Origin of the sequence: Mycolicibacterium brumae (assembly GCF_025215495.1) — a bacterium.
Lineage (GTDB): Bacteria > Actinomycetota > Actinomycetes > Mycobacteriales > Mycobacteriaceae > Mycobacterium > Mycobacterium brumae.
The window spans coordinates 3,731,165-3,788,584 of the sequence record NZ_CP104302.1 but is presented as its reverse complement, the minus strand read 5'-3'; the positions used below and the strand labels follow the sequence as shown (position 1 = coordinate 3,788,584).

The following is a 57,420-nucleotide window of genomic DNA, read 5'->3' as shown; positions in this document are numbered from 1 at the left end:
ACCATCATGGTGAACGCCGCCTGCCCGGCGGTGTAGGACCACAGCTTGGGCACGATGGCGGCCAGGAACGCCACCACCGGCAACGCCAGCCACATGGTCAGCGGGTTCACCCCGAGGAACTCGATGGCCACCGCGCCGATCGCGAACCCCAGCGTCGTGCCGATCACGGCGTGCAGCACCTTCGTCCCGGTCGACAGCGCGGTGCCGCGCAGCACCGACATCGCGGCGAGCACCACCCAGAAGCCGTGCTCCACCGGGAACAGGTGGGTGACCGCGACGGCCAGGGCCAGACCGAGCCCGGTGCGCAGGCTGTTGCGGACCACCACCGATCGGCCGCTGAGATACCCCGACGGCAGGCCGGTGACCGCCTCGGTCTCCGACAGCACCCGCCCGGCTGCTCCGGCCGGGGCCAGGCCGCGGCCGAGCACCCGCGCCAGCACCGGACGGCTGTCGGCGGCGTCGGCCCAGGAGATCAGCCGGCCGGTGACGCCGATCTGCGCGCCGACGCTGCGGCGTTGCAGCAGCCGGCGGCCGACCACGACGGCGGTGTGGTCGTCCGGGGCCCGCAGGATCGCCGCGATGTCGTCGCGGTAGCGGCCGCGGGAGACCTCCCGCATCCCGTCGGTCGCGTCGGCCAGCTCCAGTCGCGGTCCCACCCGGGACGGATCGCGCGCCGACTGCGGACCGGAGAGCAATTGCTGGGAGGCCCGCAGCACCCGCACCGCCGGGGCGGCCATCGATCCGAGCGTGGCCGCGGTGGCGTCGTCGACGCGGTCGGCGAGCCAGCCCAGGTCGTCGACGACCCGGACCAGCGCACGGCTGCCCGCGGTCAGCCCTACGGGCCGGTACTCGCCGGCCAGGTAGCGCGCATACAGCGCGTTCATCGCGGTGTTCACCGCCTTGGCGCTGCCGTGGCCCTCCAGGCGGTCGGCCAGTGCGGCGCACACCCGGGCGCAGTCCTGACGCAGCTGATTGTGTTGCCGCGGGGGGAACAGGAACAGCGCCGCCGGCACGCAGACCGCGACGGCGATCGCCCAGCCGAGCAACCGGTCGTCCAGCGGCCCGGGTGGGGTGCACGCCGGCAGCACGAACGGCATCAGGGCGGCGCGGCGCGCCGCCGCGATCGAGGAGCTCAGCACCCCGGCGAAAGTGACCGCGGAGGCGACGACGAACATCGTCGCGACCGCCAGCCAGGGAATCGGCGAGACCAGCGTGCCCAACACGATCATCACGGCGCCGGCGGCGCCCAGCCCGAGGTAGGAGACGGCGCGCCGGGCGCGGTTGCCGGGGAAGTCGACCATGATCAGCTGGGCGATGGTCCCGAAGATGGCGAACATCGGCGTCTGGCCCTCGCCGAACGTGAAACCCAGGGCGGCGGCCAGCGGAATCACCAGCGCGACACGGGCGGCGCGGCGCTGCGCGTCGTACTCGGGGTCGCGCTCGCTGAGCTCGGCCCGGAGCCGGCGGATCGGGCGCGGCGCTCGCATGGGTGACACCGTAGCGCCGTCGGCTGAGGGCAGTGTCAGTCTCGGTGCGGACGGGCCTTCGGCATCGGAATCAGCGCCACGGTTTTGGCCCAGTTGCCGTTGTACATGCTGTCGGTGAGCGCCTTGAACATCCAGGCCAGCCCGTCGCGGTCATGCGGCAGCGTGGACTGCTCGTAGCCGGTCAGCAGGTAGACCGACCACTCCGCGAAGACCGTCGCCTCCCGGTCGTCGCCCAGGATCTCCTCGGCGGCGTCGCGGATGACCTCGAAACGCTCGGCGTCGACCTCGACCTGCGCCGTCTGGACGTTCGGGTCCACCGACGCCCAGGTGCGGATGGCGGCGTCGGCCTCATGCGGCAGGCTCAGCCCGACCTGGATGAGCTTGTCGATCCGGGCACGCGGATCGGTGATGGCCCGCAGGCCCTCGACCCGCCGGTGGGTGGCCTGACGCCAATGCTCGATCAGTTCCCGGGTGTAATGCCCCCAGCTTGGGAAGTAGTGATAGAACGAGCCCGTGGTGACGCCGAGTCGGCTGCACACCACCGCGAGCTTGAGCCCCCCGAAGCCGCTGTCGGCCAGTACTTCGAGACCGGTCTCGAAGTACGCCTCCCGTGACGCGACACTTGCCATGACAACGCACCATATGTCGTCTCATGTCCGGTTGTGGCATGCAGGGCCAGATTGGCCCCGATGGGCCGCTGCGCTGGGCGAATGTCGACACGTGTCAAATGGGCCTACCGGTGATCATGAGGCACGTCCTACGATGGGGTGGATCACACCGCGCCGAAAATCACCCGCGCGGGCAGAAGGGACGTCATGACCGCGAACGCCACCGATCTCGTCGGCACCGAAGGCGGAATCCCCGCCCTCGTCGACCGCCTGCGCAGCACCTACGCCTCCGGGCGCACCCGGCCCATCGAGTGGCGGCGCACCCAATTGCGGGCGCTGTCGCGGATGCTGAGCGAGAACGAGGAGCGGATCAACGCCGCGTTGGAGGCCGACCTGGGCCGCGGCCCGTTCGAGGCCTGGCTGGCCGACATCATCACCACCATCAACGAGGCCGACGACGCCGCCAAGCACGTCGGCAAATGGTCCAAGCGGCGCTACCGGATGCTGGAGAAGGCGCAACTGCCCGGTCGGGGCTGGATCGAGTACGAGCCGTACGGCGCGGTGCTGGTCATCGGCGCGTGGAACTTCCCGTTCGCGCTGACCCTCGGCCCGGCCGTCGGCGCGATCGCCGCCGGCAACGTGGTGGTGCTCAAACCCTCGGAGGTCGCCCCGGCGTCCTCGGCGCTGATGGCCGAACTGGTCGCGCGCTACCTCGACAGCGACGCCATTGTCGTCGTCGAAGGAGACGGTGAGACCACGCAGGAACTGATCGCTCAGGGCTTCGACAAGCTGTGCTTCACCGGCGGCACCGAAATCGGCCGCAAGGTGTACCAGGCCGCCGCCGCGCACCTGACGCCCTGCACGCTGGAACTGGGCGGCAAGAGCCCGGTGATCCTGGCGGCCGACGCCGACGTCGAGGTCGCCGCCAAGCGGATCGCCTGGATCAAACTGCTCAACTCCGGCCAGATCTGCATCGCGCCGGACTACGTGCTGGCCGACGCCTCGATCAAGGACCAGTTCGTCGACTGCCTCCGCGCGGCGCTCACCGAGTTCCAGGCGGGCGACACCGGCGGCAAACGGATCGTCAACGAGCGGCACTTCGCGCGGCTGTCCGGCGCGCTGTCGGCCACCCGCGGCACGGTCGCCGTCGGCGGTGGCGGCAACGCCGAGAAGCTGGAGATCGAACCGACCGTCGTCGTTGACCCGTCGACCGACGAACCGCTGATGACCGACGAGATCTTCGGCCCGATCCTGCCGGTGCTGTCGGTCGGCTCGCTGGACGAGGCGATCGACTTCGTCAACGGCCGCGACAAGCCGCTGGCGGCGTACCTGTTCACCAAGGACAAGGCCACCCGGGAGCGGGTGATCTCCGAGGTGACCGCGGGCGGCATGGTGGTCAACCATCTGATCTTCCACTTCGCCACCGCGAAGTTGCCGTTCGGCGGCGTCGGCCCGTCCGGGATGGGCGGCTATCACGGCCGGTTCGGGTTCGAGGAGTTCAGCCACCGCAAGTCGGTGATGACCAAGACCACCCGCCCGGACCTGACCAAGCCGATCTACCCGCCCTACACCGACTTCGCGTGGAAGCTCGCGCGCAAACTGTTCTGAGAAACGCGGCTCGACCGCACATCCGTCGGCCGAACAGGGGTCGACGGGTGAAACATCCCGTCTAGGAAGGACATTCATGCCCGGAGTGCAGGATCGCGTAGTCATCGTCACCGGCGCGGGAGGTGGTCTGGGCCGCGAGTACGCGCTGACCCTGGCCCGCGAAGGCGCGGCCGTGGTGGTCAACGACCTCGGTGGCGCCCGTGATGGCAGCGGCGCCGGACACAATATGGCCGACGAGGTGGTCGCCGAGATCCGCGCCGCCGGCGGACGCGCGGTGGCCAACTACGACAGCGTCGCCGAAGCCGCCGGCGCCGCCAACATGGTCAAGACCGCGATCGACGAGTTCGGCGCCGTGCACGGTGTGGTCAGCAATGCCGGCATCCTGCGTGACGGCACCTTCCACAAGATGACCGACGAGAACTTCGACGCCGTGCTCAAGGTGCACCTGTACGGCGGCTACAACGTGATCCGGGCGGCCTGGCCGCACTTCCGCGAGCAGAGCTTCGGCCGCGTCGTGGTGGCCACCTCCACCAGCGGGCTGTTCGGCAACTTCGGCCAGGCGAACTACGGCGCGGCCAAGGCCGGCCTGGTCGGGCTGATCAACACCCTGGCGCTGGAAGGCGCCAAGTACAACATCAAGGCCAACGCCGTCGCGCCGCTGGCCGCCACCCGGATGACCGAGGACATTCTGCCGCCGGAGGTGTTCAAGAAGCTGACGCCGGAGTTCGTCGCGCCGGTGGTCGGCTACCTGTGCACCGAGGAGGTGCCCGATTCCGCGTCGGTGTTCATCGTCGGCGGCGGGAAGGTGCAGCGCACCGCGCTGTTCCAGAACGAGGGCGTCACCTTCGACAACCCGCCGACTGTCGCCGACGTCGCGGCGCGCTGGACGGAGATCGACGACCTCTCCGAGGCCAAGCAGGCGTCCTTCAGCCTCTGACATCTGCGGAATCATGCCCCGGCCGGTGGGTCGGGGCATGATCTGTATGTGAGCACTGGTGGGCTGTTACTGGTCGGGCTGGCCATCGCGGTCGGGTTGGTCGGGGTGGTGGTTCCGCTGCTGCCGGGTGGGTTTCTGGTGTTGGCCGCCATCACGGTCTGGGCGTGCTTCGAGCAGAACACCACCGGCTGGGTCACCCTGGGGGTGTGCGCGGCGCTGATCGTCACGGCCTCGGTGGTCAAGTACCTCTGGCCGGCCAAGCGGATGCGGGCCGCCGACGTGGGCACGCCGATCCTGATCTTCGGCGCGTTGTGCGGGATCGTCGGGTTCTTCGCGGTGCCGGTGATCGGCCTGGTGATCGGTTTCGTGGGCGGGGTGTTCGTCGGCGAGCTGGTCAAGCGTCGGGATCTGGCCCGCGCGTGGGCGGCGACGGTGTTCGCCGTCAAGGGGGTGCTGCTGTCGATGGGGGTGGAGTTCGCCGGAGCGCTGCTGGCGGCCGGAGTGTGGGCCGGGGCGGTGCTTCTCGGCTGAGCGGTCGTTGGGCGGCCGGTTGGCGGGTGCCCGGGTTTGCCAGTGACGGGTGGGCGATTTCGGGCCGCCATCACGTCACCGGCGGTCTCCCCAGTGACTGGCGGGCGGTTGCGGGGTTCGCCAGTGACGGGTGGGCGGTTTCAGGCGCGGGAACCGCCAGCGGGTCACTGACGTCGCATGAAGTCGCCAGCAGGTCACTGACGTCGCTGGATAGGGCCTCCGGGGCCCGCAGGGGCACCTCATTCGGCACCCTTTTCTCACCCCCGCACCAATTCCGGAAGAATTTGCGGATTTTGCTTCCGGAACCGCCGGTACCGGGTTTATATTACCCCTCAGTAAGTTCCCGTTCGGGCTGCTCAGCCCGCCGAGCCTGATCGGGGCGGGGTTTGCGGTGGGGTGGAAACGGGTTGGGTCATGGGGTCCGTCATTCGGGTTTTCGGTTTCCTCGGGGTGGTCATCGGCACGATGCTGGCGGCGGCGTGGTCGGCGGTGGTCGCCGCGGTGCTGCCGTTGGCCGCCGTCACCGCGCTGGTGATGGGCGGCACCGGTTCGCCGCTGATGAACATCGGTCCGATCGGGACCCCGGACGACGCCACCGACTTCTACCTGGGTTGGACGTACAACAAGTACATCAAGCCATCGTTGGCGGCGGGGGACACTTACCAGGGTTCGGTGGCGGTGTACACCCCGGAGGAGTTCTGGCCGCTGCCCGACCAGAAGCTCACCTTCGACCAGTCGGTCAAGATCGGGCTGACGAACCTGACCGGGTGCGTGCTGGGTGGCGCGACCTGCGTGCACAACACCACAGCCGGCGCAGCGATCCGCGACCTGGACGACGTCACCGCGGATCGTCTGGTCTTCGGCTACTCGCAGAGCGCCCGGATCGCGACCAACCTCAAGCAGTCGCTGGTCAGCCTGTACAACAGGGTCGGCTGGGACGATCCGGCAAACCCGGTGCCGGATCTGCAGTTCGTGCTGATCGGCAACCCGAACCGGCCCAACGGCGGCATCCTGGAACGCTTCCTCGGACTGCACATTCCGATCCTCGACATCACCACCGATGGGGCCACCCCGACCGACAGTGGCTGCGGAACACCGACCGGTTGCCGGTTCGACACCACCGACTACTCATATCAGTACGACGGGTACTCCGATTTCCCGTTGTACCCGCTCAATGTGCTGGCCGACCTGAACGCGCTGGCCGGCATCTTCGCGGTGCACGGGTACTACCAGGACGCCGACATCGACGCGCTGATCGACCAGGGCAAGTATGGCGACACCCAGTACTACATGATCCCCACCACTCGGCTGCCGCTGTTGAGCATTGTCGAGGATGCCATCCCGGATCCGGTCGGCGGTTGGCTCAGCCCGGTGTTCACGCTGCTGGACTCGCCGCTGCGGGCGATCACCGAAATGGGCTACGACCGTGGCCTCTCGCCGGGCAGCCCGGAGCCGATGAAGCTGATCCGGTTCCAGCCGATCACCGACGTGCTGACGTTCGGCAACGCCCTGGCCGTCGGTATAGACGACGCTCTGGCGGAGGTCACCGGCGACGCAAATTTCCGGCCGCTGGGCACCAAGAAGCCGACGAGCCCGTACGGGGTGGACACCATCCGGGCATCGGATGTGTTCGGGTCCAATGCGGTGACCGATTTCATCGACAAAACCGAAGACGCGATCAACCGGTTCCGGCTGTTCGGCGGGGGCTCCGGCCAGCAGGGCGCCGTGCCGCAGAACGTCGTTCAACTCGATGACGATCAGAACGTCGCGCCGCAGAACGGCGAGCAAGGCGCCGTCGAGCAGGGCGAGGTCCTGAAGATGCAGAAGGCGTCGGTGGCCAAGCGCAGCCGGTCGCAGATCGGAGAGGCGCCGGCCGCGGACCCCGCGCCAACAACCGCCCAGCCGCCGGCCGAGCGGCCGAAGTCGCTGCGGGATTGGCGCAAGCGCGGGTCGCGGCCCGGGGCTGAAGAAGCGGACAGCGGCGCGCTGGCGGTGGCCGCTGGGCCGCGCGGCAAGCGGGAGAAGAAGGCGGCGGTGACCGAGTCCGAATCGGCTGCGTCGCAGCCGAGCGACCGGGTCGAGGGCCCCGATCCGAGCGACCGCAAGCGCCGGCCCGCAGGACTGACCAAGACTTCCGGCGCCGATAGCGGCAACCCGACTCGGTTCAGTCGGGACAGCGCGCAGCGGCGAGGACCCAACCGGGGCGAGCAGGGTGCGGGCGCGCAGAAGACCGCCGACACCGGCAGCGCTCCGGCCGCCTGAGCGGCGCCGGTCATCTTCTGCGGGGCCGCGCTGCGTCGTCCCGGCGGGTGCTGAGATTCGCGGAGGGATTTCCTGGGAAAGCATTGCGGAACCGGCGGTACCGGTCATACGCTGCGAACTGCATGAGCTCTTCGGGACGGCGGCCCGCTGATCCCGGAGGGAATGGGGAGCGGCGGGCGCCCCGGGGGTTCTGATGGGGTCGATTCTTCGTATTTTCGGTGTGTTGGGCGTGATCGTCGGCGGGCGCTGGCCGCGGCCTGGTCGGTGATCACCGCGGCGGTGCTGCCGCTGGCGACCGTCACCGCGCTGATGGTCGGCGGCACCGGGGCGCCGTTGATGCCGCCCACCAACGACGAACTGTTCGTGCAGAACTTCCTCGGCCACTTCGGGAACACCTATGTCGACCCGGCCGCCGACCGGTGGGGCCTTTTCGACTCGCCGCAGACGAACACCGGCGATCGCCGGGTGGCGGTGTACACACCGGAACAGTTCTGGCCGCTGCCCGGCTCCACCATGACCTTCGACCGGTCGGTGATGATCGGTGTGCAGAACGTCGCCAAATGTGTGTCCGGCCCGGCCGGCTGCCCGGCGAACCCGGAGTTCTTCCACGAGTTCGACCAGGACGACGCGCTGGTGGTGTTCGGTTACTCGCAGAGCGGCCGGGTGCTCACCGACGTCAAACGCGCCATGATCGACTGGTACTCGCAGCAGGGTTGGGACACCGCGCCGGACGTGTCGTTCGTCATCATCGGCAATCCGAACCGGCCCAACGGCGGCATCCTCGAGCGCCTCAACGGGTTGTCAATTCCGTTCGTGGGCATCACCTTCGACGGCGCTACCCCGACCGACAGCTGCGTCGAAGGCGTCTGCCACTTCAGGACCGAGGACATCAGCACCCAGTACGACGGGTTCTCCGACTTCCCGCTGTACCCGCTGAACCTGATCGCCACCCTCAACGCCGTGGCCGGGATGGCGACCGTGCACGGCGGCTACCAGCCGGCGGTGACCGAAGCCATGAAACAGGGCGTGTACGGGGACACCACCTACTACATGATCCCCACCGAACGGCTGCCGATGCTGAGCATCGTGGAGAACGTCATCCCGGATCCGGTGCGGGGCTGGCTGGGCCCGCTGTTCACCCTGCTGGACTCGCCGCTGCGGGCGATCACCGAAATGGGCTATGACCGTGGCCTCTCGCCGGGCAGCCCGGAGTCGATGAAGCTGATCCGGTTCCAGCCGATCACCGACGTGCTGACCTTCGGCAACGCGCTGCTGGTCGGCATCGACAACGCGCTCGCCGAGATCGCCGGCGACCCGGGCTTCCGGCCGCTGGGCACCAAGAAGTCGACGAGTCCCTACGGGGTGGACACCGTCCGGATCTCGGATCTGTTCGGATCCAACGCGGTCACCGACTTCATCGACAAGGCCGAGGACACGGTCAACCGTTTCCGGCTGTTCGGCGGGAACTCCGGCCAGCCGAACGTAGTCCAGCAGAACGTCGACGTGGTGGAGGACGGCGCGGTCGAACCCGTTGTGGAGAGTCAGAACCTCAGGACGTTGGCGGTCGAGTCCGGCGCTCGGTTCGAGCGCAAACAGTCCATGGGTGAGAAGCCGCGATCGCAGTGGCCCGGCGTCGCAGCGCGGAGCGAGAACCCGGTCGGCGTCGGGGAGGTCCCCGAGGCCGGGCTCACGCCGCCGGCTGACGATTCAGGCCCCGTGGGTCTGAAGATCCGGAAGTTGTTCACCCGCAACAAAACTGTGGACACTGACTCTGAGGCGCCCGCGATGTCGCCGCGGCAACGCTGGCGGGAGCGCAAAGCCGCCGTAGCAGCCGAGGCGGACCAGGACGGCCCGGTGACGGCGAAACTGGATCCGCGTCGCGGCGGCGAAGGCCCGTCCCTGGCCGGCAAACGTGACCGAGTCGGTTCGCCGTTCACGGGCCGGCACGGCGCAAAGGATCCCGACGGCGGCGCGGGGCCGTCGGCGCCCGGAGACCAGCACGACGACGCGTCGCCGAGTGCGGATCGCACCGGCGCGGACGCCGTCTGATCCGGCTCAGTCCCGCAGCGTCTCGCGCAGCGCGGCCAGTTCCTCGTCGGTGACACCGGCCGCGCTCAGATAGCCGGTCACCGAGCCGAAGTCGGCCTCGACGCGGGCCAGCGCGCCGTCGAGGTACTCCGGGCGCACGCCCAGCACGTCGTCGGACAGCCGCGCCCGCGCGTAGGCCTCGGCGTCGGCGGGCAGGTTCCCGCCGAGCTGGGTCCGGATGCGCTCGGCGATCTGCGCGCGCAACTCCGGCGCGGCGTTGTTGCTGGCCAGGTAGTCGTCCATGATGGTGGAGCGGTCCACCCCGACCGCTTCGAGCACCACGGCCACCGAGAAACCGGTGCGGTCCTTGCCGGCGAAGCAGTGCGTCAGCACCGCAGAACCCGCGGCCAGCAGCCGCGCGGTCTCGCGCAGCGCCCGCTGCGCGCCATCGGCGGTGGCGAACCGCAGGTACTCCTCGGCCATGAAACGCCGGGCCTTGGCCGCGGCCGCCTCCGGGTCCGGGTGTTCTTTCACCAGCCGGGCGAACGCGTGCTCGTGCGGCGCCACGTCGTCGTCGGGCATCTTGTCGCCGGTGAGCACTTCGACGAACGGCAGCGCGTGCACCCGCACGCTCGCCGGCACCCGGTCGGCGCCGTGCCGGCGCACCTCGGGTGTGCTGCGCAGGTCGGCTACGTCGCGGATCCAGAGCTGCTCCAGCTGCCGCGCACCGGTCTCGTCGAGTTGGGTCAGTTCGCCGGATCGGAACAGCCGACCGGGCCGGATCGCCCCCGACGTCGACGACGCGACGTCGCGGAAATTCCAAGCCCCGGACAGCATTCCGGTCACTTCGGGACGGCCGCGGCGGCCAGTGGGCTCTTGTCGGCGGACAGCTCGGCGCGGGCGATGCTGCGCAGGTGGACTTCGTCGGGTCCGTCGAAGATCCGCATGGCGCGCTGCCAGCCGTACATCCGGGCCAGCGCGGTGTCATCGCTGACTCCGGCCGCGCCGTGCACCTGGATCGCCCGGTCGAGGACGTTGCAGGCCATGGTCGGGGCGACGGCTTTGATTTGGGCGACCTGATTGCGGGCGGCCTTGTTGCCGTGCTGGTCGATGGTCCAGGCGGCCTTCTGGCACAGCAGCCGGGCCTGGTCGATCTCGTTGCGCGACACCGCAATCGAGTGCTGCACCATGCCCTGGGCGGCCAGCGGCTTGCCGAACGCGATTCGACGGCTGGCCCGATCCACCATCAGCGCCAGCGCCCGCTCGGCGACCCCGATCGCGCGCATGCAGTGGTGGATGCGGCCGGGGCCCAGCCGGGCTTGGGCGATGGCGAAACCGCCGCCTTCCTCGCCCAGCAGGTTCGACGCCGGAACCCGTACGTTGTCGAAGATGATCTCGGCGTGCCCGGGCTGGTCGATCCAGCCGAAAACGCTTGTGGAGCGCAGGATCTGCACTCCCGGAATGTCGACGGGCACCAGCACCATGGACTGCTGCTGGTGCGGGGCGGCGTCGGGATTGGTGCGCCCCATCACGATCAGGATCTTGCAGCGTGGATCATTCGCGCCGGAGGTCCACCACTTGTGGCCGTTGATGACGTACTCGTCGCCGTCGCGGACGATCTCGGTCTGGATATTGCGCGCGTCGCTAGAGGCCACGGCCGGCTCGGTCATCGAGAACGCGCTGCGGATCTCGCCCTCGAGCAACGGCTGCAGCCAGTCCCGGCGCTGCTCCTCGGTGGCGAACAGGTGCAGGGTTTCCATGTTGCCGGTGTCCGGCGCCGAACAGTTCAGCGCCTCGGGCGCGATCTCGGTGCTCCACCCGGAGATCTCCGCCAGCGAGGCGTACTCGGTGTTCGTCAGACCGGACTCGGCGGGCAGGAAGAGGTTCCACAGCCCGAGTTCGCGGGCCTCGGCCTTGAGTTCCTCCACGATGGGCGGCACGGTGTGATCGCCCGGTCCGGCCGCGGCGCGGAAGGCGTCGTAATCCTCCTCGGCGGGAAGCACCCGGGTCACCATGAACTCGGTGAGGCGCTGCTGGTAATCCAAAGCTCGATCCGAGGGGGCGAAGTCCATGGCAGCCACGATATGACACGTGTCTATTGGGTGGCGCCGTCGGTAGGGTCTGGCCTCATGAGAATGCGGGTGTTGATCGCGGTGGTGGTGCTGCTGCTGCCCGGGCTGGCGGTCAACGCCGTCCTCGTCGGCCGTGCCGAGCGCGCGGCCGAGCCGTTCGGCGGGGGAGAGGTGCTGGCACTCGACGGCCCCGATCTCAACATCCGCAGCTACGGTGGCGAAGGCCCGCCGATCGTGTTGCTGCACGGCTACGCCTCATCGATCCAGTGGTGGGAGCCGGTCGCGGACCGGCTGGCGGTGGCCACCGGACGACGGGTGATCGCCATCGACCTGGTCGGCCACGGCGGATCCGAGGCGCCCCGTGACGCGGCCGACTACGGCGCCGACGGCCAGGCCGCCGCGGTGATCGAGGCACTGGGCGCCCTGGGCGTCGAGCACGTGGCGCTGGTTGGGCATTCGATGGGTGGCGGGGTGGCCACCGCGGTCGCCGAGTCCGCCCCGGAGTTGGTCGACAAGGTGGTGGTCGTCGACACCTACGGCGACGCGGGATTGAAGTCCATGCCGGCGTTGGGCGAAGCGGTCTGCTGGCCGCTGCTCGGACCGGCGCTGGACCGGTTCCGGGCCATCGACGCCGTCGACAAGAGCTCGCTGCAGACCGGGTTCGCGCCCGACTACCCGGTGCCGGAGTTCGCCTACCGCTCGCTGCAGCGGCTCACCCACACCGGGGTCTGCGACTCGACCGTGATCGACGACCTGAACGCGACACGGCCGGTGGCCGAGCGGCTGGCCGGTCTGGGCCGGCCGGTGCTGGTGCTCTGGGGTGAGCACGATGTGCTCACCCCGACGGAGCCGAACGTCCGCCGGTACGCCGATGCGGGCTTGGCGCCGACGGTGATCGCCGGGTCCGGGCACAGCCCGATGGTGGAGAAGCCCGACGAGTTCCTGGCCGCGGTGACGCCGTTTCTACGTTAAAGCGAGGCCAGGATGTCGTTGACCCGGTCTCGGGCGTCGCCGAACAGCATCTGGGTGTTCTCCCGGAAGAACAGCGGGTTCTGCACGCCGGCGTAACCGGAGGCCATCGACCGCTTGAACACGATGACGTTGTCGGCGTCCCACACCGTCAGCACCGGCATGCCGGCGATCGGTGAGCCCGGATCCTCGGCGGCGGCCGGGTTGACGGTGTCGTTGGCGCCGATCACCAGGACCACCGAGGTGCCGTCGAAGTCCTCGTTGATCTCGTCCATCTCGAGCACGATGTCGTAGGGCACCTTCGCCTCGGCCAGCAGCACGTTCATGTGGCCGGGCAGCCGGCCGGCCACCGGGTGGATGCCGAACCGGACGTTGACGCCACGCTCGCGCAGCTTGCGGGTCAGGTCGGCGACGCCGTACTGCGCCTGCGCCACGGCCATGCCGTAGCCGGGGGTGATGATCACCGAGTCGGCGCCGCGCAGCAGGTCGGCGGCCCCTTCGGCGTTGATCTCGCGGTGATCGCCGTAGTCCTTGTCCTCGGCCGGGCCGGCTTCGATGCCGAAACCGCCGGCGATGACGGAGATGAACGACCGGTTCATCGCCTTGCACATGATGTAGGACAGGTAGGCGCCGGAGGAGCCGACCAGCGCGCCGGTGATGATCAGCAGGTCGTTGCCGAGCAGGAAGCCGGCGGCCGCGGCGGCCCAACCGGAGTAGCTGTTGAGCATCGACACCACGACGGGCATGTCGCCGCCGCCGATGGAGGCGACCAGGTGCCAGCCGAGCAGCAGCGCCAGCACGGTGACGGCGGCCAGCAGCCACAGCTGCAGGGTCGGGTCGTCGGCGATGACGAACCACACGGTCAGCGCGATGAAGGCGACCAGCGTGCCGATATTGATGAGGTTCTTGCCGGGCAGCATCATCGGCGCGGACTTCATCTTCGCCGACAGCTTGAGGTTCGCCACGATGGAACCGGTGAAGGTCACCGCGCCGATGAACACGCCGATGACCACCTCGGCCGAGTGGATGCCGAGCATGCCGTCGGCGGCCATCGCGACGGCGTCGGCGCCGTCCGGGTGCGCCTCGATGTGCAGGTAGCCGTTCCAGCCGACCAGCACCGCGGCCAGACCCACGAAGGAGTGCAGCAGCGCGATGAGCTCGGGCATGCCGGTCATCTCGACCTTCTTGGCCTTCCACAGCCCGATCGCGGCGCCGATGGCCATGGCGCCGAACATTAGCGCGACGCCGACGGGCTCCAGGGAGTTGTTGAACGCCAGCGTGATGGTCGCGATCAACGCGATGGCCATACCGCCGATACCGAAGCTGATGCCGGCGCGGGAGGTCTCGTGCTTGCTCAATCCCGCCAGGGACAGCACGAACAGCAGCGCAGCCACCACGTAGGCGGCGTTGGCGATCAGCTTCAGGTGGTCCGACGACGCGCCCTCGGCCGCGGCGGCGAGCAGGTTCAGGTTTTCCAGCATTGAATCGTTCCGATCAGGTTGGGGAGCGGGTCGGCGCTAGCTGCGGGAGAACATCGCGAGCATGCGGCGCGTCACCGCGAAGCCGCCGAAGATATTGATGCTGGCCAACAGGATGGCGATGGTCGCCAGAGCCGCGATGGCGGGGTTCGCGTCGCCGACCTGGAGCAGGGCGCCGACGACGATGATGCCGGAGATCGCGTTGGTCACCGACATCAGCGGGGTGTGCAGCGCGTGGTGCACATTCCCGATGACGTAGTAGCCGATCACGATGGCGAGGGCGAAGACCGTCAGGTGCATCTGCAGTGCGGCCGGGGAGATCGCCAGCAGCAGGAAGATGACCGCGGCCGCGCCGAACGCGATGCCCAGCCGGCGGCCCGTGGTCATCGGCTCCTTGGCCGGGGCGGGCTCCACCGGGGCGGCCTTGGCGGCAGCCGGGGCGGCCGAGACCTGCACCGGCGGCGGCGGCCAGGTCACGTCGCCGTCGCGCACGACGGTGACCGAGCGCTGCACCACGTCGTCGAAGTCCAGCACGAGCTGGCCGTCCTTCTCCGGGGTCAGCAGCTTGAGCAGGTTCACCAGGTTGGTGCCGTAGAGCTGGGAAGCCTGGGCCGGCAGTCGGCCGGCCAGGTCGGTGTAGCCGATGATCGTCACGCCGTTGTCGGTGACGATCGCCTCGTCCTTGACGGTGCCCTCGACGTTGCCGCCGTTGGCCGCGGCCATGTCGACGATCACGCTGCCGGCCTTCATCGAGGCCACCATCTCGCCGGTGATGATGCGCGGCGCCGGGCGCCCCGGGATCAGCGCGGTGGTGATGATGATGTCGACGTCCTCGCACTGCTCGGCGTACAGCGCCGCCTCGCGTGCCTTGTAGTCGTCGCCCATCTCCTTGGCGTAGCCGGTCGCCGACACCTCGGCGTTCTCGTCCTCGATGGACAGGTATTCACCACCCAGGGAGCGGACCTGGTCGGCGACCTCGGGGCGGGGATCGGTGGCGCGGACGATCGCGCCCAGGCTGCCGGCGGCGCCGATGGCGGCCAGGCCGGCCACGCCGGCGCCCACCACCAGCACTTTGGCCGGGGGCACCTTGCCGGCCGCGGTGACCTGGCCGGTGAAGAACCGGCCGAAGGCGTGCGCGGACTCCACGACGGCGCGGTAGCCGGCGATGTTGGCCATCGAGCTCAGCACGTCCATGGACTGCGCCCGGGAGATCCGGGGCACCGCGTCCATGGCCAGCACGGTGATCGGGCGGGTGGCCAGCTGTTCGACCAGTTCCGGCTTGAGCCCGGGGGAGATCAGGCCGATCACGGTGGCGCCGTCGCGGAACGCGGCGATCTCGGCGGCGTCGGGGGCGTTGACCTTCAGCACCACCTCGGCGCCGAGGGCCTGCTCGCGGGCCACGATGTCCGCGCCGGCCTCGACGTAGGCCTCGTCGGTGAAGCTGGACGCGGCGCCGGCGCCGGTCTCCACCGCGACGGTGTAGCCGATCTTGATCAGCTGGGAGACGGTTTGCGGCGTCGCGGCGACGCGGGTCTCACCAGGCGAAGACTCGTGCGGAATACCGATGAGCATCGATTTCGGTCCGATCTGGTTGGTCCGTCAGGGTGTCGCCGGGCGCGGGCCGCAGGCGATCACTGCAGGAGTGTCAACGCAACAGTGTAAGAGCCGGGTAAGACGTGGCCTAACCGGGCTGCGCCCCGGCGTCCCGTCATGACGCTAGACTAACCGACTAGTTGATTGGGAGGTCCGTCGTCGGACCGTGACGCTGGGAGGCCGGGCATGCAGTCCGATAATGGGCTCAGCCGCCGCGAGGAACTGTTGGCCGTGGCGACCAAACTGTTCGCCACCCGCGGCTACCACGGCACCCGGATGGACGACGTCGCCGACGTCGTCGGCCTGAACAAGGCGACCGTCTACCACTATTACGCCAGCAAATCGCTGATCCTGTTCGACATCTACCAGCGGGCCGCCGAGAGCACCCTGGCGGCCGTGCACGTCGACCCGAGCTGGTCCGCGCGCGAAGGGCTCTACCAGTACACGGTGCGGTTGCTCACCCAGATCGCCGCCAACCCCGAGGGCGCCGCGGTGTACTTCCAGGAACAGCCCTACATCCAGGAGTGGCTCACCCCCGAACAGGTCGACGAGGTTCGGGCCAAGGAAGTCCAGGTTTATGAGCACCTGCACGGGCTGATCGACCGCGGCATCGCCAGCGGCGAGTTCTTCGACTGTGACTCGCACGTGGTGGCGCTGGGCTACCTCGGCATGACCATGGGCGCCTACCGCTGGCTGCGCCCCAGCGGACGCCGCAGCGCCGTCGAGATCGCGCAGGAGTTCAGCACCGCGGTGCTGCGCGGCCTGATCCGCGACGAGTCCATCCGCACCGGGTCGCCGCTGGGCGACGCGGCAGGCGCGTGACGCTCAGCCCGCCGCATTAGGATCGGCCGATGCCCATTGTGAGCAAGACCGTGGAAGTCGCCGCCGACGCCGCGCTGATCATGTCCATCGTCGCGGACTTCGAGGCGTACCCGCAGTGGAACGAAGAGGTCACCGGCGCCTGGGTGCTGCACCGCTACAACGACGGCCGGCCCAGCCAGCTGCGGCTCGATATGAAGGCGCAGGGATTCGAGGGCGTGTTCATCCAGGCCGTGTACTACCCGGGCGAGAACCAGATCCAGACCGTCATGCAGCAGGGCGAGCTGTTCTCCAAGCAGGAGCAGCTGTTCTCGGTGGTAGCCATGGGCCCGACCGCGCTGCTGACCGTCGACCTGGATGTGGAGACCTCGCTGCCCGGGGTGCCGTCCATGATGGTCAAGAAGCTGGCCAACGACGTGCTGGACCACCTCGCCGACGCGCTGAAGAACCGCGCGGAGCAGCTGTCGGCCGGCTGAGATGGGCGCGCGTATGGGAGTGAGAATCGCCGCGGCGCTGGCCGTCGGCGCCCTACTCGCCGGCTGCGGCTCGCCGGTGGACGAGCCCGAGGAGACCACCGCGGCCGCCGACACCGCATTCGGCGCCGAGCCCGACGGCGGATACGACGTCGGCCGGCTCTCTGACGCCGCCGACATCTTCCCGGAGGGCTACGACGTCAAGAGCATGCCGGTGGCGGTGCTGACCCGCGAGGAAGCCGATCAGATCGCCGGAATGTACGACTCGATCCAGATCAGCTTCGACCCGCCGCATTGCCGCTCGCTGTCCACCCCGTTCCGGCTGACCGAGGGATCGGCCACCGGCGGATCCCGCTCGGTGAAGCCCGCCACCATCGTGGTGATGGCCTCCCGGCTGTCGGTGCCCAACCCCGATCCGGTGGTCGACGCCAGTTGCGCCAAGGTCACCATGGACGCGCCGGGCGTGATGACCGGCGTCGCGACGGCCATCGACGCCCCGCAGATTCCCGACGTCACCACCCTCGCGGTCAAATCGGTGGTCGACGGCCAGCAGTCCGGTATGGCGGCCCAGCGTGAGTCCTACACCATGGTCGCGGTGCTCAGCGACCGCACCTCGGTGATGGTGCAGGGCGAGAAGGACCCCAAGCTGCTGGGGGACATGCTGGTCAAAGCTGTGGAGAAGTTGCGCGCTTAAGCGCATTGTTTTTGCGCTGGGCCCGCTGCGCAAAACCCTCCGCAAGCTCCGGGCATTGCTTGCGACCCAGCGGGACTCAGGCGAACCCGAGCCAGCTGGGCAGCGCGCGCTCGCGGGAATCGCACAGCACCGCCTGGGTGTCGCACGACCCCTTCGGCACACCCGCGCCGGACCACATGCCGCCGGTGTCGCGGCGCAGCACAATCGCCGACGACCCGCCGCCGTCGAGCAGAATCGCGGTGTCGCTGCCCATCGCCCGGTACAGGTCCTGGATCTGGTCGGGGGTGTAGGAGCCGCCCTGGAATACGTAGAACTGGTCGCTGGCCCGGTTGTAGCCGATCGCGGTGCGGGCCGCCGACGGTCCGCCGTCGTTGAGCTGGCCGGTGTCGCCCGGCGCGAGCAGCCCGATGCCGGCGACCGCGACGAATCGGCTGTTCTGGTTCACCAGGCTGTTGATGGTCGGCCCGGCGGCGTCGTAGTCCTGCGGGCCCTTCGGCGCGATGACGTAGGGGGCGCCCCCGACCGGCAGGATCATCGTGGTCAGGGCGGTCCAGACCTCGTTGCCGCCGGAGAGTCCCTGTTTGCCGCCGTAGGCGATGTTCCCGGTGACCGCGGCGTTGGCCCGGCCCATGCCGCGGGTGTTGTCCACCCAGGCGCCCAGCGGGGACGAGCAGCCGGTGGATTTCCACGAGCCGCCCTTCTGTCCGCGCACGTCGAAGAAGTTGGCGTTGATCGCGATGGTCGGCTGGCCCAGCGCGTACCAGGCGGCCACCGGCGGGTAGGTCTCCGACGCCTGCACCAGCCCCTCGGAGGTGCGGGCCCGCGGATCGCGCTCGCAGCGGGCCTGCTGGCCGGAATGGCTGTCCACGAGCAGCCGGGGAGTCAACCGCGCCGACGCGTTCTTGACGATCATCAGGCGGCCGCCGTTGTTGAGCTCGTACCAATTGCCGGCCGCGTTGAGCATCGGCGCAGGGAAGCCGCTGCCGAAGTTGTAGACCAGGTAGCTGCCCTTGGTGTTGGCGATCGCGCCGGCCAGCAGATCACGGCCGGCGGCTGCGGCGCCCGGGATGCCGACCGTCGTCGCCGAGACGGCGCACAGCATCAGCGCAGCGGCGCCGGTGGCGGCCCGCCGGAGCATTTTCGCAGCTGTCCCCACTCGTCGCCCTTTCGGCGGATCCAACTCGGCAGTTCACTGTGAAACCCCATGGGTCACACTGTCAACTTTGGTCACAGGTAAATGACGGATGGGTGGCGGCCGGGTTCCGGTTCGGGCGAACCGGCTGCGCGCCGCGCCGACGGGCTTAGCCTGCGGGCGCGCGGACGAAACTTCCGCAGGCCTTCGTTTGCGACTAAGCGGCCAACTGGTTGGCCGGGAGTTTAAGGTGGCGGCATGGATATCACCGGAGCAAGTGCAATCGTCACCGGCGGCGCGTCGGGCATCGGCGCCGCCGCGGCCCGCCAGCTGGCCGCTAAGGGCGCCATCGTCGTCGTCGCCGACCTGCAGGAGGAAGCCGGCGGCAAGCTCGCCGAGGAGATCGGTGGCGCGTTCGTCAAGGTCGACGTCACCAACACCGAGCAGATCATCGAAGCAGTCAATAAGGCGACCGAGCTCGGACCGCTGCGCGCCCTGGTGAACTCCGCCGGCGTCGGCTGGGCCCAGCGCACCGTCGGCAAGGACGGCGAGTTCGCCTCCGCCCACGACCTGGAGCTGTACAAGAAGGTCATCAACATCAACCTGGTCGGCACCTTCGACTGCATCCGACTGGCCGCCACCGCGATGGGCCGCAACGAGCCGCTGGAATCCGGCGAGCGCGGCGCGATCGTCAATATGGCCAGCGTCGCGGCCTTCGACGGCCAGATCGGCCAGGTCGCCTACTCGTCGTCCAAGGGCGGCGTCGTCGGCATGACCCTGCCGGCCGCCCGCGACCTGTCCGCCATCGGCGTCCGGGTCAACACCATCGCCCCCGGACTGATCGACACCCCGATCTACGGCGAGGGCGAGTTCGCCGAGCAGTTCAAGGCCAACCTGGGCAAGTCGGTGCTGTTCCCGCACCGGCTCGGCAAGCCCGACGAGCTGGCCTCGATGGTCGTCGAGCTGATCACCAACTCCTACATGAACGCCGAAGTGGTGCGTGTCGACGGCGGCATCCGGATGCCCCCGAAGTCCAACTGAGCGCCAACGCCGCATGAACCGCGCGCCAACGGCCCCGGCCGGCGCGCGGTTCTTGCTGCGGCGGCCGGGGATCGGCGCAATGATGATCCGGTGACCACCGAGCGCAACACCAAACTGTCCATCGTCGGCGCCGGCAGCGTCGGAACCGCCATCGCCTACGCCTGCCTGATCCGTGGCTCGGCCGGGGCCATCGCGCTCTATGACCTGGCCGCGGCGAAGGTGCGGGCCGAGGTGCTCGACCTCAACCACGGCAGCCAGTTCGTGCCGCACTGCCGGGTCACCGGGTCCGACGACCTCGACGTCACCGCCGACTCGGCCATCATCGTGGTCACCGCCGGGGCCAAGCAGAAACCGGGCCAGACCCGGCTCGACCTGGCGGCCTCCAATGTCGCGATGGCCCGCACCCTGACCCCGCAGTTGCTGGAGCGCTCGCCGAATGCCGTCATCGTCTACGTCACCAACCCGGTCGACGTGGTGACCTATGCGGCCATCCAATCCGTCGACGTCGCGCCGGGACGGATCTTCGGCTCCGGCACCGTGCTCGACTCCAGCCGGTTCCGCTACCTGATCGCCGAGCGGGCCGGTCTCAACGTCGCCAACGTGCACGGCCTGATCGTCGGGGAACACGGCGACTCCGAGATCCCACTGTGGTCGGCGGTGTCCATCGGCGGGGTGCGCGCCGACGAGTTCCGCCGCGACGGCCGCCTGGTGTTCGACGAGCAGGCGCGGGCGCAGTTGTCCTCCGACGTCGTCAACGCCGCCTACGAGATCATCAACGGCAAGGGCGCGACGAACCTGGCCATCGGGCTGTCCTCGGCCCGGATCGTCGAGGCGGTGCTGCGCGATCAGCACGCGGTGATGCCGGTGTCGACCCTGCAGACCGGGGCCTTCCAGATCTCCGACGTCTGCCTGTCGCTGCCGACCCTGGTCACCGCCGCCGGCGCCGGCCGGGTCTTCGAGATTCCGCTTGCGGTGCCCGAACTGCTCGGGCTGCAGAGCTCCGCGCAGACCCTGCGGGACACCTGGGCGTCGGTCAACGCGCCCGACCCGCAGGAGTAACAGACCGTTACGATGGGGCGCATGGCCACGACCGGCGCCGAGCGCAGCTTCGACGGGGTGGACGGCACCCGCATCGTGTACGACACCTGGACACCCGAGGGCGAGGTGCGCGGCGTGGTCGTGCTGTCGCACGGTCTCGGCGAGCACGCCGGCCGCTATCACCACGTCGCGCGGCGGTTCGGTGACGCCGGGTTGGTCACCTACGCGTTGGATCACCGCGGGCACGGCCGCTCCGGCGGCAAGCGGGTGCTGCTGCGCCGGATGAGCGAGTACAGCACCGACTTCGCCACCCTGGTAGGCATCGCCGGGCGCGAACACCCCGGGGTGCCCAAGATCGTGCTCGGCCACAGCATGGGCGGCGCGATCGTCTTCACCTACGGCTGGGAGCGGCCCGAGGACTACGACCTGATGGTGCTGTCCGGCCCCGCGGTGGCCGCGCACGACGGGGTGTCGCCGGTGCTGCTCGCCGTCGCCAAGGGACTGAGCCGGATCGCGCCGGGGGCGCCGGTGCAGACCCTGGACTCGAACGCGGTGTCCCGCGACCCGAAGGTGGTGACGGCCTATCAGGAGGACCCGCTGGTCTGGCACGGCAAGGTGCCGGCCGGCATCGCCGGCGAGCTGATCCGGGTCGGCGAGAGCATGCCGACCCACGCCCACGCGATCGACCGGCCGCTGCTGGTGGTGCACGGAAGCGACGACACGCTGGTTCCCTACCGCGGGAGCGAGCGGCTGGTCAAGGCCGTCGGCTCCGACGATGTGCAGCTGCTGGTCTACCCGGGCCTCTACCACGAGGTGTTCAACGAGCCCGAGCAGAAGGTGGTGCTCGGCGACGTGGTGTCCTGGATCGAGGCGCGGATTTGAGGCCCGTGTGTATCTATGCACAGGGTGGGGCTCCGCTGAAGTGCCGGGTCGGTGACGCCGTCCTAATCTGCGCCCATGGCTGAAGACAAGATGCTCGCGCGGATCGCCGCGCTGTTGAGACAGGCCGAGGGGACCGACAATCCGCACGAGGCCGAGGCGTTCATGGCGGCCGCGCAACGGCTGGCCACCGCGACCGCGATCGACCTGGCGGTGGCCCGGTCACATGCCGCCAAACGGGAAGCGGCGCAAACCCCGACGCAACGCACCGTCACCATCGGAGAACCGGGAACCCGCGGCCTGCGCACCTATGTGCAGCTGTTCGCGGTGATCGCGGCCGCCAACGATGTGCGCTGCGATGTGGCGTCCAACTCCACCTACGTGTACGCCTACGGATTCGCCGAGGACCTCGACGCCGTGCACGCGCTGTACGCCAGCCTGGTGGTGCAGATGGTGCGGGCGTGCGACGCGTACCTGGCCACCGGGGCGCACCGGCCGACGCCGACCATCACCGCGCGGCTGAACTTTCAGCTGGCCTTCGGTGGCCGGATCGGACAGCGGCTGGCCCAAGCCCGCGAGGAGGCCCGTGCGGAATCGGTCGCCAACCGCGCGAACGCGCCCGGAACCGCATTGGCGTTGCGCAACAAGGAAATCGAGCTGGTCGAGCACTACCGGAGCTCCTCCAAGGCCCGCGGGACCTGGCGGGCCGCCCGCGCCGACGCCGGTTACTCCTCGGCGGCGCGCCGGGCCGGTGATCGTGCCGGCCGACAGGCCCGGCTGGGGGCCAGCCCGGAACTGCCCGGCTCCCGCAGACGCTTGCGGCCGTGAGCCTCCGCGACATCCAGCGCTCGAAGGTTTACGCGGCCGAGACTTTCGTCCGCACGATATTCGACCGCGCGGCCGAAACTGGTTTAGGCCCAATCGATTTCTTCGGCGAGCAGATCACCTTGCCGCCGGAGGCGAAGTTCTCCTCCGTCGAAGCTGTGCAGGACTACGTGGACCGGGTGCTGGAGCTGGTCGGCCACCGATGGCCGGCGCCGTCCGTGCGGGTGCGGGCCCGCCGCGGTGTCACCGCCGCGCACTACGAGCCGACCAGTTCGACCATCGCAGTGCCGGAGCGTCAGAGTCGTTGGGCGCTGCGGGAATTGGTGGTGCTGCACGAGATCGCGCACCACCTCAGCTCAGCGGCGCCGGCCCACGGGCCGGAGTTCACCGGCACCTTCTGCGAGTTGGCCGCCGCGGTGATGGGCCCGGAGGCCGGTCATGTGCTGCGGGTGGTCTACGCCAAGGAAGGCGCGCGCTGAATCAGCCGCGCAGCGCGGAGGCGAAGATCTTCGGCAGTTTCAGCCACGAGGGATGGCCGGCGAAACGGACCAACAGCCGTCCGGTGGTGGCCGCGGTTTTGTTGTTGACGAACCACGGCGGCTTCGGGGCGATGGACATCTCGCCGCCAACCACCGAGCGCGGCGACGGACGGAACGGCCCGCGGACCACCGTGCGCTCGGTATTGTCCAGCAAGAAAGCGTTGTGCACCACGCCGATTCCGCTCTGCACGTCGTTGCGGGTGTGCCCGGGGAACGCGCCCCAGGTGGCCGTCGCGGTGAGATAGCCGACGGCGGTCCAGGCGTTCACCGCGACCGTGCCGTAGCGCAGGCCCGCGATGAAATCGTCGAAAGAGGCGCCCATCGACTTGATGGTGGCCGGCTCGGCGATGATGTTCGCGCCCAGGGTGCCGACGAAGTCGTCGTTCACCACCCGGGTGGCCTCGGCGGCGAAATCGGCGTCGGGGCAGTCGAGTTCGATCACACCCAGCACCGGCCCGAAGTACTCGGTGGTCCGCAGCGCGGCGTGGTCGTCGGGGTTGACGACGAGCACCCGCGCGCCGCCCTGGCCCAGTCGCTGCGCGTCGGGGTAGCTCTGGGTGGCCGAGGCGACCCGGGCGTCAGAACCCGGGTAGTAGGCGCTGCGGAACGGCGCCGCGTCGATCGCGGCGCGCAGCGCGTCGACGAACTGGTCACGCTGGGCCCACCGCGCGGGCAGCACCACGACCTGCGCGGCGATGCAGTTGTAGCCGTTGTTGTGCAGCCGCTGGGTCGCCACGTGCTGGGCCTGGAACTCGATGTCGGCCGCACTCCACTTGCCGGGCAGCACGATGGTGGGGGACACCCCGCCGAGCTCGCTGGTCACCGGCTTGTCCAGGATCGGCTCATCGGCGGCCTTGCGCGCGGCGCCGTCGGCCCCGACGCCGTAGACGATCGCGTCGTGGGTCAGCGAGCTGCCGGTCATGTGGACGTGGTCAACCAGGCGGTGCGACACGAGGTACTGACCGGTCTCCGCGCCGCCGGAGAGGATCCGGACCACGCCGAGGCCGATGAACGGCGCCAGCACCTTGGTCCACACCGGGAGCATGGCGTCGGTCACCGGATTGACCTTCAGGACCACCACGCGGTTGTGTGCGAACAGCTCGTAGAGGGTGTCCAGCGGCGCGATGGAGGAGATATTTCCCGCGCCGAGCACCGCGCTGATCCCCTTGGTGTGGCTGGGATCGCGCTGCGCCAGACCAGCTTCGCGGACCGCCTCGGCGGGGGTGACGCCGGGCCGCAACCACACCTCGGCGCTGAACCCGGACATCAGCAGCTTGTCGAAGACATCCAGCGGGAAGACCTTGACGCTGGTGCGGTCCCCGGGCGCCACGCCGAACTCCACGCCGGCCAGCGGGCTCTCGCCGGCTTCCAGCTTGGCCAAGGTCGCGGCCAGCGCGGCGGTGTTGGTCGCCACCGCGTACGGGCCGGAGAGCCATTCCTCGCCTCGCAGCGGGGAGTCCGCGGGCAGACCCTTGATCCCGGCGGCGGCCTCGACCCACTCGGCGGCGTGCGCGACGGTCAGGTCCCGGACCTCGTCGAGCAGCTCGCGACGACGGCTCAGCGGTGTCGCCGCCCACGTCTTCTCGCCGATGGCGAGATCTTCAAGGGCCTGGTCGACTGCGGCCGTGTCCGACATCGCCGCTCCTTCGCGCGGGCGGCGCCCCCATGACGCCACGTTGGCCTTACCGTACGTCACCGGCCGCGGTGGTCGTCAAAACGCTCGGCTCAGCTCAGCGGAGCTTCCCGGACGGTGTTGGAGTCCGAGGCGAGGGTCTTGCAGTACAGCTGGGCGGACACCAACTTGCCGTTGACCTCCATGTTCGCCGGCTCGCTGTTGCCGTCCTCGGAGATCATCTGCCTGATGACCCCGGTCTGGTCTTCCTTGTTCATCTTGTTGAATTCGCCGCAGGTGGTGTCCCCGCCCTTGGGCGCCACCGCCGAACATCCCGACAGCAACCCCGCCGCGCACAACGCCGCCGCGAGCGCGGCCCCGAACCTGACGCTTCCAGTTCTGCGCATGTTGGGGAACCTAACACCGCCGAGCACAGTTGCGGACCGATCTGCGGCGCTAGCGTGGTGCGGGTGAGTGAGACAACCCCCGCCGAAGTGGACGCCCTGTTGGACCAGATCCTGCTGGACCGAGACCCCGTGCTCGCCGAAGCGCTGGAAGCCAGCCGGGCCGCCGGTCTGCCCGATATCGCCATCTCGCCGCAGAGCGCCCAGTTGCTGGGGCTGCTGGTGAAGATCCGCGGCGGCCGCCGGGTGCTGGAGATCGGCACCCTCGGCGGGTACAGCACCATCTTCCTGGCCAGAGGCGTCGGCGCGGAAGGCTCCGTGGTGACGCTGGAGTACGAGCCGCACCACGCCGAGGTGGCCGCCGCGAATCTGCGCCGCGCCGGGCTGGACTACCGGGTGGAGATCGTCGTCGGCGCGGCCTTGGAGACGTTGCCGACGTTGCGCGGCCCGTTCGACCTGATCTTCATCGACGCCGACAAGGAGAATTACCCGGCCTACCTGGACTGGGCGGTGCGGCTGAGCGCGCCGGGCAGCGTGATCGTCGTCGACAATGTGGTGCGCCGCGGCCGGATCCTGTCGCATCACCAGGATGACGAGCAGGCCCGCGCGACGCTGGAGATGCTGGAGGCCATGGGACGGCGCCCCGAGCTGGACACCGCCGCCATCCAGACGGTCGGGGTCAAGGGCTGGGACGGCTTCGCGCTGGCGGTGGTGAAGCACCGCAGCCCGCGCCACGCCGCGCAGTAACTGTGCTGGAATACCCGGGTGCTGAGGACGAATATCGCGAGGTCGGGTCTGGTGGCGGGCGCGTTGCTGTTGGCCGGATGCTCGGGTTCCGGGCTGGACGGCGAGCCGACCGCGGCGACGTCGGTGGCCGGGGTGCCGTCGAGGTCGGCGAGTGCGGAGACGACTACGGTCACCCCGCCGCCTGCGGACACCCCTCTTGCCCGGGTTGAGGCGGCGCCGCGGGCCGACGAGGCGACGTATCACGATATGAGCTGGAACAGCGGCGGCCCGCTGACCTACTCCGAGGACTCGGTGTCCTTCCGGACGCCGAGCGGCAATATCGGCTGCCTGTGGTACGTGCAGACCGATATGGACATCGATCAGGTGGTCTGCCACCTGGCCGTCCGGGACACCCCGCCGACCCCGAAGCCCGCCGATTGCGGACCCGGGCCGGGCTGGGCGACCGACCACGTCGTTCTCGAACCCACCGGCGCGACCGACGGGATCTGCACGGGCGGGCTGCAGGTGCCGCTGGCGGCCAACGTGCTGCCCTACGGCAGCGCACTCGTCGCCGGTGATTACGGCTGCCTGTCCGAGGAGGCCGGCGTCACCTGCGCGCACACCGGCACCGGCCGGGCTTTCTTCGTCAGCCGGGAGAAGTTCGAGGCCTACTGAGCTCAGCTGCGCTGATGAGCTGAGCCCGCTGCGCGACTCAGCTGCAGACGGCGCCGACGGCGGCCGAGCCCACCAACTTCTGGTACTTGCCCAACACACCGGAGGTGTAGCGCGGGGGCAGCGGCGCCCAGCCCTCCTTGCGCGCCTCGAACTCGGCTTCGTCGACCAGCACGTCCAGCGTCCCGTTGCCGACGTCGAGGCGGATCCGGTCGCCGTCTTGGATGAACGCGATCGGGCCGGCGTCGACCGCCTCGGGCGCCACGTGCCCGACGCACAGGCCGGTGGTGCCGCCGGAGAACCGGCCGTCGGTCATCAGCAGCACGTCCTTGCCCAACCCGGCGCCCTTGATCGCGCCGGTGATGGCCAGCATCTCGCGCATACCCGGGCCGCCCTTGGGGCCCTCGTAGCGGATGACGACCACGTCGCCGGCGGTGATGGTGCCGTCCTCCAACGCGTCCAGGGCCGCGCGCTCGCGCTCAAAGACCCGGGCGGTGCCCTCGAAGACGTCGGAGTCGAAGCCGGCGGACTTCACCACCGCGCCCTCCGGCGCCAGCGAGCCGTGCAGGATGGTGATGCCGCCGGTCGGATGGATGGGACGCGACAGCGCGCGCAGCACCTTGCCGTCGGGGTCCGGCGGGGCGATGTCCTTGAGGTTCTCGGCCATCGTCGCGCCCGTCACGGTCATCACGTCGCCGTGCAGCAGCCCGGCGTCCAGCAGCGCTTTCATCACCACCGGAACGCCGCCGATGCGGTCCACGTCGTTCATCACGTAGGCGCCGAACGGCTTGACGTCGGCCAGGTGCGGAACCTTGGAGCCGATCCGGGTGAAGTCGGCCAGGCTCAGCGGCACGCCGGCCTCCCAGGCGATGGCCAGCAGGTGCAGCACCGCGTTGGTGGAGCCGCCGAACGCCATCACCACGGCGATGGCGTTCTCGAACGCCTCTTTGACCATGATGTCGCGGGCGGTGATGCCGCGGCGCAGCAGCTCCACCACGGCGTGCCCGCTGCGGCGGGCGAAGCCGTCGCGGCGGCGATCCGGGGCCGGCGGCGCGGCGCTGCCGGGCAGCGACATGCCCAGCGCCTCGGCGGCGCTGGCCATGGTGTTGGCGGTGTACATGCCGCCGCAGGCGCCCTCACCGGGGCAGATGGCGCGCTCGATGGTGTCGACGTCCTCGCGGCTCATCAGCCCGCGCGCGCACGCCCCGACCGCCTCGAACGCGTCGATGATGGTGACGTCCTTCTCGGTGCCGTCGCTCAGCTTGGCCCGGCCGGGCATGATCGACCCGGCGTAGAGGAAGACGCTGGCCAGATCCAGCCGGGCGGCGGCCATCAGCATGCCGGGCAGCGACTTGTCGCAGCCGGCCAGCAGCACGGAGCCGTCCAGGCGCTCGGCCTGCATGACGGTCTCCACCGAGTCGGCGATGATCTCGCGAGACACCAGGGAGAAATGCATGCCCTCGTGCCCCATCGAGATGCCGTCGGACACCGAGATGGTGCCGAACTCCATCGGGAAGCCGCCGGCCTCGAACACACCCTCCTTGACCACCTTCGCGAGGCGGTCCAGGGACAGGTTGCACGGGGTGATTTCGTTCCAGGACGAGGCCACCCCGATCTGCGGTTTGGCGAAGTCCTCGTCGTCCATCCCGACGGCGCGGAGCATGCCGCGCGCGGCCGCTCGCTCCAGGCCGTCGGTGACGTCGCGGCTGCGTGGTTTCAGATCGTGAGCTGCGGGCTGTGCAGGCTGGTCGGACATCGTTTAAGTATGACAACCTGGGCGTTTCTGATACCCCTCGGGGGTATTGCGGTAGGGTGGTGGCCATGACTTCCCAGCCGCTGAAAATTTTCGCCCGCGCCGGTATCGCCGTCATCGCCCTGCTGCTGGCGGTGTTCATGGTGTCGTGTTCGAAATCCGACGACGCCGCGCCCGGCCCGGATCACAACGACGCCGACGTCACCTTCGCCGAGCATATGATCCCGCACCACGAGCAGGCCATCGAGCTGGTGGAGCTGGTCGCCGGCCGCACCGACAACGCCGAGCTGCTGGAACTGGCCGCTCAGATCAGTGACGCGCAGCAGCCCGAGATCGACACCATGACCGCCTGGCTGCAGGAGTGGGGCCCGGCCGAGGCCACCGAAACCAGCGAGACCGAGCATCACGGCGACCACCACGGCTCCGGCGCCGACCCGGGCACGCACACCATGGCCGGCATGGTCGACGACGCCACCATGGCCAAGCTCAAGACGCTGAAGGGCGCCGACTTCGACAAGCTGTGGCTGGAGTCGATGATCGGTCACCACGAGGGCGCCATCGAGATGGCCAAGACCGAGGTCGCCGAGGGCCAGAACCCCGCTGCCACGGCGATGGCGCAGGAGATCATCGACAGCCAGCAGGCCGAGATCGACCAGATGCACACCATGCTCGGCCACGAGTGAGGACACATCCATGAGTGAGCACGTCGAGCACGGGTACGCCGCGAACAAGGAGGCCTACGCCAAGCGGCTGCGCCGCATCGAGGGCCAGGTCCGCGGCATCGCCAAGATGATCGACGAGGACAAGTACTGCATCGACGTGCTGACCCAGATCAGCGCGGTCACCAGCGCGTTGCAGTCGGTGGCCCTCGGTCTGCTCGACGAACACCTGGGGCATTGCGTCAGCCACGCAGTCGCCGAGGGCGGGCAGGAGGCCGACGCCAAGCTGGCCGAGGCGTCGGCCGCCATCGCCCGGCTGGTCCGGAGCTAGCGCAGGGTGCGGCCACCGTCACAGTGGCGAAGGTCGCACCTGCGCTAACGAAACCCGCCGCCGCGGCGATATCTGTGCAGGTCATTGGTTCGGCGCCGACGGCATCGGACCTGGTAGAGGCATTTCGGCGGCGGCAGGACCGCCCGCCGTTATGTCACACTGGATGGAACCCCCGAATTTTGGAGGATTTTGTGATGAGTACCCGAACCGCGCGCACGTTCGGCGCCGTCGTCGGCGCGGCCCTGATCACCGTGACCTCGGCGCTGGCCGCCGGTCCGGCGTCCGCCGATCCGGTGCTCCCGGGCATCGACCCGGTGCCCGCGCCGGTGGATCCCGCCGCGCCTGCCGACCCCACCGCGCCGGGCGCCGCGGAGACCACCGCCGCTGAGCCGCTGAGCCACTACGGCGCCCCCGCGGTGATCCCGGCCGGCACCCCCGCCGGTCAGAACCCGACCCCGTTCGTCGGCGAGCCGCCGTTCCGCCCGCCGTCGTTCAACCCGGTCAACGGGTCGATGGTCGGCGTGGCCAAGCCGATCTACATCAACTTCGCCGTCCCGATCGTCGACAAGCAGATGGCCGAGGACGCCATCCACATCACCTCCAACCCGCCGGTGCCCGGCCGGTTCTACTGGGTGACCGACAAGCAGCTGCGCTGGCGCCCGCAGGACTTCTGGCCGGCCAACACCGTCGTCAACATCGACGCGGGCGGCACCAAGTCCACCTTCCGCACCGGTGACTACCTGGTCGCGACCGTCGACGACGAGACCAAGACCATGGAGGTCATGCGCAACGGGAAGCTGGAGAAGACCTTCCCGGTGTCGATGGGCCGCGGCGGCAAGTGGGCGACCAAGAACGGCACCTACTACGTGCTGGAGAAGTTCGCCGACATGATCATGGACTCCTCCACCTACGGCGTCCCGGTCAACTCGGCCGACGGCTATAAGACCCCGGTCAAGGACGCCGTCCGGATCGACAACTCCGGCGTGTTCGTGCACGGCGCCCCGTGGTCGGTGGGCGCGCAGGGCAACAGCAACGTCAGCGCGGGCTGCATCAACCTGAGCCCGGCCAACGCCAAGTGGTTCTACGACAACTTCGGCAGCGGCGACCCGGTGGTCATCAAGAACACCACCGGCGGTTGGTACAACCAGCCCGACGGCGCCTCCGATTGGCAGATGTTCTAGCAGGTCAACGGCGGTAAGCCCGCGGTGTCGACGATGGTCGCCACCGCGGGCTTCGTCTTATCCGCCGACGGCAGCCAGGCCGCGACAATGCCCGCCCCGCTGGTGATCGCCGGGTACGGCGCCGTGGTGACCGCCCCGGAGTTGGTGTCGACGATCGTCGAGGACCGCCCGTCGGGCCCCGCGGCGAGCACGTACGGGCCGGCCACCAGCAGGTCCGCGCGGGGGAAGTCGCCGGTCACCTTCACCTCGCCGCTCTCGGCCGACCACCGTCGGATGCCGCCGTCGGCCGGCCAGGCGTAGCTGTCGCCGTCGGTGACGATGGCGGCCCGCTGATCGTCGGGGACGGCGTCGCGGACCGGGTCCGGCAGGTCGGTCGCCACGCCGACGGCGGATCGGCCCTCGTCGGCGCCCGCGCGAACATCCCAGACCAGGCCCGCGCCGCCGGCCCGCAGGTTGGCCATCATGCCCCGGGTGACGTCGGCGGTTTCACCGGAGGCCAGGTCGTAGGAGCGTAGCGTGCCCTGTCGCCGGGCGTAGGCGTCGCGGGTGAACCAGTACACGGTGCCGTCGACCAGGGCGACGGAGTCGATGGTCGCGGCGCCGTCGGCGAAGTCCTGTGCGCTGGTTTCGACGATGGTTTTGGCCTGCAGGTCGGCGCGATTGATCGCCACGATGCGGACCAGGGTGGGGATGACGCCGTTGGCGCCGCGCGGATTCCTCCGCACCCCGACCACCACCCAGTCGTCGTCGGCGGCGGCGAACCCGGCGTCCTGTTTGTCCGATTCGGGGACCGCGTACACCAGCGTCGGGGCCTGGTTGTCGCCGATCTGCACCACCTCGCGCAGCGTCCCGTCGTCGCGGGCGGCGAGCACCTCACCGCCGGGGGTGATGGCTAGCGGCGTCAGATCCCGGGCCCCGGAGTCGAACGCCGCCCGCCAGACGTCCGGCAGGGTCGCCGCGCAGGAGGCCCGGGTCACCGGTTCGTGCGCCGGGGCGTCGGCGCAGCCGGCCAGCAGCGAGGCGGTCACAACTGCCACGCCGCCCAGCGGCGCGAGGCGGTGTCGCAGCGAGGCCACGGGTCAGCTCCAGATGCGGACCCGCTGCGCGGGTTCCAGGAACAGTTCGTCGTCGGTGGCGACGTCGAAGGCGTCGTAGAAGGCGTCGATATTGCGGATGACGCCGTTGCAGCGGAACTCCGGCGGGGAGTGCGGGTCGGTCGCCAGCCGGCGGATGGCCTCGGCGTCGCGGGATTTGGTGCGCCACACCTGCGCCCAGCCGAAGAACACCCGCTGCACCCCGGTCAGACCGTCGATCACGGGTGCTTCGGCGCCGCCCAGTGACAGCTGGTAGGCCAGCAGCGCGATGGACAGGCCGCCGAGGTCGCCGATGTTCTCCCCGACGGTGAACGCGCCGTTGACGTGGTGCTCGGCGGTCAGCGCCTTCGGGGAGAAGCCGTCGTACTGCTCGATGAGAGCCTTTGTGCGCAAGCCGAATTCGGCGCGATCGTCGTCGGTCCACCAGTCCACCAGGTTGCCGTCGCCGTCGTACTTGGCGCCCTGGTCGTCGAAGCCGTGGCCGATCTCGTGGCCGATCACCGCGCCGATGCCGCCGTAGTTGGCGGCGTCGTCGGCGTCGGCGTCGAAGAACGGCGGCTGCAGGATCGCCGCCGGGAAGACGATCTCATTCATGCCCGGGTTGTAGTACGCGTTGACCGTCTGCGGTGTCATGAACCACTCGTCGCGGTCCACCGGACCGCCGAGTTTGGCCAGTTCGTGGTCGAAGTTCACCGCGTAGCCGCGCTGGTAGTTGCCGTACAGGTCGTCGCGGTCGATGCGCAGGCCCGCGTAGTCCCGCCACTTCGGCGGGTAGCCGATCTTGGCGGTGAACTTGTCCAGCTTGGCCAGCGCGCGACGGCGGGTCTCCGGGGTCATCCACTCCAGGTCGGTGATGCTGACCCGGTACGCCTCCCGCAGGTTGTGCACCAGCTCGTCCATCCGGGCCTTGTGCTCCGGCGGGAAATGCTTTGCCACATAGAGCTTTCCGATGGCCTCGCCCATCAGCGACTCGACCAGCGAGACGCCGCGCTTCCAGCGATCCCGGATCGCCTCGGTTCCGGTCAGGGTGCGACCGTAGAAGTCGAAGTCCGCGGCGACCAGCTCGTCGGTGAGGTAACCGGCGCGGGCCCGGATCACCCGCCAGCGCGCCCAGTCCCGCCAATCCTCGAGCGGCTCGGAGGCCCACAGCGCGGCGAATCCGGTCAGGTAATCCGGTTGGCGGACAACCAGTTCCGCGGCCTGATCTGGCGTAAGCCCGATCCCGGCCAGCCAGCCGGCCCAGTCGAAGCCGGGCGCCTGCTCGGCCAGCTCGGCGAACGCGCGAAGGTTGTAGCTGAGGTCCGCGTCGCGGCGTTTGACCACATCCCAGTGTGCGGCGGCGAGTTTGGTCTCCAGCGCGACGATCCGCGCGGCGGTCTCGTCGTGGTCGGCGCGATCCGGGAACGTCAGCGCCAGCATCCGGGCGATGTGCCGCGGGTACTCTGCCAGCACGCCCGCGTGCGCCGGGTCGCGGTAGTAGGACTCATCGGGCAGGCCCAGCCCGGACTGGGTCAGGTGCGTCAGGTAGCGGGTGGAGTCCTTGGAGTCGGTGTCGACGTAGAGCCCTACACCGCCGCCGACGCCGGTGCGGGCCAGCGATCCGAGCAGCGCCGCCAGCGCGTCGGCGTCGCCGGCGGCGTCGATCTGGGCGAGTTCGGCCAGCAGCGGGGCCAGGCCGCGGGCGGCCACGGTGTCCTCGTCGAGGAAGCTGGCGTACAGATCGCCGATGCGACGGGCGTCGGGCCCGTCCGGGTGGGCGGCTGCCTCGGTGATCAGATCGCGGACCTGCTCCTCGGCCCGGTCGTACAGGGTGCGGAACGCGCCGTCGGTGGCGCGGTCGGCGGGGATCTCGTAGTCATCCAGCCAGCGGCCGTTGACGTGTACGAACAGATCGTCTTGGGGGCGGACATCGGCGTCGACGAAGGCCAGGTCCAGGCCGGAGGGGATGCTCACTGCGGTCACCCAATCATCCTTACCAGAACGGGGGACTGCGCTCGTCGGCTCGGGAGCGTCGGACGTTGCGGGCGAGGTTTGTGGGGCGGCTGGGGGGCCATGAGCGCCGCTTCTTGCACGAGCGCCGCTTTTGGCACGTGAAAGCTCAGGACGGGGTGTGCGGAAAGTGGCGCTCGCTGTGCGCGCGGCACCACATATCAATATCCATTAGGATATTGATATGACGGAACCTCCGATCGACAGTTGCGACCTGCTCTGCCTCGACCTGCCGCACGCAGAGCAGATCCGCGCCGCGCTGCCGGAGCTGAGTAGCGTCGAACGTGCCGCCGCGGCCGCCCGGGCGCTCGGCGACCCGACCCGGCTCACACTGGCCGCCGCGCTGCACCGCGCGGGGATGACTGACGATGGCGACGAACTGTGCGTGTGCGACCTGGCCTGGGTGGCCGGCGCCGCGCAGAACCTGGTGTCGCATCACCTGCGGCAACTCAAGACCGCCGGCCTGGTCAGCGCGCGGCGCGACGGCCGGCTGGTGATGTACCGACTCACCGAGCGCGGCCGCGCCCTGACCGCCGCGGTTCTGGCGGCCGACCGTGTCTGACGTGTGCTGCGGACCCGGCGAACAAGCCGCCGAGTTGGAATCCGGCCCGGAGAAGCTGTGGCAGGTGCGCGAGCTGCAGGTGGCCGCGCTGGCCGCCGTCCTGCTGGCCGTCGGCTGGCTGCTGACGCACTACGGCTTCGAGAACGTCGGAGTGAGCTGCGAAGTGCTGGCCGCGGTCATCGCCGCGGCCACCTTCGCGCCGAATGCGCTGCGCAACCTGGCCCGCGGCCGGATCGGCGTCGGCGCCCTGATGACCATCGCCGCGATCGGGGCGATGGCGCTCGGCCAGATCGCCGAGGCGGCGCTGCTGGGCATCCTGTTCTCCATCGCCGAAGGTCTCGAGCACTACGCGGTGGCCCGCACCCACCGCGGCCTGAGAGCGCTGCTGTCGCTGGCGCCGCCGAGCGCCACCGTGCTGCGCGGCGGCCGGGAGAGCATCGTCGCCCCCGACGAACTGCGGGTCGGCGACACCCTGGTGCTGCGGCCGGGTGAGCGGGCCGCCACCGACGGGACCATCACCGCGGGCCGCACCAACCTGGATCTGTCGGCGATCACCGGAGAGTCCGTCCCGGTCGAGTCCGGCCCTGGCGACGCGGTGTACGCGGGCGCGATCAACGGCGGCGGCGCCATCGAGGTCAGCGTCACCGCGACCGCCTCCGACAGCTCGCTGGCCCGGATCGTGCACATCGTCGAAGAGGCCCAGGAGCGCAAAGGGTTGGGCCAGCGGCTCGCCGACCGGATCGCCCGCCCGCTGGTCCCGGCGATCATGGCGCTGGCCGCGCTGACCGCAGGCCTCGGCGCGCTGCTCGGCGACCCGATGCTGTGGCTGCAGCGGGCGCTGGTGGTGCTGGTGGCGGCCTCGCCCTGCGCGCTGGCCATCGCGGTGCCGTTGACCGTGGTCGCGGCGATCGGCGCGGCCAGCCGGCAGGGCGCGCTGGTCAAGGGCGGGGCGGCGATCGAGGAGCTCGGCCGGGTGCGGGTCGTCGCGCTGGACAAGACCGGCACCCTGACCCGCGGGGCGCCGCAGGTCGTCGAGACCGTCACGGTCGGGACGTGCGACGCGGCGGCGGCGCTGCGGCTGGCCGCCGCCCTGGAAGCCCGCAGTGAACACCCCCTTGCGCAGGCGATCCTGGCCGCCGCTGTTGATAGCGGCGCTGTGGATGGTGGCGGACCTCTCCCACACGTGCTCATCGAATCGGCCGCGGACGTCACCGCCGTCGCCGGTCACGGCATCACCGGCAGTCTCGACGGATCCGACCTGCGGTTGGGCAAACCCGGCTGGGTCGACGCGGGCCCGCTGGCCGACGATGCGACCCGGCTGCAGAACGCCGGCGCGACCGTAGTGGTGCTGGAACGCGACGGCGTCCCGCTGGCCGCCATCGCGGTGCGCGACGAACTGCGCCCCGAAGCCGCCGAGGCGGTGCGCCAGCTCGGCAGCCTGGGCATCCGGGTGGCGATGCTGACCGGCGACAATTCCCGCACCGCCGCGGCATTGGCCGACGCCGCCGGGATCGGCGCCGTCTACGCCGAGCTGCTGCCGCAGGACAAGGCCCGGCTACTACCGGACCTGGCCGGCGGCCGGGCGATCGCCATGGTCGGCGACGGGGTGAACGACGCGCCCGCGCTAGCCACCGCCGACGTCGGCATCGCGATGGGCGTGATGGGGACCGACGTCGCCATCGAGACCGCCGACGTGGCGCTGATGGGGGAAGACCTGCGGCACCTCCCGAAGGTGCTCGGCCAGGGCCGGCGCGCCCGGCGGATCATGCTGCAGAACATCGGGCTGTCGCTGGCCATCATCGCCGTGCTGATCCCGCTGGCGGCGTTCGGCGTGCTGGGACTGGCGGCGGTGGTGTTCATCCACGAATCCGCCGAGGTGCTGGTGATCGGCAACGCGATCCGGGCGGCCCGGATCAAACCGCTGCCCGGGCTGAGCGCGCCCACGCCCGGACTGAGCGCATCCCCTCCGCCGGGGGCCGTCCACCTCAATCTCGGCCTGGCCGCAGTTCAGCGTGACTCGTGTTGCGGGACGGACTCGTGTTGCGGAGGAAGCGGGGGCTGAGGCCCGGCGAGCGCCGCTTTTGGCACGAGCGCCACTTTTAACACGTGAAAGCCCAGGTCGGGGTGTGCGAAAAGTGGCGCTCGCTAGGGTTTTGTGCGAAAAGTGGCGCTCGCGAGGGTTTGTGCCAAGAAAGTGGCTCGCGAAGGCACTCGTGACGAACGGCCGCAGCCGCGGGTCAGTCGGCGACGGTGGGATTGTCGCGCTGGGCGCGCATCCGGGCGAACCGGTCCGAGAGCCGTCGCATCCGGATCATCAGTGACGCCGACGGGCAGTCCGCATCGGCGAGGTAGTCGGCGAAGGTGCCCGCCGGGACCCCGATCCGGGAGGCGAACTCGCGCTGGCTGAGCCCCGAGCGGTCCAACAGCATCCGGACGTGGCGGGTCACCTCGGCGCGCTCATTGACCTCCAGGTGGGTGCGGGAACGGCTCAGCACCTCCTGCATGGCCTTGGCGATGCCGCGCAGCTCGTCGCCGCCGGCCCGGCTGGTCTCCAGCACCTCCTCGACCTGACGCGAGGTGCGGCCGAACGGATCCCGCTTGATGGCCACCACGATGCGCTGCCACACCGCGATATCGCCGTCCTCCAGCGCGGCGCGGATCGCCGCCGTCGACCAGAACTCGACGGGACGTCCGGTGTCGGGTTGCGGGCGGTCGGCGGCGCCACCAGGCGCGACGGGCGCGGTCATGGTCACCTCGCTTCCTCCAGCATCGCCACGGCCACCGACAGGCAGCGCTTGCGGACGTTTTCCCAATCGGGCACCGACACGGGGTCGCCCCGGAATCCGTCGTCGGGATTCGGGTCGGCGAGTTGCCGCACCAGAAGGCTGGTGACCCAGGGCCGGTCCGATGTCGGACTATCGATGCCAGAGTAGTACCTGTCCATTTGCGTCAGCACGGTCGCCACCGTCTCCGGATCGGTGCACTCGACCAATTCGGCGAACTCCGCGTAGTCGCGGCCCTTGTTGCGGGCCAGCACCAGATAGCCCTTGAGCCGCAGCGTCTCCGCTCCGGTGGGCACCTTCAACCGGTCCCCGGTGGGCAGCTGCACGAAGGCCGTCTCCACCGGCCGGCTGCGCACCAACTCGGGCACCGGGTCGTCGGCCTGGAAGTCCAGCGCGTCCAGCGCCACCGCCAGCCGGGACCGCCACACCGTGACCGGATGCACCGGGCGGGCGATCTTCGTCGTCTCGTCGGTCACCGACACCGCGTCGCCGCGAGGCTTGCGGGAGTCGGCGGTGAACGCCAGCGGATCCACCATCGCCACCGCGCCGGGGGCCAGCCGCTGCAGCCGCGCGGCGCCCTTCACCACCATCCGGACGTCGCCGCTGGGCGCCGGCAGGCCGGGCAGGTCGTCGGCGAAGGCGACGGTTTCCGAGCCGTCACCGCGGGGCATCGGCTTCTCGAAGTCCACCGACGGCAGGATCTTGTCCAGCCACGGCGGCAGCCACCAGTTCCACTGCTCGGCGATCGCCATCAGCGCCGGAACCAGCACCAGGCGCACCACGGTGGCGTCCACGGCGATCGCCACCGCGCAGGCCACGCCGAGCTGGGCCACCAGCGGCATCCCGGCGAACGCGAACCCGATGAACACCGCGATCATGATCAGCGCGGCGCTGGTGATGGTGCGGGCGCTGGTCGACACGCCGTGCGCGACGGCGTCGCGGGTGTCCCCGGTGACCAGGAAGCGTTCCCGGATCCGGGCCAGCAGGAAGATCTCGTAGTCCATCGACAGGCCGAAGGTGACCGCCAGCACCAGCGGTGGCACCGTCGAGTCGATGGAGCTCAACGGCTCGAACCCGATCCAGCTGAACCAGCCCCATTGGAACACCACCACCAGGCTGCCGTAGGCCGCGGCCACCGACAGCAGCGTCATCAGCACGCCCTTGACGGCCAGGAACACCGACCGGATGGACAGCAGCAGCATGACGAACGCCAGCGTGGAGACGAACAGCAGCACCCGGATGACGGTGTGGTCGACGCGGTCGTCGAAGTCCTTGATCAGCGCGGTCGGGCCGCCGACGTCGACCTCGGGCACCGCGGAATCGTCGGGACCGCCGTTGCCGGCCCACCATTCGCCGGCCACCGTTGGCAGTCGGTCCCGCAGTCGGTCCACCGCGTTGCGGGCGGCCAAATCCTCGGGGTCGACGGCGAGCACCCCGGACAGCAGCACCGATCTGCCGTCGTCGGAGGTCACCGGCGGCGGCACCGAGACGATGTCGATGGCCCGGGACATCTCGGAACGCAGCGCGTCGACCAGGCCAGCGTTGGCGGGGGTGCCGGCGTCCCCGCCGGGGAAGCTGACCAGCACCCGGACCGGGCCGAGCGCCCCGGGGCCGAGCGCCTCGGCGGCCGCGTTCACCCCGCCGCGGATCTCGTGGCTGGGCGGGAATTGCCGCAGCATGCTGTTGCCCAGCACCATGGACACCACCGGCGCGGCCAGCAGCACCAGGAACAGCGCCGCCGCCGTCGCCGACAGCCACGGCCGACGCATCACCTTGCGCACCCAGCGTCCCCAGAACTGGGTGGCTTCGGAGCCCGCCGGGCGTCGGGACAGCTGCAACACCGGCGACCGACGGGCGATGGCCCGGCCGAAGGTCGCCAGGATCGCCGGGGTCAGCGTCACCGAGGTCAGCACCGACATCGCCACGGCCAGGATCGCGCCGGTGGCCATCGACGCCAGCACCGGGGTGTCGATCAGGTAGATACCGGTCAGCGACGCGATCACCGTCATGCCCGACAGGGTGACCGCCAACCCGGAGGTGGTCATCGCGGCGTCGGTGGCCTGCTGCACCGAACGGCCCTGACGCAGCTCCTCCCGGAACCGCATCAGGATGAACAGCGAATAGTCGACCGCCAGCGCGATGCCGAACATGGACACCGTCGAGGACACGAACACGCTCATGGTCGTCAGCTCGGATAGCAGGTAGACGATGCCCATGGTCACCGTCACCGTGCAGACGGCCAGCGTCAGTGGGATGGCGGCGGCGGCCAGCGACCCGAACACCGCGACCAGCACCATCAGCACCACCGGTAGGTTCCACCGCTCGGCGGCGGCGATGTCGTGCTTGGTGCTGGTCTGCGCCGCCGCGCCGAGCGCGCCCTGGCCGATCACATACAGCCGCACCGAGCCGTCCGCGGTCTGGCCGGGCTCCGAATCGTGGATGCCGACCTTCGCGCGCAGCTGCCGGGCGACGTCGACCGCGCCGGTGTTCTCGAAATCCAGCGCCAGGGTCAGGACGTAGGGCCGGCCCGGCTGCGGCGGTGGCTGGGTGGGGTTCTCCACCACCGACACGCTGGGCACCTCGGCGGCGATACGGCGCAGTTCGTCGACCGCGCCCCGCATATCGTCGTAGCCGGCCGCGGGCCGGGGCGCGGCCACCAGGGCCAGCGGCGAGGCGCCCTCGGTGGGGAAGTGCTCCTCGATGGCGTGCTGCACGCGCAGCGATTGGGAACCGGCCACCTCGAATCCGCCGCCGGTGAGATTGTTGGTTCCGCTGAGGATCAGCCAGACCGACGGGACCAGCGCCAACACCCAGGCCAGGAACACCCATCGTCGGCGCCGCCGGAGGAGAGCCGAGAGCCGCGTCATGAATTGCTGAATGGCGACACTCCCTGACCTGCATCCTCACTGGGTGGCCTGAGCCTACAACAGCACCGCGAGGCTCGGCTGAATCCGTTGACCTGCGCTGAAACCGTTACCAGACCGTAGGGGGCGCTGTCATGCCTGGCTCTCGGGCGGCAACTATTCCGATCGAGATGACGGTCGGGTCGGAATCTGATTAGCTTGCCCTCGACGTTATTTCGACCCCGTTGAACGGAGCCAGTCATGCAGGTTTCAGTCCGTCGCCTCACCGCCGCGACGATCGGCTCCGGGGCGGTGCTCGGCGCGCTGCTGCTGTCGGCCGGAACCGCGTCGGCCGACGACCCGGCGCCCGCCCCGCCGAACTGCACCGCCGCCGACTTCGCCGGGGTCAACTCCGGTGTCTCCGCGGCGACCTCGGCCTACCTGTTCACCCATCCCGACGTGAACAACTTCTTCACCAGCCTGCACGGCCTGTCGCGGGACGAGATCACCACCAAGGTCAACGACTACTTCGCGGCGCACCCGCAGGAGCAGGCCGAGATCAGCTCGATCCGGCAGCCGATCCTGGACATCAAGAACCGCTGCGGCTACGCCGCCGTCCCGGTCTCCTGACCGACTGACCTACTCCGCCGGCTCGGCCACCGTGTAGGTCATCACGTCGAACTGCAGCGGGCTGACGTCGTTCAGATCACGCGCGGCGAATCCCGGCTGCTGCCGGACGGACTGACCGGCCAGCAGCCGGTCCAGGTCCGCCTCCCCGTCCAGGCGCTGGGTCAGCCGCATCGAGTTGATCAGGAACGGCAGCCCGTCGGAGGCCAGCGGATCGGGCCCGGCCATCATGTGGAAGTGCAGGTGCGGCGCGTCGGTGTTGCCGGAATTGCCCACCTCGGCCAGCTGCTGGCCGACCGAAACCTTGTCGCCGGCCTGCACCGACACGCTGCCCGGCTTCAGGTGCGCGTAGAACGCGTAGTCGCCGTCGCCCAGATCGAGCACGACCAGGTTGCCGCCGTACTCGTCCAGCGGCAGCCCGACGGGGGATTTGCCCGGCGTCTGGTCGGGCAGGTCGTCGCGGGTCCAGGCCACCGTGGCGTCGGCCACCGCATAGACCGGATCCCCGTAGTAGCGGTAGCTCTCCACCTTCGACTTGTCGCCGACGAACAGTTTGCTGTCCGGTCCGATGCGCACGTAGTCGATGGCGAACCGCTCCGGAACCCACAGCTGCGCGTTGGTCGGGTTGACGGCCGTCCGATGCGCGGACATGCCGCAGCAGCCGTCCCCGTCGGCCCAGCCGTCGCCGGTCAGCGGCGGGGCGATCACCCGCGGCCGCTTATCGGACACCGTCACCGGCGCGACGGTCTGGCTGGTCTTGGCCTCGACGAGCCCCGGGATGGGTTTGGCGACCGTGAGGTCGACGGTGTGGGTGATCTCACCCTCGGGGATGGCGTCGCCGTCGACGACGATGTCCAGCCAGACGATCGCGGTCTGCGCCGGGCCGATGACGTTCGTCGGTTTGGCGCCGTCGCCGAGCAGCCGCGTCCAGAACTTCAGGTTGTTGCCGGAGAGCTCCAGCAGCTGGCGGTCACCGGCCTGGGCGCGCAGTGCGTCGATGGTGACGTCGCCGCCCAGCGCATTGGTCAGTTTCAGCTCGTAGACCAGGTGGGTGCGGCCGTCGCTGGCCGGCGTCGGGACGATCCGGCCCAGCGCCTCACCGATCAGCGGAGTGGCCACCGGCGCCGGGGGCGGCTCCGGGACCGACGGCTTGTCGGAGGAACAGCCGGCGGCCAGCAGCACCGCGCTGAACAGGACGGCGAGCAACGAGGTGCGCATGCCCCGATCCAAGCACTCGTCGCCGCGGCGCGCCGGGCTTATTCCCGGTTGCGCCCCGCCCGGGTGTCCTCGGACTGCGGGCGCTGGACGACGACGTCGTCCGCGTCGTCAGCGTCGTCCTCGTCGGGCAACTCGATGGCGCTCCGATCGGTCCGGAACATGAAGAAGAACACCACCCAGCCGATGGCGGAGATGAAGATCCAGCTCACCGCCCGGTAGATGAGCATCGCCGAGATCGCGGCGGGCAAGGTCATGCCAGCCGAGACCAGGCCCGGCACCAGCACCGCCTCGACCACCAGCAGGCCACCGGGCATCAGCGGAATCGCGCCGACGGCGCGGGCGGCGGCGTAGGCGACGATGATCCCGGCGATCGACGGATGCCCGCCGGCGGCGTAGGCCGCGAACAGCAGGCAGGTGACGTCGGCGACCCAGTTGAACAGCGACCAGCCGAACGCCACCCCGAGCTGACCGCGGGACAGCCGCACCGTCTCCAGCTGGCCCAGGATGCGCCGCCACTGCGCGTGTCCCAGGTCGGCGGGCTTGCCGCGCACCTGGTTGAACCAGCTCAGCACCCGCGCGCCGATGCCTTCGAGCAACTCCGGCCGGGAGGCGACGGCTTGGGCCAACAGCAGCAGCACCAGGAAGCCGCCGACGGTGAACAGCAGCGAGAACGGGTTGTCCTTGGCGCCCAGCAGCACCGCGCCGGCCAGGCCGATCACCGCGAGGCCGACCACCTGCAGCGCGCCGGACATCACCAGTTGCCAGGACGCCACCACCGGGGACGCGCCCCACATCCGTTGCTGCCGGTAGATGAACGTCGCCGACAGCACCGGGCCGCCCGGCAGCGTGGTGGACAGCGCGTTGCCGGCGTAGAACGCGGCCTCCGACCGCCACTGCCGGACCCGGACCCCCGCCGAGCGGAGCAGTTCGCGCTGGATCTGGGCGAAACTGTGCATCGACATCATCGCGGCGAAGGCGGCGGCCAGCACCCACCACGGGTCGGCGTCGAGCAGGCTGGCCCAGGCCTGGGACAGCTGGTCCCAGACCAGGCCCGCCTCGACGGCGAGCACCGTCAGCACAACCGCGAAGATCGCCCAGCGCAGCCACCAGTACTTTCCGCGCGCAGTCGCGCGGTCGCCGGTCGCCGGATTGGACATTCGAACAGCCTAAAGGCGCGCAGGCGACCCGAATGACACCGGTTCATAGTTGCTGACCAGCTGGTATCGGACCGTTACGCTGGCGCAATGGCTGCAGATGTGATTCGCGACGACGATTCGGTCACCCCGGGGGTGCGCAAATCCGCGGCCTGGGCGTGGCGGCTACTGGTGCTGCTGGCCGCGCTGGTCGCGCTGTCCTGGGTGGTGGCGCAACTGAAGGTCATCGTGGTGCCGGTGATGATCGCGGTGATGCTGACCGCGCTGCTGGTGCCGGCGGTCGATTGGCTCGACGAGCATCGGGTGCCGCGCGGGCTGGCCGTCGCCTTCATCATGCTGGGCGGGATGGCCACCATCGGCGGCTTGCTGACCTTCGTGGTCAATCAGTTCGTCAAGGGCCTCCCGGATCTGACCGTCCAGGTGAACCGCAGCGTCGACTCGGCCAAGGAGTGGCTGACCGAGGGCCCGCTGGGCGTCAGCAGCGAGCAGATCGACACCGCCGGGGCGCAGGCGATCGACGCGCTACGGGAGAATCAGTCCACGCTGACCAGCGGCGCGCTGTCCACCGCGGCCACCCTCACCGAGGTCGTCACCGGCGCGCTGCTGGTGCTGTTCTGCATGATTTTCTTCCTCTACGGCGGCCGCGGTATCTGGGAGTTCGTCGTGAAGGCCGTCCCGGCGGCCAATCGGCCGCGGGTCGACGACGCCGGTCGGGCCGGGTTCCACTCGCTGATCGGCTACGTTCGGGCCACCTTCATCGTCGCGCTGGTCGACGCGATCGGCATCGGCGCCGGCCTCGCGATCATGGCCGTGCCGCTGGCGTTGCCGCTGGCGTCGCTGGTGTTCCTCGGCGCGTTCATCCCGATCGTCGGCGCCGTCGTCACCGGTTTCCTGGCCGTCATCGTGGCGCTGCTGACCAAGGGCGTGTTCTACGGCCTGGCCACGCTGGCGTTGATCCTCGCCGTGCAGCAGGTGGAGTCGCATGTGTTGCAGCCGCTGGTGATGGGCCGGGCGGTGTCGATCCACCCGCTGGCGGTGGTGCTGGCCATCGCCGCGGGCACCGTGCAGGCAGGCATCCTCGGAGCGTTGCTCGCGGTGCCGATCGTCGCCTTCCTCAACAGCGCCTTCCGGGTGCTGATGGCCGCCGACCCGGAGGCCGAAGCCGAGGAACTCGAGGAGGAAGACGGTCCCCTGATCGAGGTGCGGCCTGACAGCCCACCCGGCGAATCCGCGGAGTAGACGCTAGAGCCACACCCCGCAGTTTCGGCCCGGAATCCTCCTCGAGCGGCCCGTTTCTGCACACGCAGGCCCGCGAGCGGCCCGATCGAGCACGAGCGCCCCCTGGCGTCCGCTTTGCGGGGAGTCGTCCTGGGCTTTTTCGTACATCGTTGGCCGTTCGTGCACTAGGTGGCCGCTCGGCGCCCCGCAAACTTTCAACTGCGCGACAGCGGCCGACCAAGGACACGGGCGACCATCGCTCTGAATTCGTCGCTTTGGACTCGCATCAGAGGCTCAACCACGCGGCGACTAGAGCCGGCCCTCGCGGCGCAGCAGGTCCTGGGCGCTGACGCCACCGCCACGGCGCGGCGGCTTGTCGCCCTCGTCCGGCTTCTCCTCGCCGCGCGCGTTCAGCTTCTCCGTCGCGGTCTCGGTGTCCCCCGGCTGCTTGGCGACCGGGATGGCGCGGGTGGCCGCCTCGGGCTCGTCGTCGCCGGCCTGCGGCTGACTGGTCAGCGCCGTGGTCGGCGGGTCGGTCGGCAGCGCCGTGGTCGGCGGATCACTGGGTTGCTGCCGCGGCGCGTTGCCGCGCAGGTCACCCAGCCACGACTCGATCTCGCGCTCACCGGCGCCGCCCGGCTGTTCGGCCGGACGCTGATGACGGGGAACCAGACCGCCGGCGGCCCGGCGAACGGCGTCGCGGGCTCCGGACAGACCGGTGAACCGGCTGGTCGGGGCGTCGTCGGGTTGGGCCTGCGGGTTCGGCATCCGGCTGGTGCCGGCCTCGGCGATCGGATCCGGCGCGGGCATCCGGCTGGTGCCGGCCGCCGACGGCGGAACAGCCTCGCGGGGCGGCGGGCTAACCGGCGGCGGGCTCACCGGCGGCGGGCCGACGGGCGGCAGCGCCGGACGCGCGCCGCTGGCGTGCGGGCCAGCGGGCGGGATCTGGCGCGGCAGGGCCCGGCCCCGGTCGCCGCCGGGTGCGGGGTGCGTCGGGTCGTGCGGAACGGTTTCCCGGGCCGGGGCGCCGGCCAGCACGGCGGCGGGCTCCTCGGGCTCGGCGAGTGGAGCGATCCGCTCGTCGGGCAGGTCGATCTCGCCCAGACCCAGCTTGTTCTGCACCACCTTCATCCAGCGCGGCGCCCACCAGCAGTCGTCGCCGAGCAGCTTCATCACGGCGGGCACCAGGAACATCCGGATGATGGTGGCGTCGAGCAGCAGCGCGATCAGCAGACCGAACGCCAGGTACTTCATCATCACCAGGTCGGAGAACACGAACGCGCCCGCGACCACGGCCAGCACCAGCGCGGCGGCGGTGATCAACCGGCCGGTGGTGGCGGTGCCGATCCGGATCGCCTCCTGGGTGGACATCCCGCGCGCGCGGGCTTCCACCATGCGGGAGACCAGCAGCACCTCGTAGTCGGTGGACAGGCCGTAGATGACCGCGATGATCAGACCGATCATGGGCGCCATCAGTGGCTGTGGGGTGTAGTTCATCAGCCCGGACCCGTGTCCGTCGACGAACATCCAGGTCAGGATGCCCATCGTCGAGCCGAGCGTCAGCGCGCTCATCAACGCGGCCTTGATCGGCAGCACCAGCGACCCGAACGCCAGGAACATCAGGACCGTCGTGGTGGTGATCAACAGCAGCACCATCAGTGGCAGCTTCTCGAACAGGCTGTGGATCGAATCCTGTTCCAGCGCGGGAGTGCCGCCGACCGAGACCTGAATGCCCTGCGGCGTCGGGATGCTGCGGAGTTCCTTGATCTTCTCCGCGGCGTCGTTGCGGTTCTCCAGACCGTTCTGCAGCACCATCACATCGGGTCGGCTGGTGTTGGCGCCGGCGCGTTCCTGCCACATCTCGTCGCGGTTGCCGTCGGGCTCGACGAAACCGGAGATGTTCATCGCGCGGTTGCGGATGTCGGCGATCTGCGCCGGGCTGAGCGGCTGGCCGTTCTCGTTCTCGATGACCAGCGTCAGCGGCTCGGTGCGGAAGTTCGGGAACAGCTGGTCGAATTCTTCCTGGGCCTGGCGCACCGGATTGTCCGGCGGCAGGTACTTCTCACTGATGCCGCCCAGTTTCAGGCCGCCCAGCGGGATGATCAGCGCGACCATCACCAGCAGGATCGGCACGGCGAACGTCAGTGGGCGCTTCATCACCATGTTGACCAGCCGGCCCCAGAAGCCGTTCTCGACCTCTTCGCGGGTCTTGGTCTTCTGGGTCTTGGCGGCGAACCAGTCGATGAGCTTCCGGGAGAAGCCCCAGTTGCGCAGGAACGGCACCCGCAGCAGGGTGCGGACCCCCAGCGCGTCGACGTTGGGGCCCAGGATCGCCAGCGCGGCGGCCAGCACCGTCACACACAGGATCGCCGAGAGCGTGACCGCGACGATCATCGCGTAGGTGATCGACTTCAGGAAGCCCTGCGGGAACAGCAGCAGCGGCAGACAGGAGGCCACGATGATGACGGCGGAGAACACGATGGTCCGCCCGGCCGTGATCACCGTGCGGCGGACCGCCGCCTGGGTGTCGTAGCCCTCGGCCAACTCCTCGCGGAACCGGCTCACGATGAACAGGCCGTAGTCGATGGCGATGCCCAGGCCGATCAGCGTGATCACCGGCTGGGCGAAGAAGTGCACCGGGACGAACTCGGCGATGACGCGCATCAGGCCCAGCGAACCGGCGATGGTCAGACCGCCGATGATGGCGGGCAGCACCGCGGCCACCACGCCACCGAAGACGAAGAACAACAGCACCGCCACCAGCGGGATGGCCGCCAGTTCGGCGCGCTGCTGGTCGACGGCGATGGTGCCGGTCAGTTCGCTGGCCAGCGGGTTCAGCCCGGCCAGCGCGATGTTCCCGTCGTTGATCTCGTGCAAGGCCGGTTCGACGGCCTGGTAGTTCTTCAGGATCGCGTCGTCGTCGTCGCCGTTGAGCGGGATCGCGACGAAGGTGTGCTTGAGGTCCGAGGTGCGCATCTGGTTCAGCGTGTCGAGAGTCTTCTGCTGCTCGGGCGTCTCGGCCTTGAAATCGGGGGCCTTGAGCCAGCCGACCCAGTTCTGCACCTGATCGGAGTTGTCCTTGACCAGGTCGTCGAGTTCTGCGGTGACGGTCTTGATCCACGCGGAGTCGGTGACCTTCTTGCCGTCCGGCGGGGTCAGGATGGCCACCACGTGGCTGGTGCGGTCACGGCCGTACACCTCGTCGGCCAGCACCGACGCGTGCACCGACTGGCTGCCCTCGTCGTAGAAGCCACTCTGGGTGACGTGGTCGCCGAGCGACATGCCGAAGATGCCGCCGCCCATGCAGAGCGCGACCATGACTGCGATGACGGCGTACCTGAACCGGTACACCATTCGACCCCACCAGGCGAACACCTATGCTCCTAACGCTCTTCTGCAAGTCTTTGTATGGCCCCGACGCGCGACCGCCGAGTTCGCTGTCAAGCTTTGGCCGCCAAGAGCGACGAAAGCGGGCGGAACGGCTGCAGCCATGCCCCCTGTTCGGGGAGCGAATCGAGACCGATTCGCGGGAGCGCTTCCCGAAAGACACCATCGATGTCTTCCAGGTCGACAAACTCCAAGGTATCCGACGCTAGCGCCCAGCTGACATGTTCGCGAAATCCGAGCACGGTGACCGGGATCGCATCGTCGGCGGCGATCTCCTCCAGCGGCGTCCGGAACGCCTGCCCGTCGGCGGAGGCGACGAATAGCGCGGACAGGCCCTCGGAGCGTCGCAGCGCGATGTGCGCCAGCATGTCCTCGTCGACGTCGCTGTCCTCGCCAATCTTCGGCTTGGCGAACACCGCGAAACCCACATTGCGCAGCGCCTCGACCCATGGCCGAACCACCTCGGCGGTGCCCAGCGCGATGTTGGTGAACACCGTGGCCTCGGGTTCCAGCGTGACGCCGGGGGTTTGCGCGGTCAGTTCGGCGGTGCGGGTCAGCAGCCAGCGGCCCAGCACGTCGAACCGGGGGCGATGCGCGGCGGTGGGCCGCCCGCCCAGGATGGACCCCAGGCCCATGTCGAGGTTCGGGGCGTCCCAGACCAGCAGCACCCGCCGGGTCGTCGGCCGCCCGGTCTCGCCGGTGGATTCAGTGGCCGTCATCACACCCGCACCCAGATGAACTCGTTGATCGCACTGCCGACCTCGGCGGCCTTCGCCTCGTACTTGGTGGTCGGCCGCGCCACCGAGATCGGCAGCGTCGCCAGCTCGTGACGGTCGGTGACCCGGCACAGCAGCGGGTGCCCGGCGCCGATCTCGGCGATGTGCTCGGCGTAGTCGGCGTGGTCGGTGGCCGCGTGCAGCACGCCGCCGGGCCGCAGCCGGTCGGCGATCAGGGTCAGCGTCTCGGGCTGCAGCAGCCGACGCTTGTGGTGGCGGGCCTTGGGCCACGGGTCCGGGAAGAACACCCGCACCCCGGTCAGCGAACCGGGGGAGATCAGGTGCTGCAGCACCTCCAACCCGTCGCCGCGGATCAACCGGATATTGGTGACCGGTGGGTCCGAGCGGTCGATGGCGGACAGCAGCTGCGCGAGGCCTTTCTTATAGACCTCCACCGCGATGACGTCGAGATCCGGCTCGGCCTGGGCCATCCCCAACGTCGAGATGCCGGTGCCACAGCCCACCTCCAGCACCAGCGGCGCGGTCCGCCCGAACCAGTCGGCGGTGTCCAGCGGGGCGAAGCCGGTCCCGTCCTCGGTCCGTGCCTGCTGGCCCAGCTCGGGCCAGCGGCGCTGCCAGGTGGCCTGCTGGGAGTCACTCAGGGTGGACCGGCGGGACCGGAAACTGGTGACGCGGCGGTGGTGCGCGGGCCGCTTTTCGGCAGCCTCGGGCCCGGGACGCACGTGCATCCCCCCATCGTCCCCTATCTGGGCCCGGACAACCGCATCGGGAAAGATATTGACACCAAACGGTTGTCTTCCGGCTGTGGATAGCGGAGTCACCCGTCGGCGCCGTGGGCCCCAGCATAAGGGCATGTCAGCCATGGTGCTCGCCGAGTCGTTGGCCCGCTTCGCGGCGGCCGAACCCGCGGCCGAGGGGGTGCGGAGTCGGCTGGCGCAGATCGAGCGGGAGCTACGGGCGCCGCTGCGGGTGGCCGTCGACGGCCGCGCCGGGGTCGGCCGAGCGACCGTCGCGCAGGCCCTGGCCGCCGGCGACCTCGAGGTGGTCGCCGGAGACGCCGAGCTGCGTGTCCGGGTGCTCGCCGAGGTGGTCAAACCCGAAGACCGCGCCGACGCGGCGCCCGACCTGCTGGTCTGGAACAAGGCCGATCTCAGCGGTGTCCGCGGTGGCGGGCCGGTGGCGCTGGCCATGCGGCGCTGCGCGGAGCTGACCGCGGCGACCGGGCTGCCCGCCGAGCCGATGGTCGCGCTGGTCGCGCTCGGGGCCGACGCGCTGGATGCCCCGATGCTCGACGCGCTGACGACCCTCGCCGGGGACCCGGCCGACCTGCGCACCCCGGACGGGTTCCTGGCCGGCCCGCACCGGGTTCCGGCGACGGTGCGGGCCCGGCTGCTGGAAACCCTCGACATGTTCGGCATCGCGCACGCGGTGGTGGCGATGCGCGCCGGGGAGGACGCTGACGGCGTCCGGGTGGCGCTGCGCGCCGCGAGCCGCGTCGACGAGGTGCTGGCCGCGGCGCACGCCGCCGCCGCGCCGGCCTACTTCCGCCGCGCGCAGGCCGCGGTGTGGGGTCTGCGCGCGTTGGCGCTGGGCGACGCCGGGCTCAGCGACGCGGTTGCCGGCTGGTTGGCCGGGCCCGCGGCGCTGGCCGGGCTGCGGGCGGTGGCCGCCGCGGTGCTGCGCGCCGACGTCGGTGCGGGTGGGCCGACTGGCGGGCTGCCGGGTGGTCCGCTGGAGCGGGCCCGGCACTGGCAGGCCTACGCCGCCGGGCCGGTCGACGAGCTGCGCCGGGCCTGCGCCGCCGAACTGGTCCGCGCCGAGCTGGCCGCGCACGCGGCGGGCCTGCCGTGACGACCGTGCTGGTCACCGGCCCCGCGGACGCCGGACGTAGCAGCGTGTGCGCGGTGTTGGCGGCGGCGCTGCCGGACTGCGACGTCGTCGAACACAACGTCGTCCGGCCCGAGCTCACCGTCTTCGTGGCCTCCGCGAACGCCCCGCTGACCCTGTCGGACCGCGAACTGCTGGACGACGCCGACCTCGCGGTGCTGACCAAGATCGACCGGCATCGGCGCTGGCGGGACGTGCTCGCTCAGAACCGCGCGATCACCGCGGCGTCCGGGCTGCGCTGGGTCGCCGCGGCCGCCGCCCCGGATCTCGGCGAGGTGATGGTCGACGGGTTGACCGAGGCGGTGCGGAGCGCGCTGGCCGATCCCGACCTGGCCCGTCGGCGCCGAATCCGCGCGGTGCGGGCCCGGCTGGAGGGCACCGCCGCCGCACTCCATGGCCGAATCGCCGCCCGCCGCGGCGAGGTGGCCGCACTGGCGGCGCAACGCGACGAGCTCGTCCGCAGCCGCGCACACGACCGGTCGGCCCGAGCGGCGGCGCTGCGGCTGGCCCGGATCGACCTGGGCTTCCGCTCTCGCACCCGGTGCGCGCAGATCCGCGGTGAGTTGATCGCCGAGGTGGCAGGCCTCACCCGGCGGACGATCCCGGGATTCACCGACGGGGTCCCCGCCCGACTGCGCCGGGCACTGGCCGACACCGACGCCGAGATCACCGAGCGGCTCGCAGACCTGGGCCTGACCGCGACCTTGCCCGCCGCATCGCCGGAGCTGCCCGCCCTGGGCGGTCTGGCGCCGACGTCGCGCCGGCTGGAAAACCGGCTGATGCTGCTGCTGGGTGGTGGATTCGGGTTCGGCGTGGCGCTGACCGCCGGGCGGGCGCTGACCGAGTTGGTTCCCGGCCGGGCCGGGGCCGCGGCGGCGCTGTGCGCGCTGCTCGGGACCGCGCTGACCTGCTGGGTGGTGGCCGGCCGGCGACTGCTGGGGCAGCGCGCGGCGCTCGGGCAGTGGGCGCTGACCGCGGTGGCCGCGCTGCGCGACGCCGGGGATCAACAGGTGGCCGCCCGGATGCTGACCGCAGAAACGGAGCTGGTCCGCGCCGAGCAGCGCCTCAGCCGTGGGGAGCCGGCCCGGATCGCGGAACTGGACGCCCGGATCCGGGCGGCCACCGGCGCCGCCCGGCGGGAGGAGAGCGCCGCGGCGTCCCGATTGCGGCGCATCGAGGCCGCGCTGGAGGACCCCCGGCTGCGCGCCCCGGCCATGCCGCGGGACCAAAGTCCCGAAACGCCGGAGACGCTGGCAACTGAATCGTTCCTGTGAGTGATCGGACACACCCTTGTGGGCACAGGGGGAACCCACCCGCGATAACCTCAAAGGACAGGCATTGTCCTGCCTGCCGTGGTAGTCGGCGTAAGCGCGGGGCAGCGAACCCGAGAACGAAACTTTGGGGTAGGAGAATTTCGATGACGGCAGCAATGATTCCCGGACTGGACACCGCGCCGACGCAGCACCCGGGCCTGCTGGCGTGGGTGGCCGAGGTCGCCGAACTCACCCAGCCGGACCGGGTGGTGTGGGCCGACGGTTCCGAGGAGCAGAACCAGCAGCTGTGCGACCACCTGGTTGCCGCAGGCACCTTCCAGAAGCTCAACGACGAGAAGCAGCCCAACTCCTACCTGGCGCTGTCGGACCCGTCCGACGTGGCCCGCGTCGAATCGCGGACCTTCATCTGCTCCGAGCGTGAGATCGACGCCGGCCCCACCAACAACTGGATGGACCCGGCCGAGATGCGGCCGCTGATGAGCGACCTGTTCCGCGGCAGCATGCGCGGCCGCACCATGTACGTGGTGCCGTTCTGCATGGGCCCGCTGGCCGCCGAGGACCCCAAGCTGGGCGTGGAGATCACCGACTCGGAGTACGTCGTCGTCTCCATGAAGACCATGACCCGGATGGGGCAGGCCGCCCTCGACAAGCTCGGCGACGACGGGTTCTTCGTCAAGGCGCTGCACTCGATCGGCGCGCCGCTGGAGCCGGGCCAGGCCGACGTGCCGTGGCCGTGCAACGAGACGAAGTACATCACCCACTTCCCGGAGACCCGCGAGATCTGGAGCTACGGATCCGGCTACGGCGGCAACGCGCTGCTGGGCAAGAAGTGCTACGCGCTGCGCATCGCCTCGGTGATGGCCCGCGACGAAGGCTGGATGGCCGAGCACATGCTGATCCTCAAACTGATCAGCCCGGAGAACAAGGCCTACTACGTGGCCGCCGCGTTCCCGTCGGCCTGCGGCAAGACCAACCTGGCGATGCTGCAGCCCACCATCGAGGGCTGGCGCGCCGAGACTGTCGGCGACGACATCGCCTGGATGCGGTTCGGCAAGGACGGCCGGCTCTACGCCACCAACCCCGAGTTCGGCTTCTTCGGTGTCGCGCCGGGGACCAACTGGGACTCCAACCCGAACGCCATGCGCACCCTGGAGAAGGGCAACTCGGTGTTCACCAATGTCGCCAAGACCGACGACGACGACGTGTGGTGGGAGGGCCTGGAAGGCCGGCCGGATCACTTGATCGACTGGCTGGGCCACGACTGGACCCCGGAGTCCGGCACCAAGGCGGCGCACCCCAACTCGCGGTACTGCACCCCGATCTCGCAGTGCCCGACGCTGGCCCCGGAGTGGGAGACCCCCGAGGGCGTGCCGATCTCGGCGATCCTGTTCGGCGGCCGCCGCAAGACCACCGTCCCGCTGGTCAGCGAGGCGCACGACTGGCAGCACGGTGTGTTCATCGGCTCCACCATCGGCTCTGAGCAGACCGCCGCGGCCGAGGGCAAGGTCGGCGCCGTGCGCCGCGACCCGATGGCGATGTTGCCGTTCATCGGCTACAACGTCGGCGACTACTTCCAGCACTGGATCAACATCGGCAAGGACAACGACGAGTCCAAGCTGCCGAAGGTGTTCTTCGTCAACTGGTTCCGCCGCGGCGACGACGGCCGCTTCCTGTGGCCGGGCTTCGGCGAGAACAGCCGGGTGCTGAAGTGGATCATCGAGCGCATCGAGGGCAACGGCAACGGGTCGACCACTCCGATCGGCGTGGTGCCCGGCGTCGAGGATCTGGACCTCACCGGCCTGGACATTTCGCTCGACGACGTCGCCGAGGCCCTGGCGGTCAACGACGACGAGTGGCGCGCCGAGCTGCCGCTGATCGAGGAGTGGTTCGAGTTCATCGGCGAGAAGCTGCCGACCGGCATCAAGGACGAGTTCGACGCCCTGAAGCAGCGCCTGGCGCAGTAGCGCCGCGTTCCCGCTCAGCCGCCCGGATCCCACGCGGATCCGGGCGGTTTTGCGTTCATAGGACGCCCCGGGTGCAGGCTTCATGTTTGCCACAACTAAATGTTCGGCTCGCCGAAACTTAGTGTTCACGCCTACTGCCTGCAGTTATGTGGCTAAGCGCGTCTTGTTTCGCTAGAGCATCTAGGTTGCTGGAACCGCGTTGGAGCGGGTAAGGTGACCCTTCGAGAGAACGGGAGGGTCCGATGACCACCACAGCATTGCGCGGCGCGGCCAGGCCGTCGTCGCCACCCGGAGGCCGGGTGCTGCTGCGGTCCTTCCTCATCACCGGCCTGCTGATCCTGCCGGCGCTGGTGCTCCGGATCGGCGGCATCCACCCGGGCCCGGTGCCCTCCCTGATCGTCTACGGCGCGGCCGTCGTCGCCGCCAGCTTCCTGCTGGCCTGGGCCGCCGAAGCCGCCCAGATCGACGTCTCCGGCGGACTGGCGATCGCGGTCCTCGCGCTGATCGCGGTGCTGCCGGAGTACGCCGTCGACCTCTATTACGCCTACGTCTCCGGATCCGACCCCGCCTACGTGCAGTACGCCGCGGCGAATATGACCGGATCCAACCGGCTGCTGATGGGTATCGGCTGGCCGGTGGTGGTCCTGGTCAGCCTCTGGCTGGCCAAAAAGATGTCGGGCAAGAAATCCAAGGTGCTGCACCTGGACCCGGGCAACCGCGTCGAACTGGGCTTCCTGCTGGTCGCCGGCGTCGTCGCGTTCGTGATCCCGGCCACCGGCCGGATCCACCTGGTCTTCGGGCTGGCGCTGCTGGCCTGGTTTGGTTTCTACCTGTACCGGCTCAGCCGCGGCGATGTGGAGGAGCCCGAGCTGATCGGAACCGCCGCCGCCATCGGCGCGCTGCCGGACCGGGCCCGCCGCATCCTGGTGGTGGCGCTGTTCGTTGTCGCGGCCGGCGCGATTCTGGCCTGCGCCGAGCCGTTCGCCGAATCCATGATCGGGGCAGGCACGCAGCTGGGCATCGACCAGTTCCTGCTGGTGCAGTGGCTGGCGCCGCTGGCGTCGGAAGCGCCGGAGTTCATCATCGCGATCATCTTCGCCAGCCGGGGGAAGGGCACCGCGGCAATCGCGACGCTGATCTCCTCCAAGGTCAACCAGTGGACGCTGCTGGTCGGCTCGCTGCCGATCGCGCACCTGGCCGGCGGCGGCAGCATGGAGCTGGTGCTCGACAGCCGCCAGGTCGAGGAGATGCTGCTGACCGCGACGCAGACCATGATGGGCGTCGCCGCGATCCTGGCGCTGCGCTTCCACCGGCACACCGCGCTGGCCCTGCTGGCGCTGTTCCTGGTGCAGTTCGCCATCCCCTCCGAACACGGCCGACTGATCCTGTCCGGGGTGTACGCGGCGCTGGCGACGATTGGTCTGGTGATCAACCGGCGATACGTGTGGGCCACCCTGAAGGCGCCGTTTGCTCGGAACGAGTCCGAAGCCAGCTGACGGTCGCCCGGTCCATCATGTCCGTCGGGGGAGGTTGCGGCTCTTCGGGTTTCGGGGGAGTAGTCGTTCGGGGTGGTGGTAGGTGTTCACTCGGGGTGCGCCGGTGTCGAGGTGGGGTGGGGGTGTCCATTCGACCTGGCCTGCTTGGTTGATGTGGGCGCTGTATTGGTGGGGTCTGGGGTTGGCCATGCGGTGGTTTCCGGGGCAGGTGAGGGTCATTTCGTCGGCGTTGGTTTGGCCGTTTTGGTCGGCGACGCGGCGGGTGTGGTGGACTTCGCAGCGGTTGGCGGGGGTGGTGCAGGCGGGGAAGGTGCAGCCGCGGTCGCGGGCGGTGAGCATGATGCGTTGTCCGGGTGTGGCGAGGCGTTTGCTGCGTCCGAGGTAGAGCGGGATGTTGGTGTGTTTGTCGAAGACGGCGAGGTAGTTCCAGGCGTGTGCGGCGTTGCGGATGACCTCGCGCATGGGGATCAGGGCGCCGCTGCTGGTGAGGCCGTGTCCGGTGGCGTCGGTGAGGTCTTGCAGGGTGGTGGTGATGACGACCGAGACCGGGAGTCCGTTGTGTTGGCCGAGTTTTCCGGAGGCGAGCAGCGCCCGGCCGGCGGCCAGGAGGGCGTCGTGGTTGCGTTGTCGTTGGTCGCGGGTGTCGGTGGTGATGTGTTCTTCGGTGGGTGTGCCGTCGAGGCATGGGGTGGTGTTTTCGGGGTTGGCCATGCCGGGGGCGGCGAGTTTGGCGAGCACGGCGTCGAGCACGGCGCGGGCTTCCGGTGTCAGGCGTCCGGTGATGGGGCTCATGCCGGTGTGGTCTTGGGCGCCGAGGTGGATGCCGCGTCGGCGGGCGCGTTCGGCGTCGGTGAACACCCCGTCGGGGTGTAGGAGGGACATGAGGCGGTGGGCGTATTGGCGGGTTTGTTCGGGGGTGTAGTCGGCGGCGATGTGCGCGAGTTGGCGCAGTGCCTCGCATCTGTCGCTCGGGTCGATGGTGCTGGGTAGGTGGGTGGTGAAGTCGCGCAGGATGGTGGTGTGTTCGGGGCCGATGCGGCCGTCGGCGAGGGCGGCCGCCGCTTCGGGCAGCAGGGGTTCCAACACGTCTCCGGTGAGGGTGTGGCGTAGTCCGAAGGTGTGGGTGTCGTTGATGCGGTGGCGGGCTTCGCCGCGGGAGCAGCGCAGACGTTGGGCGAGCACTTCGGTCCAGGATTTCGCGCCGAGTTCGGTGGGGGTGGTTTCTGATTGCAGGTGGCCGATGAGGCGGTGGGTCAGCACCGCGAGCCCGCGGTGGGCCACTTCGGCGCGTTCGAGGACGGCGAGGGTGTCGGCAGGGGTCAGGGCGGCCGCGGACAGGGCGGCCAAAGCCGCGGCGGCGTCTTCGAACCGCACCAGGGCGTCGCGGTAGCCGGCCCGGTCGACCGGGTGGCCGGTCAACCGCGCGATGAGCCCGCCGTCGTCCGCGCCGTCGCCGCCGGCGGGCGCCGGGGGCGGGGGGAGCGTGGCGGTGCTCATACCTGAAACGCTAGCCCTCGCCTCCGACAAGTCCGCTGCTCAGAACAGCAAAACAAGCCCCCTGTGGATAAGAAATCCATGAGACTTTCGCGACCGAATGTGCGTCCGGAAGTGGCCTCGGCGGCCCGAACCGCCCAGTGTTAGACCCGTCACGACAGCGCCTCGGAATTCGGCCGATCTGCGCGCCGGCTGGCACGCTGGAATCTCCTGAGGCGATTGGAGGTGTGATGCCCGACCACGATGTTTCCACCCCGGAGAAGCCCCCGGTGGGACGACGCGGCGTCACCGGCCGCGCCGCGATCCTGCTCGCGCTGGGCGTCGCCGCCGGTGAGCTGGCCGCTCTGTTCCTGCTGACCGGCCCGATTGACCGCACCCTCGCCGAGCGTGCCGCCCGCGACGTCGACTCGGCGCCCACCGTGGTGACGGCGTCGGCGAACCTGGACGGCGCCCGAGCCAACCGCGCCCAGTTCGACGAGGCGGTCGAGTCGGCCCGCGTGCGCCGCGACGAAGCACTGGTCACCGCCCGCTGCGAATACAACCCGTCGCCGGAATGCCCGCAGACCAAGATCACCGGGGTGCCCGGGCGCGGCCCGGAGTCCGGCACCGCCAACGACCTGCTCGCCGACGCCCAGCGCGAACTCGACAACGCGCTGGTTGTGCGTGACAGCGCCGCGCCGGCCCTGGACGAAGCCGTCGTCGTCGCCGATCAGGCGCTGACGCAGGCCCGGTCGGCCGCCGCGACAGAGGTCGACCGCAGCGTCGGCGCCCGCTGGGTGGCCATGAACAGCTACACCGCCGAACATCCCGGCGCGCTGTTGCTGCGGCTGGCCATCGTCGGGTTCTTCGCGCTGCTCAGCCTGCTGCCACTGATGCTGCCGCGCTGGCTGCGCGACACCAGCCACGGCCGAAACGCCGACGCCCGCGCCGAACGGGAACGCGCGGAGCTCGCCGCCGACACCGCCATCGCGGTCAAGCAGGCGCAGGTCCGCGAGGCCGTCGAGACCATGTGGGCCGATCAGCAACTGGCCAACGCCAAGATGGCCGTCGCCGCCCAGACCGAGATCGATCGGGCGCGGCATCGCCGACGGCTGCTGGAAGCGCTCGAGCAGCCCGAGGCAGCCGACACCCTGGACGCCACGGAGGCGCCGGCGGCGCTGGAAGCCCCGGCCGCACCCGCACAGGAGGACGACGTGGACCGCAACATGTATCTGCCCATCGCACGGGAGGCCGAGGCGGCCAGCCTCGCCGCGGCGGCGCTGCCGCCGGCCGGCGGACTCTCGGCGCCCGTCGCGGCGCCGCTGCCCGCCCGGGTCGCCGAGTCCGCCCCGGCCCGCGAGGA

48 protein-coding genes and 1 pseudogene (2 of these 49 only partly in view) are annotated in these 57,420 nt (G+C 69.9%); 29 read left to right on the top strand and 20 right to left on the bottom strand.

The features are described 5' to 3' along the window. Both L2Z93_RS18395 and L2Z93_RS18390 read right to left on the bottom strand, forming a co-directional pair. Positions 1–1,487: the 5' portion of an FUSC family protein gene (locus L2Z93_RS18395; RefSeq protein ID WP_099541246.1), read on the bottom strand. Its footprint begins 616 nt before the window's first position; the window shows 1,487 of its 2,103 coding nt (coding positions 1–1,487); the start codon lies at positions 1,485–1,487; its stop codon lies beyond the left edge, outside the window. Between the two features lie 35 nt (positions 1,488–1,522). Next, positions 1,523–2,116 (bottom strand): TetR/AcrR family transcriptional regulator, encoded by a 594-nt coding sequence (locus L2Z93_RS18390; RefSeq protein ID WP_090588856.1) that lies wholly within the window; start codon positions 2,114–2,116, stop codon positions 1,523–1,525. 186 nt (positions 2,117–2,302) lie between these two features. Between L2Z93_RS18390 and L2Z93_RS18385 the strand changes: the two genes are divergently transcribed. The 6 genes and pseudogenes from L2Z93_RS18385 (at position 2,303) to L2Z93_RS18365 (ending at position 9,482) form a co-directional block, all read left to right on the top strand. After that, entirely contained in the window at positions 2,303–3,703 is a 1,401-nt protein-coding gene (locus L2Z93_RS18385) for an aldehyde dehydrogenase family protein (RefSeq protein ID WP_090588855.1), read from the top strand. Between the two features lie 76 nt (positions 3,704–3,779). Further along, on the top strand, positions 3,780–4,640 hold the full coding sequence (locus L2Z93_RS18380; protein WP_090588854.1) for an SDR family oxidoreductase: 861 nt from the start codon (positions 3,780–3,782) through the stop codon (positions 4,638–4,640). Between the two features lie 48 nt (positions 4,641–4,688). Beyond that, positions 4,689–5,171 (top strand): DUF456 domain-containing protein, encoded by a 483-nt coding sequence (locus L2Z93_RS18375; protein WP_090588853.1) that lies wholly within the window; start codon positions 4,689–4,691, stop codon positions 5,169–5,171. 414 nt (positions 5,172–5,585) lie between these two features. Next, on the top strand, positions 5,586–7,433 hold the full coding sequence (locus L2Z93_RS18370) for a PE-PPE domain-containing protein (RefSeq protein WP_090588852.1): 1,848 nt from the start codon (positions 5,586–5,588) through the stop codon (positions 7,431–7,433). Between the two features lie 57 nt (positions 7,434–7,490). Next, positions 7,491–7,559: pseudogene (locus L2Z93_RS19465) on the top strand (twin-arginine translocation signal domain-containing protein); the annotation flags it as partial. 138 nt (positions 7,560–7,697) lie between these two features. Continuing rightward, positions 7,698–9,482 (top strand): PE-PPE domain-containing protein, encoded by a 1,785-nt coding sequence (locus L2Z93_RS18365; RefSeq protein WP_260575471.1) that lies wholly within the window; start codon positions 7,698–7,700, stop codon positions 9,480–9,482. Between the two features lie 6 nt (positions 9,483–9,488). On the opposite strand, the gene L2Z93_RS18360 is transcribed toward L2Z93_RS18365, so the two are convergent. Both L2Z93_RS18360 and L2Z93_RS18355 read right to left on the bottom strand, forming a co-directional pair. Then, positions 9,489–10,298: a tyrosine-protein phosphatase gene (locus L2Z93_RS18360; protein WP_090588935.1), complete on the bottom strand. Its 810-nt coding sequence runs from the start codon at positions 10,296–10,298 to the stop codon at positions 9,489–9,491. A gap of 5 nt (positions 10,299–10,303) precedes the next feature. Continuing rightward, positions 10,304–11,533 (bottom strand): acyl-CoA dehydrogenase family protein, encoded by a 1,230-nt coding sequence (locus tag L2Z93_RS18355; RefSeq protein WP_090588850.1) that lies wholly within the window; start codon positions 11,531–11,533, stop codon positions 10,304–10,306. A 57-nt stretch (positions 11,534–11,590) separates the two neighbouring features. On the opposite strand from L2Z93_RS18355, the gene L2Z93_RS18350 reads away from it, so the two are divergent. After that, positions 11,591–12,505, top strand: a complete 915-nt coding sequence (locus L2Z93_RS18350) for an alpha/beta fold hydrolase (RefSeq protein WP_090588849.1) — start codon at positions 11,591–11,593, stop codon at positions 12,503–12,505. Here L2Z93_RS18350 and pntB read toward each other — a convergent pair. Then, entirely contained in the window at positions 12,502–13,983 is a 1,482-nt protein-coding gene (gene pntB / locus L2Z93_RS18345) for a Re/Si-specific NAD(P)(+) transhydrogenase subunit beta (protein WP_090588848.1), read from the bottom strand. The genes L2Z93_RS18350 and pntB overlap by 4 nt on opposite strands. A gap of 36 nt (positions 13,984–14,019) precedes the next feature. Further along, a complete protein-coding gene (locus L2Z93_RS18340; RefSeq protein ID WP_090588847.1) occupies positions 14,020–15,552 on the bottom strand; it encodes a Re/Si-specific NAD(P)(+) transhydrogenase subunit alpha in 1,533 nt (510 codons plus the stop codon). Between the two features lie 207 nt (positions 15,553–15,759). On the opposite strand from L2Z93_RS18340, the gene L2Z93_RS18335 reads away from it, so the two are divergent. The 3 genes from L2Z93_RS18335 to L2Z93_RS18325 are packed head-to-tail and all read left to right on the top strand — an operon-like array spanning position 15,760 to position 17,559. Next, the gene (locus tag L2Z93_RS18335; protein ID WP_090588846.1) at positions 15,760–16,395 is read left to right on the top strand and encodes a TetR/AcrR family transcriptional regulator; all 636 of its coding nucleotides are present in this window, start codon (positions 15,760–15,762) and stop codon (positions 16,393–16,395) included. A 29-nt stretch (positions 16,396–16,424) separates the two neighbouring features. Continuing rightward, positions 16,425–16,868 carry an SRPBCC family protein gene (locus tag L2Z93_RS18330; protein ID WP_090588845.1) on the top strand — a complete coding sequence of 148 codons (444 nt, stop codon included), beginning with the start codon at positions 16,425–16,427 and terminating at the stop codon, positions 16,866–16,868. Between the two features lie 13 nt (positions 16,869–16,881). Continuing rightward, the gene (locus L2Z93_RS18325; RefSeq protein WP_128111909.1) at positions 16,882–17,559 is read left to right on the top strand and encodes a DUF5642 family protein; all 678 of its coding nucleotides are present in this window, start codon (positions 16,882–16,884) and stop codon (positions 17,557–17,559) included. A gap of 76 nt (positions 17,560–17,635) precedes the next feature. Here L2Z93_RS18325 and L2Z93_RS18320 read toward each other — a convergent pair whose 3' ends face one another. After that, a complete protein-coding gene (locus L2Z93_RS18320) occupies positions 17,636–18,697 on the bottom strand; it encodes a phosphodiester glycosidase family protein (RefSeq protein WP_090588843.1) in 1,062 nt (353 codons plus the stop codon). A 252-nt stretch (positions 18,698–18,949) separates the two neighbouring features. On the opposite strand from L2Z93_RS18320, the gene L2Z93_RS18315 reads away from it, so the two are divergent. The 5 genes from L2Z93_RS18315 (at position 18,950) to L2Z93_RS18295 (ending at position 22,953) form a co-directional block, all read left to right on the top strand. Then, complete coding sequence (locus tag L2Z93_RS18315) at positions 18,950–19,732, top strand: SDR family NAD(P)-dependent oxidoreductase (protein WP_090588842.1); 783 nt, start codon at positions 18,950–18,952, stop codon at positions 19,730–19,732. Between the two features lie 90 nt (positions 19,733–19,822). Continuing rightward, complete coding sequence (locus tag L2Z93_RS18310; RefSeq protein WP_090588841.1) at positions 19,823–20,791, top strand: L-lactate dehydrogenase; 969 nt, start codon at positions 19,823–19,825, stop codon at positions 20,789–20,791. 21 nt (positions 20,792–20,812) lie between these two features. Beyond that, complete coding sequence (locus L2Z93_RS18305; RefSeq protein ID WP_090588840.1) at positions 20,813–21,652, top strand: alpha/beta hydrolase; 840 nt, start codon at positions 20,813–20,815, stop codon at positions 21,650–21,652. A gap of 75 nt (positions 21,653–21,727) precedes the next feature. Further along, positions 21,728–22,477, top strand: coding sequence for a DUF2786 domain-containing protein (locus L2Z93_RS18300; RefSeq protein ID WP_090588839.1), 750 nt, complete (start codon positions 21,728–21,730; stop codon positions 22,475–22,477). Continuing rightward, entirely contained in the window at positions 22,474–22,953 is a 480-nt protein-coding gene (locus tag L2Z93_RS18295) for a TIGR04338 family metallohydrolase (protein WP_090588838.1), read from the top strand. The genes L2Z93_RS18300 and L2Z93_RS18295 overlap by 4 nt, the downstream gene beginning before the upstream one ends. Before the next feature lies 1 nt (position 22,954). Here the strand turns inward: L2Z93_RS18295 and L2Z93_RS18290 are convergent, their stop codons facing one another. Together L2Z93_RS18290 and L2Z93_RS18285 are read right to left on the bottom strand one after the other, a co-directional pair. After that, positions 22,955–24,649 carry an aldehyde dehydrogenase family protein gene (locus tag L2Z93_RS18290; protein WP_090588837.1) on the bottom strand — a complete coding sequence of 565 codons (1,695 nt, stop codon included), beginning with the start codon at positions 24,647–24,649 and terminating at the stop codon, positions 22,955–22,957. Between the two features lie 89 nt (positions 24,650–24,738). Further along, complete coding sequence (locus tag L2Z93_RS18285; RefSeq protein ID WP_234786109.1) at positions 24,739–25,032, bottom strand: hypothetical protein; 294 nt, start codon at positions 25,030–25,032, stop codon at positions 24,739–24,741. Positions 25,033–25,095: 63 nt separating this feature from the next. Between L2Z93_RS18285 and L2Z93_RS18280 the strand changes: the two genes are divergently transcribed. Both L2Z93_RS18280 and L2Z93_RS18275 read left to right on the top strand, forming a co-directional pair. Next, positions 25,096–25,776 carry an O-methyltransferase gene (locus L2Z93_RS18280; protein ID WP_234786108.1) on the top strand — a complete coding sequence of 227 codons (681 nt, stop codon included), beginning with the start codon at positions 25,096–25,098 and terminating at the stop codon, positions 25,774–25,776. Between the two features lie 18 nt (positions 25,777–25,794). Then, positions 25,795–26,430 carry a hypothetical protein gene (locus L2Z93_RS18275; RefSeq protein ID WP_128111908.1) on the top strand — a complete coding sequence of 212 codons (636 nt, stop codon included), beginning with the start codon at positions 25,795–25,797 and terminating at the stop codon, positions 26,428–26,430. A gap of 37 nt (positions 26,431–26,467) precedes the next feature. Here the strand turns inward: L2Z93_RS18275 and ilvD are convergent, their stop codons facing one another. Next, positions 26,468–28,183 (bottom strand): dihydroxy-acid dehydratase, encoded by a 1,716-nt coding sequence (gene ilvD / locus L2Z93_RS18270; RefSeq protein WP_090588834.1) that lies wholly within the window; start codon positions 28,181–28,183, stop codon positions 26,468–26,470. Positions 28,184–28,248: 65 nt separating this feature from the next. On the opposite strand from ilvD, the gene L2Z93_RS18265 reads away from it, so the two are divergent. From L2Z93_RS18265 to L2Z93_RS18255, 3 genes are all read left to right on the top strand, one after another. Beyond that, positions 28,249–28,863, top strand: coding sequence for a DUF305 domain-containing protein (locus L2Z93_RS18265; RefSeq protein ID WP_090588934.1), 615 nt, complete (start codon positions 28,249–28,251; stop codon positions 28,861–28,863). A gap of 10 nt (positions 28,864–28,873) precedes the next feature. After that, on the top strand, positions 28,874–29,170 hold the full coding sequence (gene ricR / locus L2Z93_RS18260) for a copper-sensing transcriptional repressor RicR (RefSeq protein ID WP_090588833.1): 297 nt from the start codon (positions 28,874–28,876) through the stop codon (positions 29,168–29,170). A 194-nt stretch (positions 29,171–29,364) separates the two neighbouring features. Then, a complete protein-coding gene (locus L2Z93_RS18255; protein ID WP_090588832.1) occupies positions 29,365–30,351 on the top strand; it encodes a L,D-transpeptidase in 987 nt (328 codons plus the stop codon). On the opposite strand, the gene L2Z93_RS18250 is transcribed toward L2Z93_RS18255, so the two are convergent. Together L2Z93_RS18250 and L2Z93_RS18245 are read right to left on the bottom strand one after the other, a co-directional pair. Next, positions 30,348–31,427 carry an NHL repeat-containing protein gene (locus L2Z93_RS18250; RefSeq protein WP_090588831.1) on the bottom strand — a complete coding sequence of 360 codons (1,080 nt, stop codon included), beginning with the start codon at positions 31,425–31,427 and terminating at the stop codon, positions 30,348–30,350. The two genes, L2Z93_RS18255 and L2Z93_RS18250, sit on opposite strands and share 4 nt — an antisense overlap. Positions 31,428–31,430: 3 nt before the next feature. Next, on the bottom strand, positions 31,431–33,407 hold the full coding sequence (locus L2Z93_RS18245; protein ID WP_090588830.1) for a M13 family metallopeptidase: 1,977 nt from the start codon (positions 33,405–33,407) through the stop codon (positions 31,431–31,433). A 211-nt stretch (positions 33,408–33,618) separates the two neighbouring features. On the opposite strand from L2Z93_RS18245, the gene L2Z93_RS18240 reads away from it, so the two are divergent. Together L2Z93_RS18240 and L2Z93_RS18235 are read left to right on the top strand one after the other, a co-directional pair. Then, positions 33,619–33,996: an ArsR/SmtB family transcription factor gene (locus tag L2Z93_RS18240; protein WP_090588829.1), complete on the top strand. Its 378-nt coding sequence runs from the start codon at positions 33,619–33,621 to the stop codon at positions 33,994–33,996. Next, a complete protein-coding gene (locus tag L2Z93_RS18235; RefSeq protein WP_090588828.1) occupies positions 33,989–36,058 on the top strand; it encodes a heavy metal translocating P-type ATPase in 2,070 nt (689 codons plus the stop codon). Before L2Z93_RS18240 ends, L2Z93_RS18235 begins: the two co-directional genes overlap by 8 nt. A 175-nt stretch (positions 36,059–36,233) precedes the next feature. Here L2Z93_RS18235 and L2Z93_RS18230 read toward each other — a convergent pair whose 3' ends face one another. Next, positions 36,234–36,743 (bottom strand): helix-turn-helix domain-containing protein, encoded by a 510-nt coding sequence (locus tag L2Z93_RS18230; protein ID WP_090588827.1) that lies wholly within the window; start codon positions 36,741–36,743, stop codon positions 36,234–36,236. A gap of 2 nt (positions 36,744–36,745) precedes the next feature. Next, positions 36,746–39,646 (bottom strand): MMPL family transporter, encoded by a 2,901-nt coding sequence (locus L2Z93_RS18225; protein WP_090588826.1) that lies wholly within the window; start codon positions 39,644–39,646, stop codon positions 36,746–36,748. Between the two features lie 237 nt (positions 39,647–39,883). Between L2Z93_RS18225 and L2Z93_RS18220 the strand changes: the two genes are divergently transcribed. Continuing rightward, positions 39,884–40,252 carry a heme-binding protein gene (locus tag L2Z93_RS18220; protein ID WP_090588825.1) on the top strand — a complete coding sequence of 123 codons (369 nt, stop codon included), beginning with the start codon at positions 39,884–39,886 and terminating at the stop codon, positions 40,250–40,252. A gap of 9 nt (positions 40,253–40,261) precedes the next feature. On the opposite strand, the gene L2Z93_RS18215 is transcribed toward L2Z93_RS18220, so the two are convergent. After that, complete coding sequence (locus tag L2Z93_RS18215) at positions 40,262–41,467, bottom strand: M23 family metallopeptidase (RefSeq protein ID WP_234786107.1); 1,206 nt, start codon at positions 41,465–41,467, stop codon at positions 40,262–40,264. A 38-nt stretch (positions 41,468–41,505) separates the two neighbouring features. Next, positions 41,506–42,624, bottom strand: coding sequence for a lysylphosphatidylglycerol synthase transmembrane domain-containing protein (locus L2Z93_RS18210; RefSeq protein ID WP_090588824.1), 1,119 nt, complete (start codon positions 42,622–42,624; stop codon positions 41,506–41,508). A gap of 87 nt (positions 42,625–42,711) precedes the next feature. Here L2Z93_RS18210 and L2Z93_RS18205 point away from each other — a divergent pair, with 87 nt between their 5' ends. After that, a complete protein-coding gene (locus tag L2Z93_RS18205; RefSeq protein WP_090588823.1) occupies positions 42,712–43,860 on the top strand; it encodes an AI-2E family transporter in 1,149 nt (382 codons plus the stop codon). A 288-nt stretch (positions 43,861–44,148) separates the two neighbouring features. Here the strand turns inward: L2Z93_RS18205 and mmpL3 are convergent, their stop codons facing one another. From mmpL3 to trmB, 3 genes are all read right to left on the bottom strand, one after another. Then, positions 44,149–47,214, bottom strand: a complete 3,066-nt coding sequence (gene mmpL3, locus L2Z93_RS18200; RefSeq protein ID WP_090588822.1) for a trehalose monomycolate exporter MmpL3 — start codon at positions 47,212–47,214, stop codon at positions 44,149–44,151. Positions 47,215–47,279: 65 nt separating this feature from the next. Next, entirely contained in the window at positions 47,280–47,945 is a 666-nt protein-coding gene (locus tag L2Z93_RS18195; RefSeq protein WP_090588821.1) for an NYN domain-containing protein, read from the bottom strand. Beyond that, positions 47,945–48,709 carry a tRNA (guanosine(46)-N7)-methyltransferase TrmB gene (gene trmB / locus L2Z93_RS18190; protein WP_370745921.1) on the bottom strand — a complete coding sequence of 255 codons (765 nt, stop codon included), beginning with the start codon at positions 48,707–48,709 and terminating at the stop codon, positions 47,945–47,947. Before trmB ends, L2Z93_RS18195 begins: the two co-directional genes overlap by 1 nt. A gap of 106 nt (positions 48,710–48,815) precedes the next feature. On the opposite strand from trmB, the gene L2Z93_RS18185 reads away from it, so the two are divergent. From L2Z93_RS18185 to L2Z93_RS18170, 4 genes are all read left to right on the top strand, one after another. Continuing rightward, positions 48,816–49,814, top strand: a complete 999-nt coding sequence (locus L2Z93_RS18185; RefSeq protein ID WP_234786105.1) for a hypothetical protein — start codon at positions 48,816–48,818, stop codon at positions 49,812–49,814. Beyond that, positions 49,811–51,124 carry a P-loop NTPase family protein gene (locus L2Z93_RS18180; protein ID WP_090588820.1) on the top strand — a complete coding sequence of 438 codons (1,314 nt, stop codon included), beginning with the start codon at positions 49,811–49,813 and terminating at the stop codon, positions 51,122–51,124. Before L2Z93_RS18185 ends, L2Z93_RS18180 begins: the two co-directional genes overlap by 4 nt. Positions 51,125–51,267: 143 nt before the next feature. Next, positions 51,268–53,088 (top strand): phosphoenolpyruvate carboxykinase (GTP), encoded by a 1,821-nt coding sequence (locus tag L2Z93_RS18175; protein ID WP_090588819.1) that lies wholly within the window; start codon positions 51,268–51,270, stop codon positions 53,086–53,088. 242 nt (positions 53,089–53,330) lie between these two features. Beyond that, positions 53,331–54,584 (top strand): calcium:cation antiporter family protein, encoded by a 1,254-nt coding sequence (locus tag L2Z93_RS18170; protein WP_090588818.1) that lies wholly within the window; start codon positions 53,331–53,333, stop codon positions 54,582–54,584. Between the two features lie 15 nt (positions 54,585–54,599). Here the strand turns inward: L2Z93_RS18170 and L2Z93_RS18165 are convergent, their stop codons facing one another. Beyond that, complete coding sequence (locus L2Z93_RS18165) at positions 54,600–56,081, bottom strand: 13E12 repeat family protein (RefSeq protein ID WP_090588817.1); 1,482 nt, start codon at positions 56,079–56,081, stop codon at positions 54,600–54,602. Between the two features lie 227 nt (positions 56,082–56,308). On the opposite strand from L2Z93_RS18165, the gene L2Z93_RS18160 reads away from it, so the two are divergent. Next, positions 56,309–57,420: the 5' portion of a DUF4407 domain-containing protein gene (locus tag L2Z93_RS18160; RefSeq protein ID WP_099541243.1), read on the top strand. 508 nt of this gene lie beyond the right edge of the window; only the first 1,112 of its 1,620 coding nucleotides appear in the window; its start codon is at positions 56,309–56,311; the stop codon falls past the right edge of the window.

Bases quoted from the DNA above. Each gene is read 5' to 3' on its own strand.
- L2Z93_RS18390 (WP_090588856.1), bottom strand. From the start codon at position 2,116: ATGGCAAGTGTCGCGTCACGGGAGGCGTACTTCGAGACCGGTCTCGAA.
- L2Z93_RS18385 (WP_090588855.1), top strand. From the start codon at position 2,303: ATGACCGCGAACGCCACCGATCTCGTCGGCACCGAAGGCGGAATCCCC.
- L2Z93_RS18380 (WP_090588854.1), top strand. From the start codon at position 3,780: ATGCCCGGAGTGCAGGATCGCGTAGTCATCGTCACCGGCGCGGGAGGT.
- L2Z93_RS18370 (WP_090588852.1), top strand. From the start codon at position 5,586: ATGGGGTCCGTCATTCGGGTTTTCGGTTTCCTCGGGGTGGTCATCGGC.
- L2Z93_RS18360 (WP_090588935.1), bottom strand. From the start codon at position 10,298: ATGCTGTCCGGGGCTTGGAATTTCCGCGACGTCGCGTCGTCGACGTCG.
- L2Z93_RS18355 (WP_090588850.1), bottom strand. From the start codon at position 11,533: ATGGACTTCGCCCCCTCGGATCGAGCTTTGGATTACCAGCAGCGCCTC.
- L2Z93_RS18350 (WP_090588849.1), top strand. From the start codon at position 11,591: ATGAGAATGCGGGTGTTGATCGCGGTGGTGGTGCTGCTGCTGCCCGGG.
- pntB (WP_090588848.1), bottom strand. From the start codon at position 13,983: ATGCTGGAAAACCTGAACCTGCTCGCCGCCGCGGCCGAGGGCGCGTCG.
- L2Z93_RS18340 (WP_090588847.1), bottom strand. From the start codon at position 15,552: ATGCTCATCGGTATTCCGCACGAGTCTTCGCCTGGTGAGACCCGCGTC.
- L2Z93_RS18335 (WP_090588846.1), top strand. From the start codon at position 15,760: ATGCAGTCCGATAATGGGCTCAGCCGCCGCGAGGAACTGTTGGCCGTG.
- L2Z93_RS18330 (WP_090588845.1), top strand. From the start codon at position 16,425: ATGCCCATTGTGAGCAAGACCGTGGAAGTCGCCGCCGACGCCGCGCTG.
- L2Z93_RS18325 (WP_128111909.1), top strand. From the start codon at position 16,882: ATGGGAGTGAGAATCGCCGCGGCGCTGGCCGTCGGCGCCCTACTCGCC.
- L2Z93_RS18320 (WP_090588843.1), bottom strand. From the start codon at position 18,697: ATGCTCCGGCGGGCCGCCACCGGCGCCGCTGCGCTGATGCTGTGCGCC.
- L2Z93_RS18315 (WP_090588842.1), top strand. From the start codon at position 18,950: ATGGATATCACCGGAGCAAGTGCAATCGTCACCGGCGGCGCGTCGGGC.
- L2Z93_RS18305 (WP_090588840.1), top strand. From the start codon at position 20,813: ATGGCCACGACCGGCGCCGAGCGCAGCTTCGACGGGGTGGACGGCACC.
- L2Z93_RS18300 (WP_090588839.1), top strand. From the start codon at position 21,728: ATGGCTGAAGACAAGATGCTCGCGCGGATCGCCGCGCTGTTGAGACAG.
- L2Z93_RS18290 (WP_090588837.1), bottom strand. From the start codon at position 24,649: ATGTCGGACACGGCCGCAGTCGACCAGGCCCTTGAAGATCTCGCCATC.
- L2Z93_RS18285 (WP_234786109.1), bottom strand. From the start codon at position 25,032: ATGCGCAGAACTGGAAGCGTCAGGTTCGGGGCCGCGCTCGCGGCGGCG.
- ilvD (WP_090588834.1), bottom strand. From the start codon at position 28,183: ATGTCCGACCAGCCTGCACAGCCCGCAGCTCACGATCTGAAACCACGC.
- L2Z93_RS18265 (WP_090588934.1), top strand. From the start codon at position 28,249: ATGACTTCCCAGCCGCTGAAAATTTTCGCCCGCGCCGGTATCGCCGTC.
- ricR (WP_090588833.1), top strand. From the start codon at position 28,874: ATGAGTGAGCACGTCGAGCACGGGTACGCCGCGAACAAGGAGGCCTAC.
- L2Z93_RS18255 (WP_090588832.1), top strand. From the start codon at position 29,365: ATGAGTACCCGAACCGCGCGCACGTTCGGCGCCGTCGTCGGCGCGGCC.
- L2Z93_RS18240 (WP_090588829.1), top strand. From the start codon at position 33,619: ATGACGGAACCTCCGATCGACAGTTGCGACCTGCTCTGCCTCGACCTG.
- L2Z93_RS18230 (WP_090588827.1), bottom strand. From the start codon at position 36,743: ATGACCGCGCCCGTCGCGCCTGGTGGCGCCGCCGACCGCCCGCAACCC.
- L2Z93_RS18225 (WP_090588826.1), bottom strand. From the start codon at position 39,646: ATGACGCGGCTCTCGGCTCTCCTCCGGCGGCGCCGACGATGGGTGTTC.
- L2Z93_RS18220 (WP_090588825.1), top strand. From the start codon at position 39,884: ATGCAGGTTTCAGTCCGTCGCCTCACCGCCGCGACGATCGGCTCCGGG.
- L2Z93_RS18215 (WP_234786107.1), bottom strand. From the start codon at position 41,467: ATGCGCACCTCGTTGCTCGCCGTCCTGTTCAGCGCGGTGCTGCTGGCC.
- L2Z93_RS18210 (WP_090588824.1), bottom strand. From the start codon at position 42,624: ATGTCCAATCCGGCGACCGGCGACCGCGCGACTGCGCGCGGAAAGTAC.
- L2Z93_RS18205 (WP_090588823.1), top strand. From the start codon at position 42,712: ATGGCTGCAGATGTGATTCGCGACGACGATTCGGTCACCCCGGGGGTG.
- L2Z93_RS18195 (WP_090588821.1), bottom strand. From the start codon at position 47,945: ATGACGGCCACTGAATCCACCGGCGAGACCGGGCGGCCGACGACCCGG.
- L2Z93_RS18185 (WP_234786105.1), top strand. From the start codon at position 48,816: ATGTCAGCCATGGTGCTCGCCGAGTCGTTGGCCCGCTTCGCGGCGGCC.
- L2Z93_RS18175 (WP_090588819.1), top strand. From the start codon at position 51,268: ATGACGGCAGCAATGATTCCCGGACTGGACACCGCGCCGACGCAGCAC.
- L2Z93_RS18170 (WP_090588818.1), top strand. From the start codon at position 53,331: ATGACCACCACAGCATTGCGCGGCGCGGCCAGGCCGTCGTCGCCACCC.
- L2Z93_RS18165 (WP_090588817.1), bottom strand. From the start codon at position 56,081: ATGAGCACCGCCACGCTCCCCCCGCCCCCGGCGCCCGCCGGCGGCGAC.